General features: G+C 77.0%; 51 protein-coding genes (2 of these 51 only partly in view). 30 read left to right on the top strand and 21 right to left on the bottom strand.

Going from position 1 to position 56945, the window contains the following annotated elements:
• Positions 1 to 927, top strand: the 3' portion of a protein-coding gene (locus tag CHC04_RS23580) for a hypothetical protein (protein WP_141233794.1). 54 nt of this gene lie to the left of the window's left edge; 927 of the gene's 981 nt are visible here — the last part of the coding sequence; its start codon lies beyond the left edge, outside the window; the stop codon is at positions 925 to 927.
• Here CHC04_RS23580 and CHC04_RS12915 read toward each other — a convergent pair.
• Positions 924 to 1451: a DinB family protein gene (locus CHC04_RS12915; protein WP_245817161.1), complete on the bottom strand. Its 528-nt coding sequence runs from the start codon at positions 1449 to 1451 to the stop codon at positions 924 to 926. The two genes, CHC04_RS23580 and CHC04_RS12915, sit on opposite strands and share 4 nt — an antisense overlap.
• A gap of 93 nt (positions 1452 to 1544) precedes the next feature.
• Here CHC04_RS12915 and CHC04_RS12910 point away from each other — a divergent pair, with 93 nt between their 5' ends.
• Positions 1545 to 2510, top strand: coding sequence for a helix-turn-helix transcriptional regulator (locus tag CHC04_RS12910; protein WP_089404325.1), 966 nt, complete (start codon positions 1545 to 1547; stop codon positions 2508 to 2510).
• Between the two features lie 18 nt (positions 2511 to 2528).
• Here CHC04_RS12910 and CHC04_RS24955 read toward each other — a convergent pair whose 3' ends face one another.
• Entirely contained in the window at positions 2529 to 5300 is a 2772-nt protein-coding gene (locus CHC04_RS24955) for a serine/threonine-protein kinase (protein WP_281252235.1), read from the bottom strand.
• Between the two features lie 185 nt (positions 5301 to 5485).
• Between CHC04_RS24955 and CHC04_RS12895 the strand changes: the two genes are divergently transcribed.
• Positions 5486 to 6292 (top strand): SDR family oxidoreductase, encoded by an 807-nt coding sequence (locus CHC04_RS12895; RefSeq protein WP_089404432.1) that lies wholly within the window; start codon positions 5486 to 5488, stop codon positions 6290 to 6292.
• A gap of 16 nt (positions 6293 to 6308) precedes the next feature.
• On the opposite strand, the gene CHC04_RS12890 is transcribed toward CHC04_RS12895, so the two are convergent.
• Together CHC04_RS12890 and CHC04_RS12885 are read right to left on the bottom strand one after the other, a co-directional pair.
• A complete protein-coding gene (locus CHC04_RS12890) occupies positions 6309 to 7253 on the bottom strand; it encodes a GGDEF domain-containing protein (protein WP_141233793.1) in 945 nt (314 codons plus the stop codon).
• A gap of 83 nt (positions 7254 to 7336) precedes the next feature.
• Complete coding sequence (locus tag CHC04_RS12885) at positions 7337 to 8278, bottom strand: S1C family serine protease (protein ID WP_089404321.1); 942 nt, start codon at positions 8276 to 8278, stop codon at positions 7337 to 7339.
• Between the two features lie 246 nt (positions 8279 to 8524).
• Between CHC04_RS12885 and CHC04_RS12880 the strand changes: the two genes are divergently transcribed.
• From CHC04_RS12880 to CHC04_RS12870, 3 genes are read left to right on the top strand one after another with little or no spacing between them, the layout of a single operon-like run.
• The gene (locus CHC04_RS12880; RefSeq protein WP_176449987.1) at positions 8525 to 9661 is read left to right on the top strand and encodes a carboxylate-amine ligase; all 1137 of its coding nucleotides are present in this window, start codon (positions 8525 to 8527) and stop codon (positions 9659 to 9661) included.
• Positions 9661 to 10953: an erythromycin esterase family protein gene (locus CHC04_RS12875; protein WP_089404319.1), complete on the top strand. Its 1293-nt coding sequence runs from the start codon at positions 9661 to 9663 to the stop codon at positions 10951 to 10953. The genes CHC04_RS12880 and CHC04_RS12875 overlap by 1 nt, the downstream gene beginning before the upstream one ends.
• A complete protein-coding gene (locus CHC04_RS12870; protein WP_089404431.1) occupies positions 10953 to 11630 on the top strand; it encodes an alpha/beta hydrolase in 678 nt (225 codons plus the stop codon). Before CHC04_RS12875 ends, CHC04_RS12870 begins: the two co-directional genes overlap by 1 nt.
• 73 nt (positions 11631 to 11703) lie before the next feature.
• Here CHC04_RS12870 and CHC04_RS12865 read toward each other — a convergent pair whose 3' ends face one another.
• Positions 11704 to 13158: an NAD(P)/FAD-dependent oxidoreductase gene (locus tag CHC04_RS12865; RefSeq protein WP_089404318.1), complete on the bottom strand. Its 1455-nt coding sequence runs from the start codon at positions 13156 to 13158 to the stop codon at positions 11704 to 11706.
• A gap of 133 nt (positions 13159 to 13291) precedes the next feature.
• Between CHC04_RS12865 and CHC04_RS12860 the strand changes: the two genes are divergently transcribed.
• The 7 genes from CHC04_RS12860 to CHC04_RS12830 all read left to right on the top strand — a co-directional run bounded on the left by CHC04_RS12860 (position 13292) and on the right by CHC04_RS12830 (position 21536).
• Positions 13292 to 13981 carry an alpha/beta fold hydrolase gene (locus tag CHC04_RS12860; protein ID WP_176449986.1) on the top strand — a complete coding sequence of 230 codons (690 nt, stop codon included), beginning with the start codon at positions 13292 to 13294 and terminating at the stop codon, positions 13979 to 13981.
• 4 nt (positions 13982 to 13985) lie between these two features.
• Positions 13986 to 15152 (top strand): ROK family protein, encoded by a 1167-nt coding sequence (locus tag CHC04_RS12855; protein WP_089404316.1) that lies wholly within the window; start codon positions 13986 to 13988, stop codon positions 15150 to 15152.
• Between the two features lie 162 nt (positions 15153 to 15314).
• The gene (locus CHC04_RS12850) at positions 15315 to 16883 is read left to right on the top strand and encodes a sugar ABC transporter ATP-binding protein (RefSeq protein ID WP_245817160.1); all 1569 of its coding nucleotides are present in this window, start codon (positions 15315 to 15317) and stop codon (positions 16881 to 16883) included.
• Positions 16880 to 18067: an ABC transporter permease gene (locus tag CHC04_RS12845; protein ID WP_245817159.1), complete on the top strand. Its 1188-nt coding sequence runs from the start codon at positions 16880 to 16882 to the stop codon at positions 18065 to 18067. Before CHC04_RS12850 ends, CHC04_RS12845 begins: the two co-directional genes overlap by 4 nt.
• A 147-nt stretch (positions 18068 to 18214) precedes the next feature.
• A complete protein-coding gene (locus tag CHC04_RS12840; protein ID WP_089404315.1) occupies positions 18215 to 19270 on the top strand; it encodes a substrate-binding domain-containing protein in 1056 nt (351 codons plus the stop codon).
• 56 nt (positions 19271 to 19326) lie between these two features.
• On the top strand, positions 19327 to 20529 hold the full coding sequence (locus CHC04_RS12835) for a Gfo/Idh/MocA family protein (protein ID WP_089404314.1): 1203 nt from the start codon (positions 19327 to 19329) through the stop codon (positions 20527 to 20529).
• On the top strand, positions 20529 to 21536 hold the full coding sequence (locus CHC04_RS12830) for a sugar phosphate isomerase/epimerase family protein (protein WP_089404313.1): 1008 nt from the start codon (positions 20529 to 20531) through the stop codon (positions 21534 to 21536). Before CHC04_RS12835 ends, CHC04_RS12830 begins: the two co-directional genes overlap by 1 nt.
• A gap of 60 nt (positions 21537 to 21596) precedes the next feature.
• On the opposite strand, the gene CHC04_RS12825 is transcribed toward CHC04_RS12830, so the two are convergent.
• Both CHC04_RS12825 and CHC04_RS12820 read right to left on the bottom strand, forming a co-directional pair.
• On the bottom strand, positions 21597 to 22532 hold the full coding sequence (locus tag CHC04_RS12825) for an alpha/beta hydrolase family protein (RefSeq protein ID WP_217897339.1): 936 nt from the start codon (positions 22530 to 22532) through the stop codon (positions 21597 to 21599).
• On the bottom strand, positions 22529 to 22885 hold the full coding sequence (locus tag CHC04_RS12820; protein ID WP_089404312.1) for a hypothetical protein: 357 nt from the start codon (positions 22883 to 22885) through the stop codon (positions 22529 to 22531). Before CHC04_RS12820 ends, CHC04_RS12825 begins: the two co-directional genes overlap by 4 nt.
• A 54-nt stretch (positions 22886 to 22939) precedes the next feature.
• Between CHC04_RS12820 and CHC04_RS12815 the strand changes: the two genes are divergently transcribed.
• On the top strand, positions 22940 to 23479 hold the full coding sequence (locus CHC04_RS12815) for a helix-turn-helix domain-containing protein (protein WP_089404311.1): 540 nt from the start codon (positions 22940 to 22942) through the stop codon (positions 23477 to 23479).
• A 1-nt stretch (position 23480) separates the two neighbouring features.
• Here the strand turns inward: CHC04_RS12815 and CHC04_RS12810 are convergent, their stop codons facing one another.
• From CHC04_RS12810 to CHC04_RS12800, 3 genes are all read right to left on the bottom strand, one after another.
• A complete protein-coding gene (locus tag CHC04_RS12810; protein ID WP_089404310.1) occupies positions 23481 to 24017 on the bottom strand; it encodes a hypothetical protein in 537 nt (178 codons plus the stop codon).
• An 82-nt stretch (positions 24018 to 24099) separates the two neighbouring features.
• Entirely contained in the window at positions 24100 to 25692 is a 1593-nt protein-coding gene (locus tag CHC04_RS12805) for a DEAD/DEAH box helicase (protein ID WP_217897338.1), read from the bottom strand.
• A gap of 382 nt (positions 25693 to 26074) precedes the next feature.
• Entirely contained in the window at positions 26075 to 27058 is a 984-nt protein-coding gene (locus tag CHC04_RS12800) for a GlxA family transcriptional regulator (RefSeq protein ID WP_089404309.1), read from the bottom strand.
• Between the two features lie 73 nt (positions 27059 to 27131).
• Here CHC04_RS12800 and CHC04_RS12795 point away from each other — a divergent pair, with 73 nt between their 5' ends.
• The 3 genes from CHC04_RS12795 (at position 27132) to CHC04_RS12785 (ending at position 30118) form a co-directional block, all read left to right on the top strand.
• Positions 27132 to 28457 carry an MFS transporter gene (locus CHC04_RS12795; protein ID WP_245817158.1) on the top strand — a complete coding sequence of 442 codons (1326 nt, stop codon included), beginning with the start codon at positions 27132 to 27134 and terminating at the stop codon, positions 28455 to 28457.
• Between the two features lie 177 nt (positions 28458 to 28634).
• Positions 28635 to 29501 carry an endonuclease domain-containing protein gene (locus tag CHC04_RS12790; RefSeq protein WP_141233792.1) on the top strand — a complete coding sequence of 289 codons (867 nt, stop codon included), beginning with the start codon at positions 28635 to 28637 and terminating at the stop codon, positions 29499 to 29501.
• A gap of 212 nt (positions 29502 to 29713) precedes the next feature.
• Positions 29714 to 30118 (top strand): DUF6958 family protein, encoded by a 405-nt coding sequence (locus tag CHC04_RS12785; RefSeq protein ID WP_089404306.1) that lies wholly within the window; start codon positions 29714 to 29716, stop codon positions 30116 to 30118.
• A gap of 14 nt (positions 30119 to 30132) precedes the next feature.
• On the opposite strand, the gene CHC04_RS12780 is transcribed toward CHC04_RS12785, so the two are convergent.
• Positions 30133 to 31641 carry an aldehyde dehydrogenase family protein gene (locus CHC04_RS12780; RefSeq protein ID WP_089404305.1) on the bottom strand — a complete coding sequence of 503 codons (1509 nt, stop codon included), beginning with the start codon at positions 31639 to 31641 and terminating at the stop codon, positions 30133 to 30135.
• A 75-nt stretch (positions 31642 to 31716) separates the two neighbouring features.
• Between CHC04_RS12780 and CHC04_RS12775 the strand changes: the two genes are divergently transcribed.
• Positions 31717 to 34707, top strand: coding sequence for a sacsin N-terminal ATP-binding-like domain-containing protein (locus CHC04_RS12775; protein WP_245817157.1), 2991 nt, complete (start codon positions 31717 to 31719; stop codon positions 34705 to 34707).
• A 59-nt stretch (positions 34708 to 34766) separates the two neighbouring features.
• Here the strand turns inward: CHC04_RS12775 and CHC04_RS12770 are convergent, their stop codons facing one another.
• Entirely contained in the window at positions 34767 to 35141 is a 375-nt protein-coding gene (locus CHC04_RS12770) for a hypothetical protein (RefSeq protein ID WP_141233791.1), read from the bottom strand.
• Positions 35142 to 35352: 211 nt separating this feature from the next.
• Positions 35353 to 35640 (bottom strand): hypothetical protein, encoded by a 288-nt coding sequence (locus tag CHC04_RS12765; protein ID WP_089404302.1) that lies wholly within the window; start codon positions 35638 to 35640, stop codon positions 35353 to 35355.
• A 246-nt stretch (positions 35641 to 35886) separates the two neighbouring features.
• On the opposite strand from CHC04_RS12765, the gene CHC04_RS12760 reads away from it, so the two are divergent.
• From CHC04_RS12760 to CHC04_RS12750, 3 genes are all read left to right on the top strand, one after another.
• Positions 35887 to 36252, top strand: a complete 366-nt coding sequence (locus tag CHC04_RS12760; protein ID WP_245817156.1) for an STAS domain-containing protein — start codon at positions 35887 to 35889, stop codon at positions 36250 to 36252.
• Between the two features lie 137 nt (positions 36253 to 36389).
• Positions 36390 to 37604, top strand: coding sequence for an acetyl-CoA C-acetyltransferase (locus CHC04_RS12755; protein ID WP_089404301.1), 1215 nt, complete (start codon positions 36390 to 36392; stop codon positions 37602 to 37604).
• 128 nt (positions 37605 to 37732) lie between these two features.
• Positions 37733 to 38494: an SDR family oxidoreductase gene (locus tag CHC04_RS12750; RefSeq protein ID WP_089404300.1), complete on the top strand. Its 762-nt coding sequence runs from the start codon at positions 37733 to 37735 to the stop codon at positions 38492 to 38494.
• A gap of 74 nt (positions 38495 to 38568) precedes the next feature.
• Here CHC04_RS12750 and CHC04_RS12745 read toward each other — a convergent pair whose 3' ends face one another.
• From CHC04_RS12745 to CHC04_RS12735, 3 genes are all read right to left on the bottom strand, one after another.
• Positions 38569 to 39435, bottom strand: a complete 867-nt coding sequence (locus tag CHC04_RS12745; RefSeq protein ID WP_089404299.1) for a DUF1206 domain-containing protein — start codon at positions 39433 to 39435, stop codon at positions 38569 to 38571.
• Positions 39436 to 39437: 2 nt separating this feature from the next.
• Positions 39438 to 40280, bottom strand: coding sequence for a DUF1206 domain-containing protein (locus tag CHC04_RS12740; protein ID WP_089404298.1), 843 nt, complete (start codon positions 40278 to 40280; stop codon positions 39438 to 39440).
• An 84-nt stretch (positions 40281 to 40364) separates the two neighbouring features.
• A complete protein-coding gene (locus tag CHC04_RS12735; RefSeq protein ID WP_176449985.1) occupies positions 40365 to 41207 on the bottom strand; it encodes a DUF1206 domain-containing protein in 843 nt (280 codons plus the stop codon).
• 118 nt (positions 41208 to 41325) lie between these two features.
• On the opposite strand from CHC04_RS12735, the gene CHC04_RS23575 reads away from it, so the two are divergent.
• Positions 41326 to 41970, top strand: a complete 645-nt coding sequence (locus tag CHC04_RS23575; RefSeq protein WP_176449984.1) for a hypothetical protein — start codon at positions 41326 to 41328, stop codon at positions 41968 to 41970.
• A gap of 27 nt (positions 41971 to 41997) precedes the next feature.
• Here CHC04_RS23575 and CHC04_RS12730 read toward each other — a convergent pair whose 3' ends face one another.
• Positions 41998 to 43260: a hypothetical protein gene (locus CHC04_RS12730; protein WP_089404296.1), complete on the bottom strand. Its 1263-nt coding sequence runs from the start codon at positions 43258 to 43260 to the stop codon at positions 41998 to 42000.
• Between the two features lie 97 nt (positions 43261 to 43357).
• Here CHC04_RS12730 and CHC04_RS12725 point away from each other — a divergent pair, with 97 nt between their 5' ends.
• Together CHC04_RS12725 and CHC04_RS12720 are read left to right on the top strand one after the other, a co-directional pair.
• Entirely contained in the window at positions 43358 to 44977 is a 1620-nt protein-coding gene (locus CHC04_RS12725) for an SIR2 family NAD-dependent protein deacylase (RefSeq protein WP_089404295.1), read from the top strand.
• Between the two features lie 38 nt (positions 44978 to 45015).
• On the top strand, positions 45016 to 46245 hold the full coding sequence (locus CHC04_RS12720; RefSeq protein ID WP_089404294.1) for a cytochrome P450: 1230 nt from the start codon (positions 45016 to 45018) through the stop codon (positions 46243 to 46245).
• 92 nt (positions 46246 to 46337) lie between these two features.
• Here CHC04_RS12720 and CHC04_RS12715 read toward each other — a convergent pair whose 3' ends face one another.
• Together CHC04_RS12715 and CHC04_RS12710 are read right to left on the bottom strand one after the other, a co-directional pair.
• Complete coding sequence (locus tag CHC04_RS12715; protein WP_245817155.1) at positions 46338 to 48665, bottom strand: HelD family protein; 2328 nt, start codon at positions 48663 to 48665, stop codon at positions 46338 to 46340.
• Between the two features lie 231 nt (positions 48666 to 48896).
• A complete protein-coding gene (locus tag CHC04_RS12710; protein WP_089404292.1) occupies positions 48897 to 49553 on the bottom strand; it encodes a hypothetical protein in 657 nt (218 codons plus the stop codon).
• A gap of 251 nt (positions 49554 to 49804) precedes the next feature.
• Here CHC04_RS12710 and CHC04_RS25305 point away from each other — a divergent pair, with 251 nt between their 5' ends.
• The 6 genes from CHC04_RS25305 (at position 49805) to CHC04_RS12685 (ending at position 55841) form a co-directional block, all read left to right on the top strand.
• Positions 49805 to 49936, top strand: coding sequence for a hypothetical protein (locus CHC04_RS25305; protein ID WP_281252231.1), 132 nt, complete (start codon positions 49805 to 49807; stop codon positions 49934 to 49936).
• A gap of 146 nt (positions 49937 to 50082) precedes the next feature.
• Positions 50083 to 50847: an alpha/beta fold hydrolase gene (locus tag CHC04_RS12705; RefSeq protein WP_245817154.1), complete on the top strand. Its 765-nt coding sequence runs from the start codon at positions 50083 to 50085 to the stop codon at positions 50845 to 50847.
• Positions 50848 to 50861: 14 nt separating this feature from the next.
• Positions 50862 to 53123, top strand: coding sequence for a SpoIIE family protein phosphatase (locus CHC04_RS12700; protein WP_245817153.1), 2262 nt, complete (start codon positions 50862 to 50864; stop codon positions 53121 to 53123).
• Positions 53124 to 53186: 63 nt separating this feature from the next.
• Positions 53187 to 53513, top strand: coding sequence for a hypothetical protein (locus CHC04_RS12695; RefSeq protein WP_089404290.1), 327 nt, complete (start codon positions 53187 to 53189; stop codon positions 53511 to 53513).
• 82 nt (positions 53514 to 53595) lie between these two features.
• The gene (locus CHC04_RS12690) at positions 53596 to 54765 is read left to right on the top strand and encodes an acyl-CoA dehydrogenase family protein (protein WP_089404289.1); all 1170 of its coding nucleotides are present in this window, start codon (positions 53596 to 53598) and stop codon (positions 54763 to 54765) included.
• Between the two features lie 20 nt (positions 54766 to 54785).
• Complete coding sequence (locus CHC04_RS12685; RefSeq protein ID WP_245817152.1) at positions 54786 to 55841, top strand: acyl-CoA dehydrogenase family protein; 1056 nt, start codon at positions 54786 to 54788, stop codon at positions 55839 to 55841.
• A gap of 59 nt (positions 55842 to 55900) precedes the next feature.
• On the opposite strand, the gene CHC04_RS12680 is transcribed toward CHC04_RS12685, so the two are convergent.
• Complete coding sequence (locus CHC04_RS12680) at positions 55901 to 56521, bottom strand: putative quinol monooxygenase (protein WP_089404287.1); 621 nt, start codon at positions 56519 to 56521, stop codon at positions 55901 to 55903.
• A gap of 100 nt (positions 56522 to 56621) precedes the next feature.
• On the bottom strand, positions 56622 to 56945 hold the 3' portion of the coding sequence (locus CHC04_RS12675) for a DNA glycosylase family protein (protein WP_141233788.1). 576 nt of this gene lie beyond the right edge of the window; the window shows 324 of its 900 coding nt (coding positions 577–900); its start codon lies off the right edge, out of view — the gene reads right to left on this strand; it ends in the stop codon at positions 56622 to 56624.

Below are 56945 nucleotides of genomic sequence, written 5' to 3'. Positions count from 1 at the left end.
GTGGCCGCCCGCACCGAGGCCGCCCGCCGCGCCCGCGCCGCCGGCGACCGGGGGCTCGCGCGGGCGATCGCGGTGCTCGGCCGGCCCTCGACGGCGGCCTGGGCGTGCAACGCGCTGGTCCGGGAGGAACCCGACGAGATCGCCGGGCTGGTCGAGCTCGGGGACCTGCTGCGCGAGGCGCAGGTGAGCCTGGCCGGTGACCAGCTGCGCGCCCTGGGTGCGCAGCGCTCGCGGCTGCTCACCGCGCTCACCCGCCAGGCGCGCGTGCTGGCCGCCCGCCTCGGCCACCCGCTCAGCGAAGCCGTCGCGGGCCAGGTCGAGCAGACGCTGCGCGCGGCGCTCGCCGACCCCGACGCGGGGGAGGCGCTGCTCGCCGGGCGGCTCACCGGCACGCTGTCGGCCCAGGGCACCGGCCTGGGCGACCGCCCCGACCTGCGCGTCGTGCCGCCGCCGCGTCCCCGGCGACCGGCCGCGGCGCACCCCGCCGAGCCCGCCGCGGGAGCCGGGGGCCGCCACGAGCAGGACGCGGCCGCGGAGCGGCGCCGGGCGGAGGAGCGGCGGCGGGCGGAGCAGCGTCGGGCGGCCGAGGAGCGCCGACGGCAGGAGGTCGCCGCCGCCCGCGAGGACGCCGAGGCCGCGGCGGACCTCGCCGGGCAGGCCGAGCGCGCCGCCCGCGCGGCGCGGGACCGGGCCGCGCGGGCGGCGCGCCGGGCCGCCGAGCTGACCGCCCGGGCCGAGGAGCTGGCCGCCGAGCTGGCGCGGGCGCGCGAGGAGGCGGCGGCGGCCGGCGACGAGGCGGCGACGGCGCAGCGCCGGGCGGGTGCGGCCGACCGGGCGGCGGAGCGGGCGGCCGCCGAGCGCGACCGCACCGTCACCCGGGTCGCCGAGCTGGAGGCGGCGTCGCTCGACGACGCCCCGCCCGGCTAACCCATCGTCTTCTGGCCGTCCAGGGACTCCCGCAGGATGTCGGCGTGCCCGGCGTGCTGGGCGGTCTCGGCCACCACGTGCAGGAACACCCGCCGCGCGGAGCGGACGGCGCCCGGTGTGAACCACGGCGCCTCCGGCAGGGGGTGGGCGGCGTCGAGGTCGACGGTGCGGACCAGCTCGTCGGTGCGGGCGGCGACGTCGTCGTAGAGGGCGAGCACCGACGCCAGCGTCTCGCCCGGTGCCAGCACCCACTCCTGCGCCCAGTCCTCCGGCGACTGCTCCATGGCGGCGGTGCCGTGGACGACGAAGTCCGCCCACGACCGCTCGGTGGAGGCGACGTGCTTGACGATGCCGGCCAGCGTCAGCTCGCTGGCGGTGGTGCGCCGGGTGGCCTGCTCGTCGGTCAGCCCCCGGACGGTGTGGCGCAGGAAGTGCCGGTGGGTGGCCAGCGTCTCGAGCAGGTCGGCGCGCTCGCCGGTCAGCGTGGGGATCGAAGCGGTCACGGTGGGGGTCGAAGCGGTCACGGTGGTCCTCCGGGGTCTCGTTCGTGCTGGTGAGGACCATGCTCGCGGTGATTGCGGTCAGATCCTGACCGCTGTGTCGGAGAGGATGGAGGCATGAGCGACCCCGCGGTGCGCAGCCTCCGGCTGCTGTCCCTGCTGCAGGCGCGCCGCCACTGGTCCGGCGCCGACCTGGCCGACCGGCTGGGCGTCTCCGTCCGCACGCTGCGCCGCGACGTCGAGCGGCTGCGGGAGCTCGGCTACCCGGTCGACGCATCCCGGGGTGTCGACGGCGGGTACGCGCTGGCTCCCGGTGCCGCGCTGCCGCCGCTCGTGCTCGACGACGACGAGGCCGTCGCCCTCGCCGTCGGGCTGCAGGCGGCCGCGGCGGGCCCGGTCGCGGGCATGGCCGAGACGTCGGTGCGGGTGCTGGCCAAGCTGGTGCAGGTCATGCCCCGCCGGCTGCGCTCGCGCGTCGAGGCGCTGCGCGCGGTGACGGTGCCGGCCGGCGCGCCCCCGTCGTCGGGCGCCGACGCCGTCGACCCCGCCGTCCTCACCACCGTCGCCCTCGCCTGCCGCGACACCGAGCGGATCGCCTTCGGCTACACCGCGCCGGACCGGGAGCGCGCGGACCGGACCGTCGAGCCGCACCGCCTCGTGGCGCTGGGCCGCCGCTGGTACCTCGTCGGCTACGACCTCGACCGCGGCGACTGGCGGGTGTTCCGGATCGACCGGCTGCACGCCCCGCGCGGCACGGGCGCGGTGTTCGGGCCGCGCCGCTTCCCTGCCGAGGACGCCGCGGCCTACGTGCGCGAGCGGATCGGCAGCGCGTGGACCCGGTACGTCGTCGAGGCGCGGGTGGCCGCCGGCGGGGACCACGTGCGCCGGCGGATCGGCCGCTGGGCCACCGTCACCGACGACGGCCCCGACGGCTGCCGGGTGCACATCGAGGGCGACGACCTCGACTGGGCGGTGGCCGCGCTGGGCCTGACCGGCGCCCCGTTCACCGTGCTGTCCCCGCCGCCGGAGCTCACCGCCCGGCTGCGCGTGGTCGCCGACCGCTACGCCGCCGCGGCCGGCTGAGCACCCCGCGCGCGACGGTCAGGAGCCGCCCGGGTCCGGAGCCGGCGCCTCCTCGGCAGGCGGGTCCTCCACGGGCGGCTCGGCGGCGGGTGGCTCGACCGTGGCCTCCTCCCGGGCCGGCGGTGGCGCGGCGGGTGGCTCCGGAGCCGGCGCCCGGGCGGGCGGCTCGTCGGCCGGCGGCGCTGCCGGGGCCGGCGCCTCCTCGGCCGGTGGCGCCTCGTCGGCCGGCGGCACTGCCGGGACCGGCGCCTCCTCGGCAGCGGGGTCGTCAGCCGGGGGCTCCTCGGCCGGGGGTCCGTCCGCCGGGGGCTGCTCGGCCGGCGGCTCCCCGGCGGGCGGCGCCTCCTCGACCGGGTCCTCCCCGGCCGGCGCCTCCGGTGGTGCGGGGTTCCCCGGGCGCGGTGCGTCCCCGCCGGGAGGGGCACCGGACCCGGGGGCCGGCGCGGGTGTGACCGTGCCGCCGGACGGACCGGCAGGGCCGTCACCGCCGGACGACGACGCCGACGACCCGGCCGACGACCCGGCCGACGACCCGGCCGACGACCCGGCCGACGACCCGGCCGACGACCCGGCCGACGACCCGGGCGACGAGCCGGCCGACGAGGTCCCGCTGCCCGGAGGGGACGGCGTGGTGTCGCCGCCGAAGCGGAGGGCCTGCTCGGCCAGGCCGGCGTCGACCTGCCGGTCCCCGCCGCCGGCGGTACCCACGGGCCGGGCCACCACGGTGCCGGTCGTGTCGTCGACGAGGACCAGCGCGGGCAGCGGCGCGGGGCTGCGCTGCACGACGACCACCGTGTCGGGGGCACGACCCGGCCAGGGCTCGCCGTCGTGGTCCTGGTAGTCGGGGGAGGGGCGGGCGGCGGGCGGCTCCAGCGGGTTGCCGCACAGGCACCGGACCTGCGGGACCCCCGAGTCGTCGACCAGCACCGCCGTGCCGGCCCGCAGGACCGACTGGAACGGCACGGCACGCCCGTCGGCGAAGCCGTGGTTGGTGACGGCGGTGTCGAAGCGCAGCACCACCGGGGTCAGCGTCGCGAGGTGCTCGTCGATCCCGTCGGCCGGGATGCCCTCGACCTCGGCGAAGGCGGCGGCGCGGTCGGGGTGGGCCGCGAGGAACGCCGCCATCCCCTCGGCGTCGCAGACCTCGGCGCCGGGACCGCCGTAGAGGCCCGGCCGGTCACCGGCGACCGGGCTGCCCGCGGCCGCGCCCCCGGCTCCCGCGCCGTCGGGGTCCGCGCCGTCGGGGTCCGCGCCGTCGGAGTCCGCGCCGTCGGGGTCCGCGCCGTCCGGTGCGGAGCCGTCCGGCGCCTGGCTGCCGGCCGCCTCGGCCGGCGTGTCGGCGCCCGCCCCGGCGCCACCGGTCCCCGACGGGGGCTCGAGGGTCGTCCCCGCGGACCCGCCGTCCTGCGGGGAGCCCTCGGTGCCCGCGGAACCGTCGGCTCCGTCCGGGGAGCCGGCGCTGCCCGGCGCCGCGTCCCCGGTGTCCGGCGGTGGATCGGCGGCGTCCGCGGGCGGCCCGCCGTCCTGACCGGCGTCCGCGGGTGCCGGGTCGCCGGACCGCTGCGCCGGGTCGGCCGTCCCCGGCGGCGCGGGGACGAAGGGGTCCTCGCCCGGGTCGTCGGCCGGCTCGACCACCACCGGGGTCGACGCCGTCGCGTCGGAGCCGTCGGAGGCCAGCCGGACCGCCGCCACCCCGCCGGCGGCGGTCAGCGCGACCGCCCCGGCGACGAGCGCCGCGGCCAGGCCCCGGCGGCGGGGTGGCCGCGGCGGCGGTTCGGCGGCACGGTGCCGGGCGCGGTGTGCGCCCGCCACGTCGGCCGAGGGGCCGCGCACGGCCGCCGCGGTCCCGCCCGCCGGAGCACCGCCCGCTGGAGCACCGCCTGCCGGAGCACCGCCTGCCGGAGCACCGCCTGCCGGAGCACCGCCCGCGGTCCCGCCGGTGGCGGCCGGCGGGGGGACGGCCCGCACCGGCACGGTGTCGGGGGCGGGCACGAGCGCCGCGCGGGCGGCGCGCGCCAGCTCACCGGCGCTCACGTACCGCTGGTCGGGGTCCTTGGCCATGCCGCGGGCCACGACGGCGTCGAGCCCCGGCGGGAGGGAGCCGACCACGTCGGTGGGCCGCGGCGGCTCCCGGTGGAGGTGCGCCTCGCACAGCTCCTGCGCGTCGGCGGCGGTGAAGGGCGGCCTGCCGGTCAGCACCTCGTACAGGAGGCAGGCCAGCGCGTAGACGTCGACCCGGTGGTCGGCGAGCCGGTCGGTCAGGCGCTCGGGGGGCACGTACCGCGGCATCGCCACCGCGTCCGCGCCGGTGGGGGCCCCGGCGACACCGAACCCGTCGAGGTGGCAGTCCGGGTGGGCGGTCCGCCCCGACAGCAGGACCTCGGCGGGCCCGACGTCGCGGTGCACCAGACCGCGGGCGTGCGCGGCGTCCAGCGCGGCCGCGAGCTGCCCGACGACGTCGACGGCGAGGTGTGCCGGCAGCGGACCTCCGGCGGCGAGCACCGCGGCCAGCGTCCGGCCGTCGACCAGCTGCGTGTCCACGTAGAGCCGGCCGTCGATCTCGCCGAACTCGTGGACCGCGACGACGTGCGGCTCGTCCAGCTGCGCGGCGCGCTCGCAGTCGCGGAGGAAGCGCGCGCGGAACCGCTCGTCCCGGGTGAGCTCCGGCAGCAGGATCCGGAGCGCGACGGTGCGGTGCCGGCGGGTGTCCCAGGCGCGGTGGACCTCACCCGAACGGCCGTGACCCAGCAGCTCGTCGAGCTCGTAGGGGCCGAAGGTCTGGGGCGGCAGGAGCGTCTCCCGGTGCAGCGGGGGCTGACGGGTGCTGCGTCAGTTCCCCGAGTGTCGGCCGCGATCCGGCGGCCCGCCACGACCCTCGCGGACGTCCGGGCGTGGACGCCGGACCGTCAGCGCGGGACTGCGCAGCGTCACCGGTCGGTCGGCGGGGACCGGCGCCGGCCCCCAGCATGGGGGGCATGACGGAGTCAGCGGGCCGCGTCGCGGTCGTCACGGGGTCGGAGTCGGGCATCGGGAAGGCGGTGGCCGTCGCCCTCGCCGAGCAGGGCTGCGACGTGGGGATCACCTGGTACCGCGACGAGGCCGACGCGCAGGCCACCGCCGGGGAGGTGCGCTCGCGCGGCCGGCGCGCGGAGGTCCGCCACGTCGACCTCACGCAGCTGCCGCGGGCCGCCGACGTCGTCGACGAGCTCGCCGACGCGCTCGGCGGCATCGACGTCCTCGTCAACGACGCCGGCACCGGCCACTCGACCCTGCTCCTCGACACCGACTACGAGACCTGGCGCGAGGTGCTGGCCACCGACCTCGACGCGGCGTTCCTGTGCCTGCAGCGGGCCGCCCGGCGGATGGTCGCGGCCGGGCGGGGCGGGCGGATCGTCAACGTCACCAGCGTCCACGAGCACCAGCCGCGGGTGGGCGCGGCGGCCTACTGCGCGGCCAAGGGCGGCCTGGGGCTGCTCACGCGGGTCGCCGCGATCGAGCTCGCCGAGCACGGGATCACCGTGAACGCCGTCGCCCCGGGGGAGATAGCCACCCCGATGACCGGCCAGGAGGACGAGGACCCCACCGCGCCCGGGCACGAGCGGCCCGGCGTCCCGGTCGGCCGCCCGGGCGACGCCCACGAGGTCGCCGCCGTCGTCGCGTTCCTCGCCTCCCCGCAGGCGTCCTACGTGACCGGGGCGTCCTACGCCGTCGACGGCGGCATGCTGCAGATGGGGCCGATGGCCGGCTCCCACCTGACCTCCGACGACTGGCGCCGCCCGTGAGCGCCTCGCCGGGCGGTCAGTCGACCGTCGTCCGGCGGGCGGAGCGGACGGCCTTCTGCCGGTAGAGCGCGGCGTCCGCGCGGGCGAGCACCTCGTCGAGGTCCTCCCCGGGGCGGGCGGTCGCCGTCCCGGCCGACCACGGCCCGGCCGACACCGCGCGCAGCCGCTGCAGCAGGTCGGCGGTGGCCGCGGTGTCGCTGCCGGGCAGGCACAGGGCGAACTCGTCCCCACCGACCCGGCCCAGCAGGTCCGACCGGCGCAGCTCCGAGCGCCACGAGGAGGCCAGCGAACGCAGCAGCGCGTCCCCGGCGGCGTGTCCGCCGGTGTCGTTGACCGCCTTGAACCCGTCGAGGTCCAGGACCGCGACGGTGACCGGCTCACCGGCCCGCCCGGCAGCGGCCAGCAGCCGGGCGGCGCCGTCCTCCCACGCCCGGCGGTTGACCAGCCCGGTCAGCGGGTCGGTGCAGGCGGCCCGGCGCAGGGCGCGCGTCTGGCGGATCTGCGCCTCGGTGAGCACGACCGCCGTGACGACCGCGGCGCTCCACGGGGACAGGAAGCCCTCCGGTGCCGCGGCGAAGGCCCCCGCGCTCACGACGACGACCCCGGCGGCGGCGTGCGCCCGGGCCGGTCCCGGCGGCAGCACGTGCCCGGCGAGCATCCCCAGGGCCACCAGCGCGGGGCCGAGGCCGACGATCCCCACGGCGGTGGCCGACCGCCAGGCCACCAGGGCGGTGAGCAGCGACAGCAGCATCAGCGCCGCGTGGACGGCGGCCATCGGCAGCCGGTCGCGGCCCGTCCACATCACCGCGGCGAGCGCCCCGCCGCACCCGGCCAGCGCGGCCAGCAGCCCCACCGGCGTGCGCGCGCTCATCGGCCACAGCGCACCCGCCGCGCACAGCACGGCACCACAGCCGTACAGCAGCGCGAGCAGGCCCAGCCCACTCCTGCGGTCCCCGTACACGCGGCCCCCTCCGTCGCGAAGGGGATCGTTCCCCATCCGGGCGCTCCTGAGCAGGGGGAGGAGCGCGTCACCCGGAGGAGTGGTCAGCCGGTGAGCTCGGTGGGGACGGCGATGACGTCGACCATGGCCCCGCGCCGGTAGACCGTGACCGGCAGCGGCTGCCCCACCGCCTCGGCGAACAGCAGCCGCTGCAGGCTCTGCGCCTCGGCCACCGGTGCCCGCCCCGCCTCCAGGACGAGGTCACCGGGCCGCAGCCCCGCCCGGTCGGCCGGCGACCCCGCGACGACGTCGACCACCCGCAGCCCGCGCCGGCGGCCGGTGCGCTCGGCGAGCGGGGCCGGCAGCGGCGCCGGGCTGCTGACCAGCCCGAGGTAGGCCCGGCGCACCCGTCCGTCGCGCACCAGCGTCGTCATGATCCGTCGGGTGGTGTCGTTGACCGGCACGGCCAGCCCCAGGCCCCACCCCGCGACGGCGGTGTTGATGCCCACCACCCGGCTGGCGGAGTCGGCCAGCGCGCCGCCGGAGTTGCCGGGGTTGAGCGCGGCGTCGGTCTGGATGACGTCCTCGACCACCCGCGCGGTGCGCCCGTCGCGGGTGGGCAGCGAGCGCCCCAGCCCGCTGACCACGCCGGCGGTGACCGACCCGGCCAGGCCGAGGGGGTTGCCGACGGCGACCACGAGCTGCCCGACCCGCAGCTGCGCGGCGTCGCCGAGGACGGCCGGCTCCGGGGCGCCGGCGGTGGCCCGGACGACGGCGAGATCGGAGAGCGGGTCGGTGCCGACGACGTCCACCGCCGTCTCGCTGCCGTCGCTGAACACGGCCCGCCCGGCGCGGGCACGGCCGACGACGTGCGCGTTGGTCAGCAGCAGGCCGTCGCCGGGGACCACGACCGCCGACCCGGCGCCCGACCGCCCGTCGGGCCCGGTGACCTGCAGCGCGGCGACGTGCGGGGTGAGGTCCGCGGCCACCGCGGTGACCACCCGCGAGTAGGCGTCCAGCGCGGCGTCGGTGTCCGGTCGGGTCACGGCGCACCTCCTGGGTCGTGATTACACCGTTGCACCGTCCAGTGGACGCCTGCGGGGCCTGCAACGGCCACCCCCGCCGCTACGCCCAGAGCGATCAGGTGTCCCGGCGCACGCTCGTGCTCTGCCCCGCATGCGGGGCAGAGCACGAGCGTGCAGGTCACCGGGTGCGACCCGGCGGCGCCGGCCGTAGCGTCGGCCTGCCCGGCAGCACACCCGACAGCCCCACCGACGGCACCCAGGAGCGGCGTGCACCCCGACGGCCAGCAGTCCGACACCGGCGCCGTCGGGCGCACCCTCGGTGTCGAGGAGGAGTTCCACCTCGTCGCGCCCGACACCTACGAGCTGACCCCGGGCCCGCAGGCGGCGGCCGCCGCCCTCGCCGGCGAGGCCGGCCCGCTGGTGCTGCCCGAGATCGCCACCACCCAGCTCGAGACCGCCAGCGGGATCTGCACCTCCCTCGCCGAGGTGCGCGCCGACCTCGCCGCCGGCCGCGCCCAGGCGGCCGCCGCCGCGGCGCGCGACGGCCTGCTGCTGCTGCCCGCGTCCACCCACCCGTGGAACTCCTGGCACACCATGCCGGTCACGCCGGGGGAGCGGTACGAGGCGATGGTCGAGCGCTGGGCGGGGCTGGCCCGGCAGCAGGACATCTGCGGCTGCCACGTGCACGTCGGCGTCCCCGACCTCGACACCGCCGTCGCCGTCCTCGACCGCGCCCGGCCCTACGTCCCGGTGCTGCTGGCCATGACCGGCAGCTCGCCGTTCCACGACGGCGTCGACACCGGCTACGAGTCGTGGCGGACGCTGTGGTGGACCCGCTTCCCGCACGCCGGCGCCCCCGAGCCCCTGGGCGACGCCGAGGGCTACCGGCGCGTGCTCGCCGGCCTGGTCGCCTCCGGCGTGGTGGCCGACGGCTCGCACCTGTACTGGGACGTGCGCCCCTCGGCCCGGCTGCCGACGATCGAGTTCCGGCTGGCCGACGTCTGCACCGCCCTCGACGACGCCGTCCTGCACGCGGCGCTGGTCCGCTCGCTGGTGCGGGTGCTCGCCGGCCGCGCCGCCCGCGGCGAGCCGGTGCCCGAGGTGCGCCCCGAGCACCTGCGGGCGGCCCGGTGGCGGGCGGCGCGGGAGGGCGTCGGCGGCCGGCTGTTCGACCCGCTGCGCCTGGAGCTGGTCGACGCCCGCGACGCGGTCTCCGGGCTGCTCGCCGAGCTCGAGGAGGACCTCACCGTCGCCGGCGAGTGGGACGAGGTGTGCGCGCTGGTGCAGGACCTCCTCGGCCGGGGTACGTCCGCGGCGCGGCAGCGGAGCACCTGGCTGCGCACGGGCGACCGCCGGGCGGTCGCCGAGTGGATCGTCCGCGAGGGGGCGGCCGGGAGGACCTGATGGACGCCGACGACGTCCGGGAGCTCGCCCTCCCGCTGCGCGACGCCGCCGATCTCGACCCGCTGCTCGCGCGGGTCGGGGACGCGCGGGTGGTGGCGATCGGCGAGGCCAGCCACGGCACGCACGAGTACTACGCCTGGCGCGCGGCGCTGACCCGCCGCCTGGTCGAGGAGCACGGCTTCGGCCTGGTCGCCGTCGAGGGCGACTGGCCCGACTGCTCCCGGGTCGACCGGAGCGTGCGGCTGCGCCCCGGTGGCGAGGACGACCCGCGCACCGCACTGGACGCGATCTCCCGCTGGCCGACGTGGATGTGGGCCAACGACGACGTCGTCGACTTCTGCCGCTGGCTGCGCGACGTCAACGCCACCCGGCCCGCGGCCGACCGCGTCGGTTTCCACGGCCTGGACGTCTACAGCCTGTGGGACTCGATGCAGGAGCTGGTGTCCTGGCTGCGGGAGAACGAGCCCGGCCACGCCGAGGCCGCCGTGCAGGCGCTGCGCTGCTTCGAGCCCTACGGCGAGGACGGCGCCGAGTACGCCTTCGCCACCCGCCTGGCGCCGGCCGGCTGCGAGCAGACCGTCGTGGACCTGCTGCGGCGGCTGTGCGAGGAGCGCGGTGCCACCACCGACCAGGGCGACCCCGATCCCGACGCACGGTTCGCCGCCGAGCAGAACGCCGCCGTCGTCGCCGGGGCCGAGCGCTACTACCGGTCGATGCTCGCGGGGTCGGCGGAGTCGTGGAACGTCCGCGACGTGCACATGGCCGACACCCTCGACCGGCTGCTGGCACACACCGGCCGGCGGGCGGTCGTCTGGGAGCACAACACCCACGTCGGGGACGCCCGCGCCACCGACATGGCCGACGCCGGGATGACCACCGTCGGCCAGCTGCTCCGGGAGCGGCACGGGACCGACGACGTCGTGCTGGTCGGGTTCGGCGGGCACCGCGGCGGGGTGGTCGCCGGGCGCGAGTGGGGTGCGCAGATCGAGCGCATGGTCGTGCCACCGGCCCGGGAGGGCAGCCTGGAGCACCTGCTGCACGAGGCGCTCGGCCGCGACGCGCTGGTCGTCGTCCCGCGCGGGGAGCGCCCCGGCTGGCTGGACCGCCGGCTCGGGCACCGGGCGATCGGCGTGGTGTACCGGCCCGAGCGGGAGCGCTGGGGCAACTACGTGCCCACCGTGCTCGGGCAGCGCTACGACGCCTTCCTGTACCTCGAGGAGACGACGCCGCTGCAGCCGCTGCACCTCGAGCGGCCCGACGAGCACGTGCCGCCCGCGGCGCACGCGGTGTGATGGCCGCCGCGCCGCGCCCGGCCGCCGAGGGGCGGCTCGAGGCCCGGCCCGGTCCCTCGCCGGCCGGGCCGCCGCTGCCGCCGGGCACCACGGTGCTCGACCTGGACGGCCGGGTGCAGGCGCTGGTCGCGGTCCCCCTCGGGGACCGCGGGCCGCGGCCGCTGCTGGTGTTCTGCCACGGCGCCGGCGGCGACGCCGGGCAGTCGCTGGCCGCCGTGGGGGAGGTCGCGACCGCCCGCGGGGTCGCCGTGCTCGCCACGTCGTCGGTGGCGAGCACCTGGGACCTGATCACCGGCGGGCTGGGCCGCGACGTCGCCGTCCTCGACGCCGCGCTGCAGCAGGTGGCCGCGGGCCTGGCGGTGTCGCGGGTGGCGCTCGGCGGCTTCTCCGACGGCGCCTCGTACGCGCTGTCGCTGGGCCTGGCCAACGGCGACCTGTTCGAGGCGCTGCTGGCCTTCTCGCCCGGCTTCGCGGCACCGCCCGGGCGGGCGGGCCGGCCGCGGGTGTGGATCGCCCACGGCACGCACGACCGGGTGCTGCCGGTCGACCGCTGCGGCCGGCGCGTGTCGCGGCAGCTCGCCGCGGCCGGCTACGACGTCGTCTACGACGAGTTCGACGGCGGCCACGTGGTGACCCCCGCCCTGGTCACCACCGCCCTCGCCACGTGGCTCGCGTGAGGTGCTGGAACGGCCCCGCTGCAGGGTCCCGCGCCGAGCGGAGCGAGGCGTGGGGGGCAGCGGGGCCCTTCGTCTACGCGGTGCGGCGGGCGACGAGGTCCTGCTGCTGGTCGGGGTTGACCTCGTCGGGGTTCTCGCCGTGGTCCTTCGGGCCGCCGGTCTTCGACGCGGAGAACCCGGCGCCGAGCTTCTCCAGCGCCAGCCGGCCGTAGACCTGCTGCTGGGTGGCCACCCGCTGCGAGCGGCCGCGGCCGAGGAAGCTGACCATCCAGTGCAGCACCGTGGTGACCCGGCTCTTGAAGCCGATGATGTAGAAGAGGTGCACCACCAGCCAGAGCACCCAGGCGATGAAGCCCTCGAACTTCAGCTTCTTGATGTCGGCCACCGCGGAGAACCGCGAGATGGTCGCCATGTTCCCCTTGTCGCGGTACCGGAACGGGCCGCGCGGCGCCTTGCCGGCCAGCTTCCGCTTGATCTGGTCGGCCGCGTAGCGCCCGCCCTGGATGGCCACCTGGGCCACGCCCGGCAGCTTGTCGGGGTGGTTGGCCATGTCGCCGACGACGTGGATCTCCGGGTGACCGGGCAGGGTCAGGTCCGCCTGCACCGAGATCCGGCCGGGGCGGTCGACCTCGGCCCCGGTCTTCTCGCCGAGCAGCCGGCCCAGCGGGGAGGCCTGCACGCCGGCCGCCCACACCTTGGTGGCGGCGGAGATGCGGCGGACCTGCCCGTCGGAGTCCTTGACGGTGAGGCCGTCGGCGTCCAGGTCGGTCACCAGCGCGCCGAGCTGCACCTCGATGCCCATCCGGTTGAGGTGCCGGCGGGCCTTCTCGCCCAGTTTCGGGCCGAACGGCGGCAGCACCTGCGGCGCGCCGTCGATCAGGATGATGCGCGCCTTCTCGGGGTCGATGTTGCGGAAGTCGCGGCGCAGCGTGCGGTGGGCGAGCTCGGCGATCTGGCCGGCCATCTCCACACCGGTCGGGCCGGCACCGACGACGACGAAGGTCATCAGCCGCTCGACCTCGGCGGGGTCGGTGGCGATCTCGGCCAGCTCGAAGGCGCCGAAGATCCGGCCGCGCAGCTCGAGGGCGTCGTCGATGCTCTTCATGCCGGGGGCGAACTCGGCGAACTGGTCGTTGCCGAAGTAGGACTGCCCCGCGCCGGCGGCCACGATGAGCTCGTCGTAGGGGTGCACCGTCGTGCGGCCGAGGACAGTCGAGGTCACCGTGCGCGCGTCGACGTCGATGTCGACGACCTCGCCCAGGATGACCCGGGCGTTCTTCTGGTGGCGCAGCACCTCGCGGGTGGCCGGTGCGATCTCGCCCTCGGACAGGATGCCGGTGGCCACCTGGTAGAGCAGCGGCTGGAACAGGTGGTGGCCGGTCTTGGCGATCACCGTGACGTCGACGTCGGCGTTGCGCAGGGCCTTCGCGGCGAACAGCCCCCCGAAGCCGGAGCCGACGATCACCACCTGCGGGCGGCCGGTCCGCGTGCCGTCGGCGGCGTCGTGCGCAGGTGATGTCGTCGTCATGATGACTGATCCTCTCCCGTCAGGGACTCCGCTGTCCTGCGGCGGGCCGGCCGGGGAGGTGATCCCGGCCACCCGCCCGTGGCTCTGGTCTGCGTGCTCGCGGTGTCCGCGTCCACCCGGTACAACCGGGCCGGTGCCCGTCCTCATCCCCCGGCTGGTGGTCGTCCCCGGCCTGGGGCTGGACGGGCGGTCGTGGTCACGGCTGCGCCGACGGGTACCCGCCGACGTCGTGCTCCTACCCGGGATGGGCCGGTCTGCACCTGTTCCCCCGCTCGACGACCTGGCCGCCGCCCTGCGCGCCGCGCTCGGCGCCGGTCCGGTGGTCCTCGCCGGGCACAGCCAGGGCTGCCAGGTGGTCGCCGCGGCGGCCGGCGACCCCCGCGTGGCCGGCGTCGTCCTGCTCGGCCCGACCACTGACCCGCGGCTGCGCAGCCCGGCCCGGCTGGCCCGGTGGTGGCTGCGGACGGCGCTGCGCGAGCCCTGGTGGCAGCTGCCGCTGGTGCTGGCCCAGTGGCTGGGCACCGGCCCCCGCGCGATGCGGGCCCTGTGGCGGGTGGCCGCCCCGGACCGGATCGAGGACCGGCTGGCCGCCGTCGGCGTGCCGGTGACCGTCGTCCGCGGCACCCGGGACCGGCTCTGCCGTGCCGACTGGGCTCGGCAGGTGGCCGCGGCGGCACCCCGCGGCCGGGTGGTCGAGGTGCCCGGCGCGGCGCACATGACGGTGCAGACCCACCCGGGCGAGGTGGCCGCCGTGCTGCGGGCGGCGCTGGCGGAGTCGGCCGGGCGGAGCGGCCGGGACCGGGCCCGCGGCGTGTCACCATGACGGCATGGGCTCCTCCTCCGCCTCGGCCGGCGCGCTGCTGCACCACGTGCGCACCGGCCGCGCCCGGAGCCGGGCCGAGCTCGTCGCGCTGACCGGGGCCGCGCGCAACACCGTCAGCGCGCGCGTCGACCAGCTCATCGCCGCCGGCCTGCTCGAGGAGGGCGGCCGCGGCTGGAGCACCGGCGGCCGCCCGCCCACGCTGCTGCGGTTCAACAGCGCCGCCGGGTGCGTGCTCGCCGTCGACCTCGGCGTCACCAGCGTCGACGTCGCCGTCACCGACCTGTCCGCGCAGATCCTCGCCACCGCCGGGCACCCCATCGACATCGCCGAGGGCCCCCGCCCGGTGCTCGCCGAGGTCGACCGGCTGGCGCAGCAGGTGCTCGCCGAGGCCGGGCTGACACCGGCCGACGTGTGCGCCGTCGGCGTCGGCGTCCCCGGTCCGGTCGAGTTCTCGACCGGGCGGCCCTCGCACCCGCCGATCATGCCCGGCTGGCACGACTTCCCCGTCCCGAGCGCCTTCGGCCGCTACGGCTGCCCGGTGTTCGTCGACAACGACGTGAACGTCATGGCGCTCGGCGAGATGGGTGTCGCGGGGTCGGTGCAGGACGTGCTGGTCGTCAAGGTCGGCACCGGCATCGGCTGCGGGATCATCGTCGACGGCGGGGTGTACCGGGGCGCGCAGGGCAGCGCCGGCGACATCGGGCACATCCACGTCCCCTCGGCCGACGGCCGGGAGGTCGTCTGCCGCTGCGGCCAGACCAACTGCCTGGAGGCGATCGCCGGCGGCGGTGCGCTGCTGCGCGACGCCCGGGCCGCCGGGCTGCCGGTCACCACCACCCGCGACGTCGTCGAGCGGGCGGCCCAGGGCGACGGCGTGGCCCTGGAGCTGGTCCGGCACGCCGGCCGCACGATCGGCACCGTGCTGGCCGCGCTAGTCAACTTCTTCAACCCGCACCGGATCGTCATGACCGGTGGTGTCGCCCAGGCCGGCGTCCCGCTGCTGGCCGGCATCCGCGAGGCGGTGTACGGCCGGGCGATGCCGCTGGCCGCGCGGGCCCTGGAGATCACCGTCAGCGAGGCGCCGGACCTCTCCGGCCGGATCGGTGCCGCCCTCATGGCCATCGAGGGCCACCTCGACGAGGACTCCGTCCACCAGGCGCTCGCCCGCTGACGCAGGTGCCTCCCACCCGGGGAGGCCTCCCTCGACAACCCGGCGCTCGGGTCGCGATCCGGTAACCGAGCCCGGCCGGGGTCTTGACCTCTTGTGTGCCACCTCATACGTTCTCCGCTCAACGGACTAATGGTCAACGCTGAGCAGAAGTCGGGTGGTGCCGTGGACGTCGGGCGGGAGTCGCTGGTGCGCGAGGCGCCGCTGCTGGAGATGCACGGCATCGTCAAGACCTTCCCCGGTGTCCGCGCGCTCGGCGGTGTCGACCTCGACGTCCGCGCGGGGGAGGTGCACTGCCTCCTCGGCCAGAACGGCGCCGGCAAGTCGACGCTGATCAAGGTCCTCGCCGGCGCGCACCAGCCCGACGAGGGCGTGATCTTCTGGCGCGGCGAGCAGGTCCGGCTGTCGACGCCGCAGGCCGCGCTGGGCCTGGGCATCGCGACGATCTACCAGGAGCTCGACCTCGTCGCCGGGCTCACCGTCGCCGACAACGTCTTCCTCGGCCGGGAGCAGGCCCAGCTGGGCTTCGTGCGGCCGCGCGAGCTCAACCGGCGGGCGGGGGAGCTGCTCACCCGGCTCGGCCACCCCGAGATCCGCCCCGGTGCCGAGGTCGGGTCGCTGCCCGCGGCCTCCCAGCAGATGGTGAGCATCGCGCGGGCGCTGTCCCAGGACGCCCGGCTGATCATCATGGACGAGCCCTCCGCCGTCCTCGACAACGAGGAGGTCGAGCGGCTGTTCACGGTCATCCGTGACCTCACCGCGCACGACGTCGCCGTCGTCTACATCTCCCACCGGCTCGAGGAGATCCGCGAGATCGGCGACCGCATCACCGTCCTCAAGGACGGCCGCACCGTCGCCACCGGGCTGCCGGCCCGCGAGACGCCGACCCGCGAGGTCATCACGCTGATGACCGGCCGGGACATCGAGTACGTCTTCCCCGAGCGCCACCACCGGCCCCCGGCCACCGCCGAGCCGGTGCTCGAGGTCGACGACCTCGGCCTGCGCGGCGCGTTCTCCGACGTCTCCTTCACCGTGCGACCGGGCGAGATCGTGGGGCTGGCCGGGCTGGTCGGCTCGGGCCGCTCGGAGATCCTCGAGACCGTCTACGGCGCCCGGCGCGCGACCAGCGGCACGGTGCGCGTGGGCGGCCGCCGGCTGCGGCCCGGCGACGTCGGCGTCGCGGTGGCCGCCGGCGTCGGTCTGGCACCCGAGGAGCGCAAGAGCCAGGCGCTGCTGCTCGGCGAGTCGGTGGCCCGCAACATCTCCATCTCGAGCCTGACGCGCTTCGCCCGCGGCGGCTTCCTGTCCGGCGCCGCCGAGCGCGACGCCGCGCGCGAGCAGGTGAGCGCGCTGGAGGTCCGCCCGGCCGACGTCACCCGCGAGGTGCGCACGCTGTCCGGCGGCAACCAGCAGAAGGTCGTGCTGGCCCGCTGGCTGCTGCGCGAGTGCCGGGTGCTGCTGCTCGACGAGCCGACCCGCGGGGTCGACGTCGGTGCGCGGTCGGAGATCTACGCGCTCGTGCGCGACCTCGCCGACCGCGGGGTCGCGGTGGTCGTGGTCTCCAGCGAGATCCCGGAGGTGCTCGGTCTGGCCGACCGGGTCCTCGTCGTCGCGGAGGGCCGGGTGGTGGCCGAGGAGCCGGCCGCGGCCCTCGACGAGCACCGCGTGCTCGACCTGGTCATGGAGGGGACGTCGACGCACGGCGTCCCGGTGCACGAAGGGGACGTCGCGTGAGCGAGCAGGGCACGAGCGCGCAGGGCACGAGCCAGGGCAGCACGGTGCTGACCACGGGCACCGGCAAGGAGCAGGCCCGCGGGCACGCCGGCGGGTTCCTCGCCGGGCCGGTGGGCCGCAACCTGGGCCTGGTGCTGGCCCTGGTCATCCTCTGCGTCGTCGGGATCGCCACCGCGGGTGACCGCTTCGCCGACGTCGACAACGTCCTGACCATCCTGCGGCTGGCCTCGGTCATCGGCGTGGTCAGCGTCGGCATGACCTTCGTGATCATCGGCGGCGGCATCGACCTGTCGGTCGGCGCGCTGGTCGCGCTGGCGTCGGTGTGGGCCACCACGCTGGCCACCCAGCAGATGGCCGAGGACGTCCACTGGATCGTCATGGTGTTCACCGCGCTGGTGGTCGGCGGCGTGGCCGGGCTCGTGAACGGGGTGGTCATCGCCTACGGCCGGCTCGCGGCCTTCATCGCCACGCTGGCGATGCTCGCCGCCGCCCGCGGCCTGGCCGAGATCATCGCCAACCGGCGCACCCAGATCGTGCGCGACCGGGACTTCCTGTCCTTCTTCTCCGGCGACGTCCTCGGCGTCCCGACGCTGGTGATCATCTTCGCGCTGGTCGCCGTCGCCGGGTGGGTGCTGCTCAACCGGACGACCTTCGGCCGGCGCACCTTCGCCGTCGGCGGCAACGCCGAGGCCGCCCGGCTGGCCGGCATCCGGGTGCAGCGGCACACCGTGAAGCTCTACGTCCTCTCGGGCATCTGCTGCGGCATCGCGGCCGTGATGCTCATGGCGCGCACGACGACGGGCAGCTCGACCCACGGCACCCTCTACGAGCTCGACGCCATCGCCGCGGTGGTCATCGGCGGCACGCTGCTCATCGGCGGGCGCGGCACGATCGTGGGCACCGTGCTCGGCGTCCTGATCTTCACCACGCTGGGCAACGTCTTCACGCTCAACAACCTGTCGAGCTCGGCGCAGGCCGTGGCCCGCGGCGTGATCATCATCCTCGCGGTGCTGCTGCAGCAGCGCGTGGCCACCGGCGGCTTCTCGTTCCGCCGTCCCGGCTCCGGGAGCTCCTCGGGCGGGCCGGCCCTGCCCGGATCGCCCTCAGGTGCGGTCTCCGGCGGCACCACCGCCGCCGGCGGGCCCGGCGGCGCCCGGCCGGCCGCCACCGGCAAGACCCTCTGACGAAGGACCCCCTCGCCCCCACCGCTCGCAGGCTCGCGGCGGGGCCCTGTGAGGGGGGCCGTTCCAGCAGCACCACCCGCCGGACACCCGTCCGGCGGCGTCCCACCCGGCTCCCGGACAGGGAGGCGACACCCGAGGAGAGAGAGCATGTCTGCAACGAGGCAGCGTCCGTTCCGCCGTCTGCCGTACGCCACGGTCGCCCTGCTCAGCGCGGGCGTGCTCGTGGCCGGCTGCACCAGCAACACCCCCGAGGACTCCGGCAGCGCAGGCGGTGGCAACCAGGCCGCCAGCGACAACGACGAGGCCGGCAACACCGTCACCATCGGCTTCTCCGCCCCCGCGGCCGACCACGGGTGGATGGCCGGCATCACCGAGGCCGCCCGGGCCGAGGCGGAGAACTACGAGGACGTCGAGCTGGTGGTCGCGGAGGGCACCAACGACGTCAGCACCCAGATCAGCCAGGTGGAGACGTTCATCAACGACGGCGTCGACGCGATCGTGCTGCTGCCCTTCGACGGTGCCGCGATGACCCCGGTCGCGATCCAGGCGATGGAGGCCGGCATCCCGGTCATCAACGTCGACCGCGAGTTCGACAGCCCCTTCGCCGCGCGCACCACGATCCTCGGCGACAACTACGGCATGGGCGTCTCGGCCGGCACGTACATCTGCGAGCAGCTCGGCGACCAGCCCGACGCGGTCGTCGCCGAGATCGCCGGCATCGACTCGCTGCCCCTGACCCAGGACCGCAGCCAGGGCTTCGCCGACGCGCTGTCCGAGTGCGGCCTCGACGTCGACAACCGCGTCGCCGCCGACTTCACCGTCGAGGGCGGCGAGGAGGCGGCGTCGAACCTGCTCCAGGCCGCGCCGCAGATCGACGCCCTCTGGAACCACGACGACGACCAGGGCGTCGGCGTCCTGGCCGCCATCGAGAGCGCCGGCCGCGACGAGTTCATCATGGTCGGCGGCGCCGGCTCGGCGAACGCGATGCGGGCCATCCAGGAGGGGAACTCGGTGCTGCAGGCGACGGTCATCTACCCGCACACCCAGGCCGCCGACGGCATCCGGCTGGCCCGCCTGGTCGCGCAGGACAAGGCGCTGTCGGACCTGACCGAGGTCGAGGTCCCGCGCCAGATCGTGCTCAACGCGCCGGTCGTCACCACCGACAACGTCGACCAGTACATCGACAACGCGTTCGAGTCCTGATCCACCCGGGCGGGGCCGCCGGTCACCGGCGGCCCCGCCCCTCCCCGGGAGCCCCCATGACCTCAGCAGACCGGCCGACCCTCGGGGTCGGTCTCATCGGACACGCCTTCATGGGCGCGGCGCACTCGCAGGCCTGGCGCACCGCCCCCCACTTCTTCGACCTCCCGCTGCGCCCCGAGCTCACCGTGCTCGCCGGCCGCGACCCCCAGCGGACCGCCGACGCCGCCGCCCGGCTGGGCTGGGCCTCGGTGGAGACCGACTGGCGGCGGCTGGTCGAGCGCGACGACGTCGGCCTGGTCGACGTCTGCACCCCCGGCGACACCCACGCCGAGATCGCGATCGCGGCGCTGGAGGCCGGCAAGCACGTGCTGTGCGAGAAGCCGCTGGCCAACTCCGTCGCCGAGGCCGAGGCGATGACCGAGGCCGCCGTCCGGGCCGCCGCGCGCGGCGTGCGCTCCATGGTCGGCTTCACCTACCGCCGGGTGCCGGCGATCGGGCTGGCCCGGCAGCTGGTCGCCGAGGGCCGCATCGGCCAGGTGCGGCACGTGCGCGCGCAGTACCTGCAGGACTGGATCGCCGACCCCACCGCACCCATGTCGTGGCGGCTGGAGAAGGACAAGGCCGGCTCCGGCGCGCTCGGCGACATCGGCGCGCACATCGTCGACCTCACCCAGCACATCACCGGCGAGACCCTCACCGGCGTCAGCGCGCTGCTGGAGACCTTCGTGGAGGAGCGGCCGCTGCCAGCCGCGGCCGGGTCCCTGTCGGGTGTCGCGGGGGAGGGCCTGGGCCGGGTCACCGTCGACGACGCCGCGGTGTTCCTCGGCCGGTTCTCCGGCGGTGCGCTGGCCACCTTCGAGGCGACCCGCTTCGCTCTGGGCCGCAAGAACGCCATCCGCATCGAGGTCAACGGGTCCGAGGGCAGTCTCGCCTTCGACTTCGAGGACATGAACGTGCTGCAGTTCTTCGACGGCAGCGAGCCCGCCGAGCGCGCCGGGTTCCGGCGCATCCTCGTCACCGAGCCCGGCCACCCCTACATCGGCTCGTGGTGGCCGGCCGGGCACGGGCTGGGCTACGAGCACGGCTTCACCCACCAGGTCGTCGACCTGCTCACCGCGATCGCCAAGGACGAGGACCCGACGCCGTCGTTCGCCGACGGCCTGCAGGTCCAGCGGGTGCTCGACGCCGTCGAGCGCAGCGCCGCCGCCGATTCCGTGTGGACCCCGATCGCCGCCCAGGACCCCGAGAGGACCGCCTGATGCCCCGCCCCGTCACCCTGTTCACCGGCCAGTGGGCCGACCTGCCGTTCGAGGAGGTGGCCCGGCTCGCCTCCGAGTGGGGCTACGACGGCCTGGAGATCGCCTGCTGGGGCGACCACCTCGACGTCGAGAAGGCCGCCACCGACGACTCCTACGTGCAGCAGCGGCTCGAGCTGCTGGACAAGTACGGCCTGAAGGTGTGGGCGATCTCCAACCACCTCAACGGCCAGGCCGTCTGCGACGACCCGATCGACGCCCGGCACCGCGACATCGTCAACCCGCGGGTGTGGGGCGACGGCGACCCCGAGGGCGTGCGGCAGCGGGCGGCCGAGGAGATGATGCTGACCGCGCGGGCCGCGGCGAAGCTGGGCGTGAAGACGGTCGTCGGGTTCACCGGGTCCAAGATCTGGAAGGCCGTCGCGATGTTCCCGCCGGCCCCGGCCTCGATGATCGAGGACGGCTACGCCGACTTCGCCGCGCGCTGGAACCCCATCCTCGACGTCTTCGACGAGGTCGGCGTCCGGTTCGCCCACGAGGTGCACCCGTCGGAGATCGCCTACGACTACTGGACGACGGTCGCCACCATGGAGGCGATCGGGCACCGGGAGGCCTTCGGGCTGAACTGGGACCCGAGCCACTTCGTGTGGCAGGACCTCGACCCGGTCAGCTTCATCTGGGACTTCAAGGACCGGATCTACCACGTCGACTGCAAGGACGCGAAGCGCCAGGTGGGCAACGGCCGCAACGGCCGGCTCGGCTCGCACCTGCCGTGGGCCGACCCGCGGCGCGGCTGGGACTTCGTCTCCACCGGGCACGGCGACGTCCCGTGGGAGGCCTGCTTCCGGATGCTCAACACCATCGGCTACGACGGGCCGATCTCGGTGGAGTGGGAGGACGCCGGCATGGACCGTCTCGTCGGCGCCCCCGAGGCGCTGGCCTTCGTCCGGCGGCTGGCCTTCGACCCGCCGGCCGCCGCGTTCGACGCGGCGTTCTCCAGCGGCAACTAGCCGGAGGACCCCACCGCAGGCGACGGGGGCGGGCACCCGGGTGGGTGCCCGCCCCCGCCGTCAGGCCGCGGTGCGCTGCAGGCCGGTGACCTCCCGGCACCAGCCGACGACGGCGGCGAGCACCTCGGCGTCGACGGGGTGGCGCAGCTCGCCGCGGTAGGCGCCCATGGACGCCCGGCCCGGCTGGCGGCGCAGCGTGTGGGTCAGGTCGGGCACCCGCAGGACGGTGACCGGCCCGGGAACGGTCGCCGCGATCACGTCGAGGTCCGCGACGGGCACCTGCAGGTCCTTCTCGCCGGTCACGGCGAGCACCGGCGCGGTGATCCGGGCGAGGTCGGCGCGCGGGTCGTGGTCGAGGAACTCCCGGTGCCAGCGCGCGTTGAGGCGCGCACCCCCGATCCGGGCGACGTCGGTGGTCGTGGCCCGGATGCGCTCGTGGTTGGCGGCGACCTTCCGCTCCAGGTCGGTCCGCGTCAGCCGCAGCAGCGCCCGGACCGGCGCCGGCAGCGTCGGCCCGATCTGCCGGGCCTGCCAGCGCAGCAGCTCCGCGCCCGGGGTGGCCGAGCAGGCCAGCAGGACGACGCCGACGGCCGGCAGCCCTCGCGCGACCGCCGTGGCGGCGAGCAGCGCGCCCTCGCTGTGGCCGGCGAGCACCACCCGGTCGCCGTCGACCTCGGGCCGGGCGGTGAGGGCGGCGCAGGCGCGGACCAGGTCGTCGGCGTTGTCGGAGAAGCCCGCCCGCCGCCAGTCGCCCGGCGTCGCGCCGACGCCGCGCTTGTCGTAGCGCAGCGACGCGATGCCTCCCTCGGCGAGGGCGTGCGCCAGCTCCCGGGTGACGCCGAACCGCGCGCGGCGGTGGTCGGAGTCGCGGTCGAGCGGCCCCGACCCCGGCGCCAGCAGGACGGCCGGCACCGGGCCGGGGGAGTCCGGCAGGGTGAGCGTGCCGGCGAGCGGGGGCTCGCCGGGCACCGTCAGGGGGATCTCGCGCACGGTCACCGGGGGACCGTCCGGTGCGCGGCCACGTCGGCGGCGACCGCGGCGGCGTCGTCGGCGAACACGAGCACGGTGTCGAAGCGCTGCCCGGTCAGGTGCAGCCGGACGGCCGGGCCGCGGCGGACGCTGACGAACGCCTTGGTGCCGCGGCGCCGCCAGGTGCCGATCAGCCGCCGGCCGGGCAGGCCCAGCCCGGGGGCACGGATCCCCCGCGCGGCGGCCAGGCCGTCGGGGACGACCTCGACCGAGCGCACCGCGGTCAGCGGCACCTCGAGGTCGCGCAGCAGGCCGAGGACCTTCTCGGTCCGGGTGAGGGAGATCTGCAGGGTCTGCGGAGTGGTCCGGATCGTCGCCATGCCGCTATTGTTCTCATCGGTGAGATCGTTGTCAACCATGAGAGAGGTGGCCGCGTGGCGACCGCGGACCTGCTGCTGCACCCGGTGCGTCTCCGGGTCGTCCAGGCGCTCCTGGGCGACCGCACCCTGACCACCGGCGAGCTGCACACCGAGCTCCCCGACGTGCCGGCCGCAACCCTGTACCGGCACGTAGCGGTGCTCGCCGACGCCGGCGTGCTCGAGGTGGTGGCCGAGCGGCGGGTGCGGGGCAGCACCGAGCGCACCTACCGGCTGGTGGTCGCCGCCGCCTCGGTCGGGCCGGCCGAGGCGGCGGCGATGAGCCCCGACGAGCACCGCCGGGCCTTCGGGACGTTCGTCGCCGCCCTGCTGGCCGACTTCGACCGCTGGCTCGGGCGCGCGGCCGAGGAGCCGGGCGGTCCCGATCCCGCGCGGGACGGCGTCGGCTACCGGATGACCGGACTGTGGCTCGACGACGACGAGTTCGCCGGCCTCCTCGACGACGTCCGGGCGGTGCTCCGGGCGCGGCTGGACAACGCGCCCGGCCCGGGCCGCCGGCGCCGGCTCGTCGGCACGGTCTTCCTGCCGGCGGACTGAGCTACGCGGCGGCGCGGGCGCCCCGGCGGTCGGCCTTGCGCTCCATCTTCTGCTCGGCCCGGGAGACCCGCTTGTTGGCCTTCGCCAGGGTCCGGGCGGCCTTCTGCACGCGCTTGGAGCCGCGGTCGACGGTGCCGCGGGTGAGCAGGCCGACGCCGATGCCGAGCAGCCAGACGTCCTTGGCGATCGTCAGGCCCTGCTCGGTGGGGGCGAGGCTGCCCTCCTTGCGCATGCCCGGCGTGCGCAGGTAGAGGCCCAGCAGGCCCCCGGCGAAACCGGTGAGCACGGCGCCGGCCAGCGCGGTCGGCACGAACGGCGTCAGCAGGGCCGCGCCCACGGCGATCTCCGCCGTCGACAGGGCCTGCACGAACTGCCGCGGCTCGACGTCCTTGAGGAAGGGGTAGGTGCCGGAGGCGAAGCCGTGCAGGCCGGCCGCGGTCTCCTCGTCGGCGGCGCGCTTGCCCAGCCCGCTGTTGAGAATGAACGCACCGGCGGAGATCCGGGGACCGATCTCGGACAGGGTGATGGGCAGGGCCACGGGGCACCTCACAGGGGTCGGGGACGGTCGGGACTGCTCTTCCCGACCGCCCCCGGTGTGAACCCCGCGGCAGCCGCTGCGGTCAGCGGCCGCCGCGCCGCGACCGGCCGCTGAACGACGCCGCCGAGTGGGTGCCGGCCCGCGCGGCCAGCTCGGCGCGGGTGCGCGCGGGGCCGGGGGTGCGCGCGGAGCCGCGGCCGCCGGCCGTGGCGGTCGCCGCCGCGGGGGTCTTCGCGGCCGCGACGGTGCCGGAGCCGCCGCGGCGACGCCGGCCGCCGCCCTGGCCCTGCGGCTGGGGCTCCGGCGCGGGCGCGGGCTCGACGTACGGCGCGGCCGGACCGGCGAGCGCGGTGATCTGCTCGGCGCCCGGGCGCACCGCGGTCACGACCGGCGTGATGCCGGCCTGGCGGGTCAGCGTGCGCACCTCGCCGTGCTGGTCGGGGGTGGACAGGGTGACCACCGTGCCGCCGGCACCGGCGCGGGCGGTGCGGCCCGAGCGGTGCAGGTAGGCCTTGTGCTCGGTCGGCGGGTCGACGTGCACGACCAGCGCCACGTCGTCGACGTGGATGCCGCGCGCGGCGATGTCGGTGGCGCACAGCACGCGCGTGCCACCGGTGCTGAACGCCTCGAGGTTGCGCTCGCGGGCGTTCTGGCTGAGGTTGCCGTGCAGGTCGACGGCGGGGACGCCGGCCGCGGTGAGCTGCTTGGCGAGCTTCTTGGCCTGGTGCTTGGTCCGGGTGAACAGCACGCTGCGGCCCAGGCCCGAGGCGAGCTCGCGGACGACCTCGGCCTTGTCGGCGGCCGACACCTGGAACACGTGGTGGGTCATGGTGGCCACCGGCGCGACGGCCGGGTCGACCGAGTGGGTCACCGGGCGGTCGAGGTAGCGCTTGACGAGCACGTCGACGCCGTTGTCCAGCGTGGCCGAGAACAGCAGCCGCTGACCGCCCTTCGGCGTGCGGTCCAGCAGCCGCTTGACACCGGGCAGGAAACCCAGGTCGGCCATGTGGTCGGCCTCGTCGAGGACGGTGACCTCGACGGCGGACAGGTCGGCGTGGCCCTGCCCGATGAGGTCCTCGAGCCGGCCGGGGCAGGCGATGACGACGTCGACGCCGGCGGCCAGCGCCTGCACCTGCGGGTTCTGCCCGACGCCGCCGAACACCGTGGTGGCGCGCAGGCCCAGGGCGCGGGCCAGCGGCTCGACGGTGGCCAGCACCTGGTTGGCCAGCTCGCGGGTGGGGACGAGCACCAGCGCGCGCGGCCGGCGGGCCTGGCGGCGGGTGGTGGCGGCGGCCAGCCGGGAGACCAGCGGCAGGGCGAAGGCGATGGTCTTGCCCGAGCCGGTGCGGCCGCGGCCGAGCACGTCGCGGCCGGCGAGGGAGTCGGGCAGCGTCGCGACCTGGATGGGGAACGGCGCGGTGATGCCGCTGGCGGTGAGCACCTCGACCAGCGGGGCGGGCACCCCGAGCTCGGCGAAGGTCGTGTCGGTGGGCAGCACGGTGGCGACGTCACCGGCCGGGATCTCCCGCGGCTGCGGCTGCGGCTGGGACTGCGGCTGCGGCTGCGGCTGGGCGGCGGGGGCGGTGGTGCTGCTGCCGGTGCCGCGGCCGCGGCCGCCGCGACGGCGGCGGGACCGGGCGGGACCGGCGGGAGCGGGGGACTGCGGGGAGGTCATCGGTTCCTCGGGCGTTCTCGGGTCGCCGTCCTCGGTCGCCGTGCGCGGGCGCAGGCCGGCCCCGGGAGACGGGGCGGAGCGCGCCGGCGGCGACGTCGGACAGCCGGGCGCGCCTCGGTGGCGCTGCACCAGCCCGACGTCGAGTCCTGCAGCTCCGGATGAGCGAGGGCGGCGCCGGTCTCCCCACTCAACCAGACGCGGCCGCCGATCCTGCCGCCGCGCGGGCGAGTCGCCCGTCACACCTCACCCGACCGGGGGGCGCCTCCGTCGCGGTGTCGGCACCCCGGGAGGTGCCTTTGTCGTGCTCTTGGCACCCCCGGGAGGTGCCTTCGTCGTGCTCTTGGCACCCCGGGAGGTGCCGACGTCGCGATGCCGGCCCCTGTCAGGCGGTGCGGCCGGCCCCGCGGTAGGTGCGGCGGTAGGCGCCGGGGGCGATCCCGATCGAGGCCCGCAGGTGCTGGCGCAACGACGCCGGGGTGCCGAAGCCGGCCTGCGCCGCGACGCGGTCGACCGAGGCGTCGGTGGACTCCAGCAGCCGCCGCGCCAGCCCGATCCGCTGCGCGGCCAGCCAGCGCAGCGGCGACAGGCCGGTCTCCTCGCGGAAGCGCCGGGTGAAGGTCCGCACGCTCATCCGCGCGTGGCCGGCGAGGTCGGCGAGGGTGAGCGGCTCGCCCAGGTGCTCCAGCGCCCAGGCGCGGGTGGCCGCCGTCCCCGTGTCGCCGCTCTCGGGCAGCGGCCGCTCCACGAACTGCGACTGCCCGCCCTCCCGCCACGGGGCGACGACGTTGCGCCGAGCCACCCGGTTGGCCACCTCACTGCCGTGGTCGCGGCGCACCAGGTGCAGCAGCAGGTCGATGCCCGCGGCCACACCGGCGGAGGTCAGCACGTCACCGTCGTCGACGAAGAGCACGTCGGCGTCGAGCCGGACGGCGGGGAAGTGCCGGCGGAACGCCTCGGCGTCGCGCCAGTGCGTGGCGGCGGGACGGCCGTCGAGCAGTCCGGCCGCGGCCAGCACGGAGGCGCCGGTGCAGATCGACACCATCCGGGCGTGCCGCGCGGCCGTGCGGACGGCCGCGGCGAGATCCTCGGGGATCCGCCCCTCGCGGACGACGGGGCCGCCCATGATCCCGGGCACGACGACGGTGCCCGCCTCGGCCAGCACCGACCCGTCGTGCTCGGGCAGCACCGAGAACCCGTCGGCGGTGCGCACCGGGCGCCCGTCGAGAGTGGCCACGCGGACCCGGTAGAGCGGCCGGCCGGCGTCGTCCTCGGCGAGGCCGAGCAGCCGGTAGGGCAGGCCGAGCTCGAAGCCGACGACGCGGTCGACGGCGAGCACGACCACCTCGTGCGGGACGGGTGAGGACATGGCCGGATCCTTGCACCTGTTGTCCTGCGGGCCACTGGTCAGGGTCGGCCCGGGGCGGTCATGCTCTGCGCTCGTGACCACCGCCGCGCCCGCCCGGACCGCCTCCCGCGTGCACCCCGCCTGGTGGGTGGCGGCGGTGACCTTCCTCGCGCTGGTCGGCGCCGCGGCCTTCCGCGCGGTGCCCGGCGTGCTGATCGACCCGCTGCGCGCCGAGTTCGGCTGGTCGGTGTCGACGATCTCGGCGGCGGTCGCGGTCAACATGGCGCTGTACGGGCTGACCGCGCCGTTCGCCGCCGCGCTGATGGAGCGCTTCGGGATCCGGCGGGTCGTGCTCGGCGCGCTGCTGCTCACCGCGCTCGGCAGCGGCCTGACCGTCTTCATGACAGCGAGCTGGCATCTGGTGCTGCTGTGGGGGTTCGCCGTCGGGCTGGGCACCGGGTCGATGGCGCTGTCGCTGGTCGCGACGGTCACCGGCCGCTGGTTCGTCGCCCGCCGCGGTCTGGTCAGCGGCATCCTCACCGCCGGCGGCGCGACCGGGCAGCTGGTCTTCCTGCCCGTCGTCGCCGCGGTCGCCGAGACCTCCGGCGGCTGGCGGGCGGCCTCACTGGGCACGACGGCGGCCGCGCTCGCCGTCGTCCCGCTGGTGGCCTGGCTGCTGCGCGACCGCCCGCGCGACGTCGGCGCCGTCCCCTACGGCGGGACCGCCGCCGACGACGTCGACCCGGTGCGCACCGGCGCCGCGCGTACCGCCGTCCGGGGGCTGCTGGAGGCGGCGCGGACGCGGCCGTTCTGGCTGCTGGCCGCGGGCTTCTTCATCTGCGGCGCCTCGACCAACGGCCTGGTGCAGCCGCACTTCATCCCCGCCGCCCACGACCACGGCATGCCGGTGACGACGGCGGCCACGCTGCTCGCCGTCGTCGGCGTGTTCGACATCGCCGGCACCGTGTTCTCGGGCTGGCTGACCGACCGCGTCGACCCGCGGGTGCTGCTGCTGGCCTACTACGCGCTGCGCGGGCTGTCGCTGTTCCTGCTGCCGCCGCTGTTCGGGCCCGACCTGCAGGTCAGCATGATCGCGTTCATCGTCTTCTACGGCCTGGACTGGGTGGCCACGGTGCCCCCGACGCTGGCGCTGTGCCGGGAGCACTTCGGCGCGCGGGCGCCGGTCGTGTTCGGCTGGGTCTTCGCCGCGCACCAGGTCGGCTCGGCGGTGGCCGCGTTCGGCGGCGGCGTCGTCCGCGACGTCACCGGCTCCTACGACCTGGCCTGGTTCGGCGCCGGCGCGCTGTGCCTGGTCGCCGCGGTGCTGTCGATCTCGATCCGCCGCCGCCCGGCACCGGCCGTCCCGCCCGCGGTGCCCAGCGAACCGACCACCGCGTCGGCCGCCACCACCCACGGCTGAGGAGTGCCTGTGTAGCGCTGTCGGCACCGCTGAGGGTGCCTTTGTAGCGCTATTGGCACCCGGGGCCCTCGGGAAGGGCGCCTTTGTAGCGCTATTGGCACCCGACCTGTGGACGACTGGCATCGGGGCCTGTGGACGACGCCGGTCGACGGCCCGCGGGTCGACCACGCTGCCCGGGTGTCCGCTCACCGCCGTCTTCTCCCCGGCGTCTTCGTCGGCAGCGCAGCCGTGGCCGAGGGCTTCCTCACGCGTGGCCAGCTGCGGCGACGCAGCTACCGGAGGCTCGCCCAGGGCGTCTACGCCGACCCGGGACTGCCGGTCGACCACCGGTTGCGCTGCCGGGGCGTCGCACTGCTCGCGCCGCCGGGTGTCGCCGTCGGCGGGCACTCGGCGGCCGCCTGGTACGGCGCTCCCTTCGCAGCGGCCGACGACCAGGTGACGCTCGTGTGCCCGGAGGAGGTCCGCTGGCGCGGCCCTCGGGAGGCGACCGTGCACCACACCGTCCTGTCGCCCGCGGACGTCGTGGTGGCCGACGACGTGCCGATCACCGTCCCCCTCCGGACGGCGTGGGACGTCATGACCCTCGAACCGCTGACGACGGCGGTGGCCGCACTGGACGCGATGGTGCGTGCGGGGACGGTGTCGAGAGCCGACCTCGACACGATGGCACTACACGGTGCCGGCCGGTGGGGCGTGAGCCGGGTCCGCCGGGCGGTGCCGCTGGTCGACCCGCGTGCGGAGTCGCCGCCGGAGTCACGGCTGAGGGTCTGCCTGGTCCTGGCCGGCCTCGAGCCCGTGCCCCAGTTCGAGGTGTTCGACCACGGCAGGTTCGTCGCCCGCGTCGACCTCGCCTTCCCGGACGTGCGGCTGGCCATCGAGTACGAGGGCGCGCACCACTTCGAGCCGGACCAGGTCGCGCGTGACGCCGAGCGGCTCGACCGGCTCCGCGCCGCCGGGTGGCGGGTGATCCGGGTGAGCGCGGCCGACATGCGCGACGTCGAGGCGCTGGTCGCGCGCATCCGTGCCGCCCTGGCGGCGGCCTGAGCGGTCCTCGCGACGGAGGCGCCGGGGAAGGGGCGCCGCGTCAGACGGCAGCGTCCGGTCCGGGGACGTGCTTCCCTCTGCCCGTGCACCGCTCCGAGGAGCGCCCGGCGGTCCGGTGAGCACCGACCCGCACAGCGCGCCGGTGCCGCAGTCGGCCTGGGACGCCGACGCCGACGCCGGGGCGCGGAGCCGCGGCGCGGAGCCGCGGCCGGGTGCAGGTCTTCGACGCGACCCGTCCCGGCGGGCTGGACGGCTGGACGACGGACCTGGCCCAGTACGAGCTCGTGCGGGCGCACGTCCTCGACACCCTCGACGACCTCGCCGGCCCGGACGGCTGGGTGCTGCTGCGCGACGTCGTCGCCACCGCCCAGGAGCGCTACGCCACGCACCCGCTCTTGCCGAAGGGGCGGGTGCGCAACTGCTGCACCGACACCGAGGTCGACCTCGAGGCGCGCGGGGAGATAGAGCGGGCACCGGGCTCGAGCCCGCAGCGCATCCGCCGCCGGTCCCACGAGGTGCCATTAGCGCGACAAAGGCACCAGGGGACGAGCCACGAGGTGCCATTAGCGCGACAAAGGCACCAGGGGACGAGCCCCGAGGTGCCAACAGCGCGCTGAAGGCGCTCCGAAGCTCAGCGGTGGCGGCCGTGCACCAGCCTCATGACGCGGGCCAGCGCGTCGGCGGCGGCCGGCGGGCGGCTGAAGGACATGAGGTCGACCGGCAGCGGGAAGCGCTGGCGGGTGATGGCCTTGGCGCGGGTGAACTCCTTGAGCCCGTCCTCGCCGTGGATGCGGCCGAAGCCGCTCTCGCCGACGCCGCCGAAGGGCAGCGACGGCACGCCGGCGAAGGTCAGCACCGAGTTCACGCTGGTCATGCCGCTGCGCATCCGGCGGGCGAGGTCCATCGCGCGCGCCCTCGAGCGGGAGAACACCGCCCCGGCCAGGCCGTAGGAGGTGGCGTTGGTGCGCTCGAGGGCCTCCTCGGCGTCGGCCACGCGGGTGATGGTGAGCGTGGGCCCGAAGGTCTCCTCCCGCACCGCGGCCGACTCCTCGGGGACGTCGAGCAGCACGGTCGGGGGGACGAAGACGCCCTGCACGGTGCCGCCGGTCAGCGTCCGCGCGCCGGCCGAGGTGGCGTCGTCGAGGTGGCGCCGGACGACGTCGGCCTGCGAGGGCATCGTCATGGGGCCGTAGGCGGCGCCGTCGTCGGAGCCGGGGCGCAGGTCGCGCACCCGCTCGCCGACCTCCGCGACGAACCGGTCGTAGACCGGGGCGGTCACGTACACCCGCTCGATGCCGATGCAGGTCTGCCCCGCGTTGCTCATCGCGCCCCAGACGGCGGCGTCGGCGGCGGCGGCCACGTCGGCGTCGTCGTCGACGATCATCGCGTCCTTGCCGCCGAGCTCCATGAGCACCGGGGTGAGCGTCTCGGCGCACGCCGCCATCACCTTGCGCCCGGTGGGCGCCGAGCCGGTGAAGGCGAGCTTGCCCACGCCGGCCCGGCACAGCGCCGCGCCGGTCCCGCCGAAGCCGGTGACCACCTGGAGGACGTCGGCCGCGTCGGGGACGGCGGTCCGCCACGCGGCGGCCAGCCACGTGCCGACGGCGGGGGTGTACTCCGAGGGCTTGAAGACGACGGCGTTGCCGGCGGCCAGCGCGTAGGCGATCGAGCCCATGGGCGTGAACACCGGGTAGTTCCACGGGCCGATGACGCCGACGACGCCCAGGGGCTGGTACTCCAGGTAGGCGGCGTGGTTGGCCGCCAGCACCCCGGCGCGCACGCGGCGCGGGCCCAGCGCCCTGCGCGCGTGCGCGCCGGCCCAGGCCAGGTGGTCGATCGCCAGGGTGATCTCGAGGACGGCGTCGGCGTGCGGCTTGCCGTTCTCCCGGTGCACCAGGTCGGCCAGCCCGTGCAGCTCCCGGGCGAGGTGGCCGCGGAAGGCGGCCAGCCGCTGCCGGCGGCCGTCGAAGCCCAGCGCGGCCCACCGCTGCGCGGCTCCGCGGCCCCGCTCCACGGCCTCCCGCACGGCGGCCGCGTCGTGCACCGGGAAGACGCCGACGACGGCGCCGGTGGCCGGGTCGGTCGACTCGAAGGTCTCGGTGGCGTCGGCGGCGGGATCCAGCTGCTCGGCGAGCGACATGTGGCGCAGGTTACCCGCGCGTAGCTCCTCCTCCGGAGCCGACCGCGGGTCCCGCACGCTGCCATGCTGACCGCCGTGGCCGACCCCTTCGACACCGCGGAGCTGCGCCGGCGGGTCCTGGCGGCCTGGAGCGACTCCCCGGCGCGGTTCCGGGAGGACGCCAACGCCGAGGAGGACCTGGTCCGCGGCGGCTACCGCGACCGGCTGCTCGTCGAGCTCGCGCAGAACGCCGCCGACGCCGCCCTCCGGGCCGGGGTCCCGGGCCGGCTGCGGCTGGAGCTCACCGAGGTGGGCGGCGGGGGAGAGGTGCTGCACGCCGCCAACACCGGGGCGCCGCTGGACGCCGCCGGCGTCGCCGGGCTGGCCAGCCTGCGTGCCTCCGCCAAGCGCGACCAGGACGGCACGGTCGGCCGCTTCGGGGTCGGTTTCGCAGCCGTCCTGGCCGTCAGCGACGAGCCGGCGGTGCACTCGCTGCACGGCGGGGTGCGCTTCAGCGCCGCCCGCACCCGCGCCGAGGTGGCCGGGGTCGACGCGCTGGCCGGCGAGGTCGCCCGCCGCGAGGGCGTCGTCCCGGTGCTCCGGCTGCCGTGGCCGGCCGACGGCCCGCCGCCGGCCGGGTACGCCACCGAGGTCGTGCTGCCCCTGCGCGCGGGGTCGCGGGCCGCCGTCCGCGCGGCCCTGGCGGCGCTCGACGCCGGGCTGCTGCTCGCCCTCCCCGGGCTGACCGAGGTCGAGGTCGTCGTCGACGGCGCCGCGCGCACCCTCTCCTGCACCCGCACCCCGCCGCTGGTGCGGCTGCGCGACGGCGACACGACCACTCCCTGGCGGCTGGCCGAGCGCAGCGGGCAGCTGCCCGAGGAGCTGCTCGCCGACCGCCCGGTCGAGGAGCGCGCCCGCCGCGGCTGGACGCTCACCTGGGCGGTGCCCCTCGACGACGACGGCCGCCCCCGCCCGCTGCCGGACCGGCAGGTGCTGCACGCCCCCACACCCAGCGACGAGCCGCTGTCGCTGCCGGTGCGGCTCATCGCGCCGTTCCCGCTCGGCTCCGACCGCCGGCACGTCGCCCCCGGCCCGGTCACCGACGCGCTCACCGCCGTCGCCGCGGAGGTCTACGCCGACCTGCTGGCCGCGCTGTCCCCGGACCCCGCGGTGCTCGCCCTCGTGCCCCGCGTCGGCCTGGCCGCCGCCGAGCTCGACGCCGCCCTCGGCTCGGCCGTCCTCGACCGGCTGCGCGCGACGGCGTGGCTGCCCGCCACCGATCCGGAGGAGGGGGAGCGCCTGACGCCCGCGCGCGCCACCGTCCTCGACGCGGGCACCGACGAGCTGGTCGGCGTCCTCACCGGCGTGCTGCCGGGGCTGCTGCCGGCCGAGTGGTCGCGGCGCGAGGGCGCTCCCGCGCTGGCCGCGCTCGGCGTCCGGCGGGTGGGCACCGCGCAGGTGGTGGAGGCGGTCACCGGCATCGCCCGGCCGCCGTCGTGGTGGGCGCGGCTCTACACCGCGCTGGAGCACGCCGACCGGGAGGAGCTCGGCGCGCTCCCGGTGCCGCTGGCCGACGGCCGCACCGCGCCGGGCCCGGGCGGTGTGCTGCTGCCCGACGAGGGCCTGCCGGTCGACCGGCTCGGCCCGCTCGCCCTGCGCATCGCCGCCCCCGAGGCGGTGGCGCCGCCGGCCGCCCGGCGGCTGCTGGAGCGGCTCGGCGCGCGCCCGGCCACCGCCGCCGCGGTGCTGGCCGACCCCGCGGTGCGGGCCGTCGTCGAGCGGTCGGTCGACGCGGTCGACGACGGGTGGGACGACGCCGACCCCGCCGACCTCGCCACCGCGGTGCTCGCCCTGGTGGCCACCGCCCGCCTCGCACCCGGGGAGCTGCCCTGGCTGGCCGAGCTCGCCCTGCCCGACGCCGAGGGCGCGTGGGCGCCGGCGGGGGAGCTGCTGCTGCCCGGGGCGCCGCTGGCCGCGGTGCTGGAGGACGGCGCCCTCGGCCTGCTCGCCCCCGACGTCGCGGCCGCCCACGACCCCGCGGTGCTGCAGGCGGTCGGCGTGCTCACCACCTTCGCGCCGGTGCGCGCCGAGGACCCCGACGACCTGGACGTCGACGGCGCCGACGCCTGGGCCGACGCCGTCCTGGACCGCCTGCCGCCCGGGCCGCCGCCGTCGTGGCCGCCGCTGACCGCCGTCCGCGACCTGGACCTGGTCGCCGACTGGGCCGGCGCGCTGCCGTTGCTGGCCGCGCTGCCCGACGAGGTCTGGGCCGACGTCGTCCTCGACGGGGTACCGGCGCCCTGCCACCTGCGCTGGTGGCTGTCGACCCACCCGGTGCTGGGCGGGCGGCGTCCCGACCGGCTGCGGGCACCGGACGGCGGGGAGTTGGCGGGGCTCTACGAGCCGGCGCAGGCGCCGCCGGAGGTGCTCGCGCGGCTGCGGCCGGCCGCCACGGTCGACGACGTGCTCGCCGACCCCGACGCCGCGCTGGACCTGCTCGACCGCCTCGGCGACTCCGCCTGCACGGTGCTGCCGGCCGTGCTGCGCACCGTGTACGCGCGGCTGGCGGTCGCCCTCGACGGTCTCGACGTCGACCCGCCGGCGCGGGTGCGGGTGGCGCCCGACCGGGTCGCCGACCCGGCCCGCGACCCGGTCGCCGTGCTCGACGCGCCCTGGCTGCAGCCGCTGGCCGACGGCCCGCTGGTACCCGCCGGCGGCACCCCCGGGCCGGTCGCCGACCTGCTCGACCTGCCACTGCTCAGCGAGCGGGTCCAGGCCACGGTCACCAGCACCCCGGTGCGGCGCGGGCCGTGGGCCGCGGTGCCCGGCGCGGACCTCGCCGCCGCCCGGCTCGGCCTGCCGGCCCTCCCGGCGGAGGTCGCCGTGCACGGGCGGCTGCTGGCCGGGGACCGGCCGGTGGCCTGGTGGCCCGACGGCGCGGTCGACCACGTGGACGGGACCCCGGCCGCGCTCGGCCGGGCGCTGGCCTGGCGGGCCGGCGCCTGGCCGCTGCGGCAGGCGCTGGCCGAGGCGTTCGCCGAGCCCGGCCGGGCCGCCGACCTCGCCGCGGAGGACGCGGTCGGCTGAGCCCGGCCAGGTCAGGTGGGGAAACGGCATCCCTGCCGGGACCCCGCGCGGAGGTCCTCCTACTGCCAGCGGGGAGCGGCCAGCGCGCCGGGCGCGTGGCCGTGCGCCGACGGGCGGCCGGCCCGCTGCGGGGCCCCGCCGCGGGCGCGGGCGGAGCGGGCGCCGGCGGTCTCCGCCGACCAGCAGCGGTACAGCGACAGCCACTGCTCGGTGGTGAGCGCCCCGGCCCGGGCGGCGGGCGGCAACCCGGCGGTGCGCAGCCACCGCACGCCGGACATCCCCGGCAGGCAGGCGCGCAGGACGGCGCCCAGGGCCGCCGACGGCGCGGCGAGCACCCCCGCGGTCAGCCGGTCGAAGGCGGCGGCGTCGTCGGCGGACAGGGTGGCGCGGGCCTCGGCGGCCGCAGGGGAGGTGGAACGCACGGGACGTGACATGAGGGCCTCCGGAGGGAGGTCGGACCGGCCGCGGACAGCCGGCAGCCAGGAGAGGACGCCCGGGGACAGGCGGGAGGGGAGCGGGGAGCCGGGGGCTCGACCCGCGGGCGTCAGCGGAGGACGCGGGCGACGGAACGAGGAGAACTCAGAGGCGCACGTCGACGACGGTAGGGCGGCGTGCCTCCGCCGTCGACGGGTTTTCGGCCGTCCCTCAGTCCCGGCCGGCCTTGCGCGCCTGGTGGGCCTCCCAGCGCGCGCGGTCCCGGGCCCGCGCCCCGGCGTTGCGCTCCCACTTCTCCCGGCGGCGGCGCGCCCGCGCCATCTCCCGCTCCTCGAAGTCGGGGTGGTCGTCCCAGTCCCCCGCCATCGCCAGGACGACGAGGAGGACCAGCCCGAACACGGCCAGGCCGAGCGCGAGGAGCGCGTTGCCGCCGGCCACGAAGGCCAGGACCGACGCCGCTGCCCAGATCACGCCCGCCAGCACCAGCCGCCTGTTCACGCGCTCGAGTATCCCCGCTCCGCGGACCTCCGTCCGCGGCCGTGAGATGTGGCACGCGACCGGGCGGAAACGGCGCTCCCACGTGCGCGGACACACCGTCGGGGCCTTGCGCCCCACCTGCCCCACGCCTACCGTCCGGGGTGCGGTTCAACGACCAGCCGTGCACGTCCTGCCGGACTCCGCGCTTGGTACGGCTCACCACCTGCTGTCCTACGCACGGGCCCGCCCTCAGCCGAGAGGCGCACCGTGACCACTGTCTCCCCCCGTCCCACGAGCGACCTGCTGACCGTCGAGACCGTCCCCGCCGACGGCGCCGTGCGCGTCGTCTGCGCCGGCGAGGTGGACTGCTCCACCGCCCCGGCCCTGCGCCGGGCGCTCGACGACGCCTTCGCAGGCGCGCCGCGGGCGGTCGTGGTGGACCTGGAGGCCGTCACCTTCCTCGACTCCGCGGGCCTGTCGGTGCTCGCGGTGGCGCACCGCACCGCCGACCAGGCCGGCTCGCCGATGCGCGTCCTCGTCGGCACCCGCGCGGTCAGCCGCGCCCTGCAGGTCACCGGCCTGTGGGACCTGCTCGGCGTCGAGCTGGTCGTACCGGGCGCCGGCGCCGCGTAACGGAGGCCCCTCCGGCAGGGGCCGTCGTCCCAGCACACCAGCCCCTGGGCACGTCGGGTGCTGCTCACGGCGGGGGAGCAGACTGCTCGTCGAGCCGCCCGGACGCGGGCCGGCACCCACGAGCCGAGGAGGACGCCGTGCGTGACGCGGTCATCTGTGAGCCGCTGCGGACCCCGGTGGGGGGCTTCGGGGGATCCCTGCGGGACGTGCCGGTGCAGGACCTCGCCTCGACCGTCCTGCGCGCCCTGGTCGAGCGCACCGGGCTGCCGCCGGAGTCGGTCGACGACGTCGTCCTCGGCCACTGCTACCCGACGATGGAGGCGCCGGCGCTCGGCCGGGTCGCCGCCCTCGACGCGGGCCTGCCGGTCACCGCCGCCGGCATCCAGGTCGACCGCCGCTGCGGCTCGGGCCTGCAGGCGGTCCTCTACGCCGCGATGCAGGTGCAGAGCGGCTCGGCCGAGGTGGTCCTGGCCGGGGGCGCCGAGTCGATGAGCAACGCGCCGTTCTACTCGACCGCGATGCGCTGGGGCGTCAAGGCCGGCCCCGGCGTCCTGCTGCAGGACGGCCTGGCCCGCGGCCGCGTCACCGCCGGCGGGAAGCACCACCCGGTGCCCGGCGGCATGCTCGAGACCGCCGAGAACCTGCGCCGCGAGTACTCGATCAGCCGCGAGGAGCAGGACGAGTACTCCGTCCGCAGCCACCGGCGCGCCGCCGCGGCCACCGAGGCGGGCCGGTTCGCCGACGAGGTCGTCCCGGTGACCATCAGCGGCCGGAAGGGCGACACCGTCGTCGACCGCGACGAGCACATCCGTCCCGACTCGACCGTCGAGACCCTCGCGAAGCTGCGGCCGATCATGGGCAAGGACGACCCCGAGGCCACCGTCACCGCCGGCAACGCCAGCGGCCAGAACGACGGCGCCGCGGCGTGCGTGGTCACCTCGCCGGAGAAGGCCGCCGAGCTCGGGCTGCGCCCGCTGGCCCGCGTCGTCTCCTGGGCGGTGGCCGGCGTCCCGCCGAGGACCATGGGCATCGGCCCGGTGCCGGCGACGGCGAAGGCGCTCGACCTCGCCGGCCTCAAGCTCTCCGACATCGACCTCATCGAGCTCAACGAGGCCTTCGCCAGCCAGGTGCTGGCGGTGACCCGCGAGTGGGGCTTCACCGAGGCCGACTTCGAGCGCACCAACGTCAACGGGTCGGGCATCTCGCTGGGCCACCCGGTCGGCGCCACCGGAGCGCGGATCCTCGCCACGCTGACCCGCGAGATGGACCGCCGCGGCGCCCGCTACGGCCTGGAGACGATGTGCATCGGCGGCGGGCAGGGCCTGGCCGCCGTCCTCGAGCGGGTCGCCTGACGCGGACCGCCCCGGTGGGCAGACGGAGGACCACCCTTCCCCCCACGCCTCGCGCGCTCGGCGCGGGACCCTGAAGGATGGCCGTTCCGGCACGTCACCAGGCAGCCCCCCACCCGAGGAGAACGGCCATGAGCGAGTCCCCCGCCCGCGTCGCCGTCGTCACCGGAGCCGCCCGCGGCATCGGCGCGGCCACCGCCGTGCGGCTGGCCGCCGACGGCTTCGCCGTCGCGGTGCTCGACCTCGACGAGGCGTCGACGGCCGGCACCGTGCAGGCGATCGAGGCCGCCGGTGGGCGCGCGCTCGCGGTGGGGGCCGACGTCGGCGACGCCGGGCAGGTGCAGGCCGCCGTCGACCGGGTCGCCGCCGAGCTCGGCCCGCCCGTGGTGCTGGTGAACAACGCCGGGGTCACCCGCGACAACCTGCTGTTCAAGATGACCGACGCCGACTGGGACCTGGTCATGACCGTGCACCTGCGCGGCTCGTTCCTCATGACCCGCGCCTGCCAGAAGCACATGGTCGACGCCGGGTGGGGCCGGATCGTGAACCTGTCGAGCACCTCGGCGCTGGGCAACCGCGGCCAGGCCAACTACGCCACTGCCAAGGCCGGGCTGCAGGGGTTCACCAAGACCCTCGCCATCGAGCTGGGCCGCTTCGGCGTCACCGCCAACGCCATCGCCCCGGGCTTCATCCAGACCGAGATGACGAAGGCGACCGCCGAGCGCATCGGCCGGAACTGGGAGGAGTACGTCGCCGAGCGGGCCGCGGCGATCCCGGTGGCCCGCGCCGGTGTGCCCGAGGACATCGCGCACACCGTCTCGTTCTTCGTCAGCGAGGGCGCCGGCTTCGTCTCCGGGCAGGTCGTCTACGTCGCCGGCGGCCCCCGCACCTAGCCCACGCCGTGCACTTCCGCGGAAGTGCACGGACCTCCTGCGCACTTCCGCGGAAGTGCCCGGTCAGGGCCCGGTCAGGACGACGGGTCGCGGTCGGGGTAGCGGGCACGGGCCAGCGCGTAGACGCCGAACGCCGCGAACCCGACCGCGACCACGGTCAGCAGCGCCGGCCCCGCGCCGGAGCGGCCGATCGTGGTCATCGCGCCGTCGAGGCCGGTGGCGGTCGAGACGTCGGCGGTCGTCGCGGCGCGAAACAGCAGCACGCCGACGACGCCGAACGCCACGCCCTTCGCGGCGTACCCCACCCGCCCGACCGCCTCGATCACCGGCTCCCACCGGTCGGGCGCGGCGGGCAGGTCGACGTCGCGCATGAAGCCGCCGGTGGCCCCCCGCCACAGCGAGTAGGCGCCGACCGCAACGACGCCCACCGCGGCGGCGCCCACCGCCACCGCGCCGCCGGGCACCTCCAGCGTCTCCCCGGTGACCTCGCGCAGCCGCTCGTCGGCCTCGTACTCCGCGCCCACGGCGAACAGCAGCGCGGTGACCCCGAGGACGGCGTAGACGGCGGCCTTGGCCAGGCACTTGGCGCAGACCACCGCGGTGCGGGTCCGGTGCGCGGGGTCGAGCAGGCCGTGCCACCACAGCAGCACCTCCCCGCCCTGCCACAGCGCCAGCGCCAGCAGGCCGAGCCCGATCGCCCAGAGCAGCACCGCACCGCCGGGGCCGGCGGCCACCGTCTGCAGCGCACCGGTCTGGTCGGCGTCGGTGCCCTCCGACCCGCGGGACACCCGCCAGGTCAGCCAGCCGATGAGCAGGTGCACCACGCCGTAGGCGACCAGCCCGACGCGGGCGAGGGCACGCAGCACCGGGTGGTCGGTGACGCCCCGCGCGGCCCGGACCGCCCGCTGCACCCGGCCGAGGACGCCGCGCGGGCGCGGCACGCTCAGGTGCGCTCGGGGTAGCGCGCCCGCACGAAGCAGTAGGCGCCGAACGCCGCGATGCCGAGGGCCACCAGGGTGAGCAGGATCTTCCCGAACGGCGCGTCGAGGATGGTCCGCATGGCGCCGTCGAGCCCGGAGGCCTTGGCGGGGTCGAAGGTGACCGCCGCGTACACCAGCAGCGCACCGACGACGCCGAACGCGACGCCCTTGGCGGGGTAGCCGACCTGGCCGAGCCGGGTCACCGCCCGCCGGGCGCTCTGCGGCGCGGAGGCGAGGTCGACCTGCTCCAGGAACTTCTTCGTCACGCCCTTGACCACGTGGTAGACCCCCACGCCGATCACCACCAGCCCCACCAGGCCGACCAGCCAGCGCCCGGCCGGCCAGCCGAAGACGCCGGCGGCGGTCTGCTGCTGCTGTCCGGAGCTCGACTGGCCACCGCCGGTGGCGAACCGGAACGCCAGCACCGCCAGCACCAGGTAGACGACCGCCTTCGCCACCGCCTTGCCCGACCTGCCCAGCGCCTTCTTCCGCGCCTCTCCGGTCGCCGACCAGCCCGACCGCCAGCGCAGCACCTCGGCGGCCTGCCACAGCGCCAGCGCCACCAGTCCGATCGCGAGGATCCACAGCAGCGGCTTGCCCACCGGGGACTCCGCCAGCGTGGCCAGCGCGCCGGACTGGTCGGCGGACTGGCCGCTGCCGCCGCCCCAGGCCAGCTGCAGCGCCAGCCACGCGATCAGCAGGTGCACCACGCCGTAGGCGACCAGGCCGACGCGGGCGAGGTTCTGCAGCGTGTCGCTGTCGCCCGCTCGCCCGGCAGCACCCGTGACCGACCCGGTTCCGCTCATCGCCGCCCTCCCGTGCGCACCCCCCGTGTGGTGATCAGCGTGGCACGGTTGCGATCACCGCGCGGGTCGAACGCCGCGCCGTCGTCAACCGACCGGGTGCCGCGCCCGGGCCAGCAGGTAGACGGCGAAGGTGGCCAGCCCGACGGCGACGACGAGCAGCAGCCACCGGCCGTACGGCTCGGCCGCGACGGCGTGCAGCGCCCCGTCCAGACCGGTCGCCCGCTCGGGGTCGAAGGTCGCCGCGGCCCAGCCGACGACGCCGCCGACGAGGACCAGCGCCACCCCCTTGAGCACGAACCCGGTCTGCGCCAGCCGGTGGGTGAGCGTGCGCAGGGACGGGCGGACGCCGCTCAGGTCGATCTCCCCGGCGAAGCCCGAACGCAGGCCCTTCTGCACGTGGTAGACCCCGATGCCGGCGACGACGGCCGCGACCGCGACCACCAGCGGCTGCCCGCCCGGCCAGGACAGCACGCCGCGGACCACCTGGCGGTCCTCGGCGGGGCGCTGCTCGTCCCCGAGCGCCCGCCGGACCGCGGACACCGCCAGGTAGCCGTAGAGGACCGCGGTGCCCACGGTCTTGACCACCTGCACGAGTGCCTGCCGCCGGCCGGGACCGGCCGGGGGCAGCCGGGAGTGGTGCCGGAGGACCTCGACCGCCTGCCAGAGACACAGCCCGGCGAGCGCGGCGGCCAGGACCCACAGCAGGACGTTGCCCAGCGGGGTGGCGGCCAGCAGCGCCAGCGCGCCGGCGGAGTCGGTGGACTCCGCGGGGCTGCTCAGGCCGGGGGTGCCCCAGCCGAGCTGCAGCGCCAGCCAGGCGACGAGCAGGTGGATCAGCGCGTAGCCGAGCAGCCCGGCGCGGGCGGCGTGCCGCAGCGCGGGGCTGTGGGCGGCACGCTGCACCGCCCGCGCCGTGTCGTCGGCCACGCCGCCCCCGTCCCCGTGCCGCCGGCGCGCGCCGGCGGTGCCGCCGAGGGTCGCACGCGCCGCGGCCCGCCGCCGGGCGTGGCGGCGGCGCCGGTCGCGGGTGCGGGACACTGGGCCCGTGGCGACACCGACGACAGCACGCACCACGGCACGGACCCCGGCACGGACGGCGGCGCGCGCCGCCACCGAGCAGGAGACGGCCCGCCGGGCCTGGCCGGTGCGGGCGGCGCTCGGGGTCGTGCTGGTCGGACTCGCGGTGGCCGCCGTCGTCACCGGCGACCTCGGTGCCCGGCTGCTGCTCGGCGGCCTCGGGCTGCTCGCCGCCGGCCGGGGCGCCGCCCTGCTGCGGGCGGGGTCGGTGCCTGCGGGTGCCGCGGCCGTGGCCGGCGGGGTCGCGGCGGCCGCGGCGGCCGCGGTGTCGGCCGCCGCCACCGGCTGGGTGCTGCTGCTCGGCGTGCCGCTCGTCCTGCTCGCCGGTGCCGGGATCGCCCTCGCGCGGGGTGGTGCCGCCCGCCGCGCCGGCACCGCGCTGCTGGTGTGGGCGGTGCTGGTCGGCGGCCTGGTGGCCGCCACCGCCGCCTCCCAGGGGACCGGCCGCGCCGCCGACGTCGCCGCCGTGGTCGCCGCGCTCGTGACCGGGCTGGCGGCCGTGCCGCTGCTGGTGGCCGCCGCCGGACTGCGCGAGGTGGCCCGCCGCCCGGCGCCGCCCCGCCCGCTCGGGTGCGCCGGCTGCGCCTGCTCCGGCGGCGGCTGCGGGGCCTGACCGGCGTCCGACCCCGCGCCTCGGACCTCAGCCGACCAGCCACACCCCCGGCCGGCCTGCGCCGTCGGTCCCGCTGACCCACACCGTCGCGCCGTCGGAGGCCACCGCCACGTCGGCCGTGTGCCCGGCGGCGGCCAGCCGCACCGGCTCGGTGGTGCCGGCGGCCAGGTCGACGACGAACAGGTGCGGCACGCCCGCGACCGAGCCCGGCAGGTAGGCGGTGGCGCCGGCCGGGTCGACGGCGAGGTCGCCGCCGGGGACCGCGTCGGCGGGCAGGTCGATCTCCTGCAGCACGTCGCCGGCCACGCCGACCAGGCGCCACGTGACGTCGGCGGGGTCGGCCGGGTCCCAGCCCGCCACGGTCACCCAGGCGGTCCCGTCGCCGCCCACGGCCACCTCCCCGACGCCGCTGGCCCCCTCGCCCGAGCCGAGGTCGAACGGCTCGCCCGGCGCCTCGGCCGACGCGGCGTCGACGGTGGTGAGGACCGCGCGCGGCCGCGCGCCGCGGACGTCGACGTCGGCGTCGAGCGCCACCACCAGGTCCCCGTCGGGTGCGACGGCGACGTCCTGGGGCAGCGCGGTCGTGGCGCCGGGGACGGCGAGGCCGGTGGTGGCCCGCACCCCGCCGTCGGCGGCGTCGACCGCCACCAGGTGCGGCGCCGGCGCTGCGGCGCCGAGCGCGAGCACCAGCGTGTCCCCGCCCTCGGTGAGGACGGTGGCGCGGGTCCGGCTGCCGACCAGCTCGGGGGAGTCGACGGCGACGGTGTCGGCCCGCCCGCTCCCGTCCACCCGCAGCAGACCCCAGCCGGCGGTCCCGTCCGGCCACGTCAGCTCGCCGACCACCAGGACGCCGTCGGCAGTGGCCTGCAGGTCGACCAGCTCCGACACCGCGGGCACCGCCACGGACGAGACCGGCTCGGGGGTCACCGGGGACCCCTCCCCGCCGCCGTCGGCGGTGACCGGGCCCACGTCGACGAGGACCGAACCCGCGGCCGCGTCGGAGGGGTCGCGGTCGAGCCACACGAGGACGCCGTTGCCGCCGTCCGCGGCCAGCGCCACCGCGGCGCCCGCGGGGCCGGCGTCGGGGCCCAGGTCGGCGAAGCCGAGCACCTCGGTCAGCGGCGCCGGGAGCGCGCCGGCGGGCCGGTCGGGGACGCCGGCGGCCGCGACGGTCACCGGACCGGCCGGGGTCGCGGTGCCGGTTCCGGCGCCGGTTCCGGCGGTGGCGCAGGCCGGGAGCAGCAGCGCGGCGGCCAGGGAGCCGGGCAGCACGAGGCGGCGGGGGATCACGGTCGCGACCCTCGCCGGGCGGGCTTGCACCGGCCCTGCGGGCGACTTGCGGGCGCAGCCGGTTCCGGAGGGCCGGTCCCGGGGGTAGGGCCCGGGCGTGAGTGGACACGTCTTCGTGGTCGGTGCCGACCTCACCCGCCTGTCCTGCGACGACGTGCTGGTGCCCACCGGGCGCAGCCTCCGCGTGGCCGCGAGCTGGCGGGATCTCCTGCCCGCCGACCTGGTCAGCGACGAGGACGAGCAGGGCGTCTGCGTCGACCTCGCCTGGTCCGGCGACGAGCGGGTGCTGCCGGTGCCCGGGGGCGGGCCGCGGCAGGTGTGGCTGCTCGACACCGTCGACGACGACGGCCGCGGCCTGGACTGGCTGCTCGACGGCGCCCGCGAGGCGCTGGCCGCCGTCGCCGCCCGCGAGGTGGCGCAGCCGGTGCACGGCCGGGCCCGGCGGCTGGTCGGCCTGCCGGCGCTGGGCACCGGCTGGGGCGGCGCGGCCGGGCGCCGCGGTGACCTCATCCGGCAGCTGCTGCCGGTGCTGCGGGAGGCCGCCGACGAGCACGGGTTCGACGTCGCGCTGGTGCTGCGCGGGTCCAGCGACCTGGCCGCCGCCCAGCGGATCCGCCGCGGGGAGGGGACCGGCTGGGACCTGCCCGAGCCGCTGTGCGTGCTGGCCGAGCAGCTGGGGGAGCGGGCGCGGCGCGGCCAGCTGGCGCTGTTCATCGGCGCCGGGGTGAGCGCCGCCGCCGGCCTGCCCACGTGGGAGCAGCTGCTCGGCGAGCTGGCCGGGCACTCGGGCCTGGGCGAGGACCTGCGCGAGGGCCTGTCCCGGTTGCCGCCGCAGGACGCCGCGGCGCTCCTGGCCCGCGAGCTGGGCCGGGAGCGGCTCGAGGAGTTCGTGCAGGACCGCTTCGGGCCGGGCCCCTACGCGCTGGCGCACGCGCTGATCGCCGACCTGCCGGTGCAGGAGTTCGTGACGACGAACTACGACCCGCTGGTGGAGCTCGCCGCCGCCGACATCGGCCGCGACCTGTCGGTGCTGCCCTACGACGAGGCGCGGCCCGGCCGGCCGTGGCTGCTCAAGCTGCACGGCGACGCCGCGCACCCCGACAGCGTCGTCCTCACCCGCGAGGAGTACCTGCAGCTGGGCGACTCGCGGGCCGCGCTGGCCGGCGTCCTGCACTCGCTGCTGCTCACCCGGCACGTGCTGTTCGTGGGCACCTCGATGCTCGACGACGACCTCATCCGCATCGCCCACCAGGTGCGCAGCGCCGTGCAGGGATCGCGGGAGTCGCGCCCGTCGGGCACCGTGCTGGCGCTGCAGGAGGACGTCGCCCGCAGCCGGCTGTGGGAGCAGGACGTCGAGACGGTGGCCATGGCCAGCGGGGACACCTCCCCGGCGGAGGCGGCGCGGCGGCTGGAGGTGCTGCTCGACCTCATCGGCTGCCTGTCCACCCCGCCGACGGGCTACCTGCTCGACCCCGCCTACCGCGGCATGCTCGACGCCGACGAGCGCGGCCTGGCGGAGGCGCTGCAGGAGGTCGCCGCCCGGCTGCCGGAGGGCACGGCGACGACGTCGGCCGCCGGCGAGGTCGCCGCGCTGCTGCGCCGGCTGGGCCACGGCCGCTCGGCGGGCCGGCGCGACGACCGGCCGGACGCGGAGGCGCCGGCCGACACCGCGACCGAGCCGCGCGACGACCGGCTGCAGTCGCAACGCCCCGGCTGAGCGGTTGCCCGCTCCCGGTCCGGGGCACGGGCGGACCCATGCGTCTGGAGAACTCCCTCGCCCTGCTCGCCAAGGGCTACGCCTGGCTGCCCGACCTGCGCCGCGCCTCCGGCGGGCGAGCGGTCGGCACCCGGCTCGGCGGTCTGCCCGCGGTGGGGATCGAGGGCCCGGAGGCGGCCCGCTTCCTCTACGACGAGGACCACGTGCGCCGCTCGCACGCCCTCCCCGAGCCGGTGCAGGGGACGCTGTTCGGCAAGGGCGCGGTGCACACCCTCGACGGCGAGGCGCACCGCGTCCGCAAGGCGATGTTCGTGCAGGTGCTCATGGACCCCGCCGGCATCGACGCCCTCGTCGGGCGCACCACGGCGGCGTGGGACGACGCGGCGCGCGAGTGGGTCACCCGCCCGCAGGTGGTGCTCCTCGACGCGTCGTCGGAGGTGATCGCCGGCGCGGTGACCCGCTGGGCGGGCGTGCCGGTGTCCGACGCGGAGGTGCCGGCGCTGGCCGCCGACCTGCGGGCGATGGTCGACGGCTTCGCCACCGCCGGCCCGCGGCACTGGCGCGCCCGACGGGCCCGGGGACGGCGCGAGCGGTGGCTGGCCGGGATCGTCGAGCGGGTCCGGTCCGGCGAGCTCGACGCGCCGCCGGGGTCGGCGCTGCGGGTCGTCGCCGCGCACCGCGACCTCGACGGCGGGCTGCTCGACCCGCGGCTGGCCGCCGTCGAGCTGCTCAACGTCATCCGGCCGACGACGGCGGTGGCCTGGTTCACGGCCTTCTCCGGGCACGCGCTGGCCCGCTGGCCCGAGTACCGGGAGCGGCTGGCCGCCGACCCGGCGTTCGCCGAGGCGTGGGCGCACGAGGTCCGGCGGTTCTACCCGTTCGCGCCGTTCATCGGCGGCCGGGCGCCGCGGCGCGTGGAGTTCGGCGGGCAGACCATCCCGCGCAACGCGATGGTGCTGCTCGACCTCTACGGGCAGAACCACGACGCGCAGCTGTGGGAGGACCCCTACGCCTTCCGGCCCGAGCGCTTCCTCGGCCGGGAGATCGGCGCCTACGACCTGGTGCCCCAGGGCGGCGGGGACCCCCGCACCGGCCACCGCTGCCCCGGCGAGCAGATCACCGTGGCGCTGCTGGCGGCACTGGCGCCCTGCCTGGCGCGGCTGCCCCTGGACGTCCCCGCCGACCAGGACCTCACCATCTCGCTGCGGCGCATCCCGGCCCGCCCGGCCAGCGGCGTCGTCCTCCGCCCCGCCGCCGCCCACGGGTAGTCCCGCGGACGCTCGTGCTCTGCACACACCTGTGTGCAGAGCACGAGCGCCCGCCGAGGACACCTCGGCGGGGAGGTGCGGCGGTCCTCCCGCTACGCCGCGACGGCGCCCAGCCCGGCCAGCACCGCCGGCAGCGGGCCGGGGGAGAGCACGGTCAGCCGCTGCGTGGCCCGGGTCAGCGCCACGTAGAGGTCGTTGAGGCCGCGCACGCCCTCGTCGAGCACCCCCTGCGGGTCCACGACGACGACCGAGTCGAACTCCAGCCCCTTGGTCTCGCCCGGCAGCAGCACCACCGGTCCCAGCGAGGAGTCGGCGTCGGGCCCGGACTGCACGTCCGGCCGCAGCGCCGACAGCGCGGCGACGACGTCGTCGCGCCGGCTCGGCGGCACGACCAGTGCCGTCGTCCCCTCGTGCCCGGCGAGGCCGGCGCCGACGGCGGCGGCCCGGGCGGCCAGCCCGGCCTCCCCGGTGACCTCCGCGACGGGGGGCGCGCCGCCGGTGCGCACCGACCGCGGCGGGCGCAGGCCGGTGCCGGTGGCGGCCAGCACCTCCGCGGCCACCGCCATGACCTCCGCCGGCGTCCGGTAGTTGACCGTCAGCTCCTCCAGCCGCCAGGCGTTGCCGACGTGCGGGGCGAGCACCTCCTCCCAGCGGTCGGTGCCGGCCAGGCTGCCGGTCTGGGCGACGTCGCCGACGACGGTCATCGACCGGGTCGGGCAGCGGCGCACCAGCAGCCGCCACGCCATCGGCGAGAGCTCCTGGGCCTCGTCGACGACGACGTGGCCGAAGGTCCACGTCCGGTCGGCGGCGGCCCGCTCGGCGGTGGTGCGCAGGTCGAGCTCGCGGTGCCGGTCGGCGAGGTCCTCGGCCGACAGCAGGTCGCCGGCGCTGAGCACCTCGGCGGCCAGGTGCTCGTCCTCCAGGTCGACCGACCGGGAGCCGTGCAGCACGTCGAGGGTCTCCTGTGCCCGGCGCAGGGCGCGCTGCCGGTCGCGCTCGGCGCGGGCCCGCTGGGCGCTGTCGTCGAAGCCGAGCAGCTCCTCGGCCTCCTCCAGCAGCGGCACGTCGGCCGGCGTCCACTGTGCCGGTGTCGTCGCGCTGCCGCGCGGCCGGTGCAGCAGCGCCCGGTCGGCGTCGGACCACCCGGGCGTGGCCTCGGCGATGCGAGCCGGGTCGGCGTAGAGGTCGGTGAGCAGCCGCTCGGGGGTGAGCACCGGCCACAGCCGGGCCAGCAGCGACCGCACGGCGGGGTCGCCGGCCACCTCGCGGCGCAGCGCGGCGACGTCCTCCCGGTCGAGCAGGTCGCGGCCGGCCTGCACGCCGGCACCGAGCCGCTCGACGTAGCGGCGGGTGAGCGTGTCGACCACCCGCTGCACGAACACCGGCCGGCCGAGGTTGTGCAGCGGGTCGGCCCGGCGGGCGGCGTTGCGGGCGCGGCTGACGTCGACCGGTCGCAGCCGCAGCCGGTAGCCCTCGACCTCCAGCTCGACCGGCGCCTCGGGCACCACCTGGCGGGCGGCGACCGCGGCGCGCAGCACGTCGACCATCTCCAGCCGCCCCTTGACCGCGGCCGCCTCCGGGGACTCCTCGCCGCGGGCGTCGAGGCCCGGCCGCAGCTGGCCCAGCCCCGCGAGCAGCACCCCGGTCTCGCCGAGGGAGGGCAGCACGTCGGCGATGTAGCGCAGGAACGTCGGGGTCGGGCCGACGACCAGCAGGCCGCGGCGGGCCAGCCGCTCGCGGTGGGTGTAGAGCAGGTAGGCCGCCCGGTGCAGCGCCACCGCCGTCTTGCCGGTGCCTGGCCCGCCCTGGACGACGAGCACGCCCGCGGCGTCACTGCGGATGATCCGGTCCTGCTCGGCCTGGATGGTGCGCACGATGTCGGTCATGCGCCCGGTCCGGGAGGCGTCCAGCGCCGACAGCAGCGCCGCCTCCCCGGTGAGCCCGGAGCCCGCGACGCCGGTGGTGAGCACCTCGTCGTCGAGGCGGACGACGGTGCGCCCGCGGGTGCGGATGTGCCGGCGCCGCACGATGCCCAGCGGGTGCACCGGCGTGGCGGTGTAGAACGGCCGCGCGGCCGGCGCCCGCCAGTCGACCAGCGCCGGGTCGCCGGCCGGGTCGTCGGCGGGCAGGCCGATCCGGCCCACGTAGAGTGCGCCGCCGTCGTCGGCCCGGTCGATGCGGCCGACGCACAGCCCGGCCTCGGCGGCGTCGAGGGCGACGACCCGCTCGCCGTGGAAGCGCACCGTGGCGTCGCGCTCCTGCAGCGCCTGCGGGTCGACGGCGGGCCAGGTGATCGCCTGGCGCATCCGGCGGGCGGCGAGCTCGCGGGCGGCGTCCAGGCGGGTGTAGAGGTCGGTGACGTACTCCTGCTCGCGGGCCAGTTCGGGGTCGGGGACGACGTCGGACGGGGTGGCCGGCAATGCACTTCCCTCTGCTAGAATGGTGGCCGATCTACTTCTCGCCGCCATTCCCGTGCCATTCCGGGGCCGTGCGGCAACCGCCCATCTTGCGCTCTCCGCCCGGCCGTTGTCACCTCCCGCGCGCGTGTCGTGTGCCGGTGCCGGACACGCGCCCGCCGGCGCCGGGGCCAGGAGGGTGGGGGGACCCCGTCTTCCTGGCCGGCGCCGGCCGTGCAGGTCATCGGTGCGGGGTCAGAACAGCTGCCGCAGCGCGTCGGCGACCATGTCGCCGGCGTCGTCGTCGGCGGTGTTCCCCGTGATGGTCAGGGCGCTGGTCTTCGCGTCGATGCCGCTGTCCGCGGTCTGCTCGGAGACCAGGCCGTAGCCGTACTCGACGCTGACCTCCCAGTAGGCCCAGCCGTCGGCCTCGGCGAACACGTAGCTCACCGACGTGTAGGCGTAGGACGCGGAGGACGCGAGCTCGGAGTAGTCGGCGTAGCCGTCGTCGTCGTAGTCGTAGGCCACCGCGTCCACGTAGCCGTCGTAGTCGGTGTCGGCGCCCCAGACGTCGGGCAGGCCGTTGTAGGTGGTGTCGACGCCGACCTCCTCGACGTAGCCGTCCTCGTCGCTGTCGAAGGCGAAGGTGTCGGCCCAGCCGTCGCCGTCGGTGTCCACGGCGATCTGCTCGGTCAGGCCGTTCTCGTCCCAGTCGACCGCCCAGGTGTCCTCGTAGCCGTCGCCGCTGTCGTCGAAGGCGTAGAGGTCGATGTAGCCGTTGGCGTCGGTGTCGTAGGCGTTGTAGGCGTAGGAGTCGGCCGACGCGGTGCCGGTGGTGGCGACCACCGCGGCGAAGGCGGCGGTGGGGACGGCGGTGCGGAGCAGCGTGCGGGTCAGGCGGGTGCGGGTCATGGCAGTGCCTCCTCGGTGGGGAGCCGCGGTCCGGCTCGCTGCGAGGACGCTCCCGCCCGCCTCCTGCGCGGGACTGCAGCCCGACTGGGAGGCCCACTTGCACCCGCGTCCCAGTGCCCCGCCAGTCCCGCGTGACGGGATGGCCCCGCGAGCCCGGGGAGGCCCGTCACCGTCGGCTACCTGATCGACACCTCCCCGTCATCCCGGCGGCCTACCGTCGGGGGCTCCCGGACGACAGGGGAGAGACACCGATGAGCACCACCGTCACCGGACGCACGACCCGGCGCACCGCCGAGCGGGCCACCTGGACCTGCCCGAACTGCTCCGGCGAGACCACGACCGTGAAGAAGCGCTGCCGCGACTGCGGCACCTCCCGCTGGTAGGGGCCCCCGGAGCGAGGGCCCCGGAGCACGGGGCCGGGCGGGCCGTACCGGCGTGTCCCCGGGCGCGGCCGGACCGGACGGGGACAGGGACGCCTCCGTCCGTTACGGTCGGAGCGGTGAGCGTGGTCACGCGGAACTGTCTGCGCGTGAGCGGTCCGGAGGCGGCCCGGCCGATGCTGCTGGCGCACGGCTTCGGCTGCGACCAGACCATGTGGCGCGCCGTCGCGCCGGAGTTCGCCGTCGACCACCGGGTGGTCACCTTCGACCACGTCGGCTCCGGCGGCTCCGACCTCGGTGCCTACGACCCGCAGCGGTACGCGTCGTTGGCCGGCTACGCCGACGACGTCGTCGCGATCTGCCGCGAGCTGGACCTGCACGACGTGGTCTTCGTCGGGCACTCGGTGAGCGCCATGATCGGCGTGCTCGCCGTCCTGCGGGCACCGGAGCACTTCGGGGCGCTGGTCATGGTCGGTCCCAGCCCGCGCTACGTCGACGACGAGGGCTACACCGGCGGCTTCAGCCGGGCCGACGTCGCCGCGCTGCTGGACTCCCTCGACAGCAACCCCGACCAGTGGGCCGCGGCGCTGGCCCCGGTGGTCGCCGGGCCGGGCAACCCGGAGGTGACCGCCGAGCTGACCGCGAGCTTCTGCCGCACCGACCCCGTGGTGGCCCGCCAGTTCGCCCGGGTCACGTTCCTCTCCGACAACCGCGCCGACCTGCCGGCCGTCCGCGTGCCCACGCTCGTCCTGCAGTGCACCGACGACTCGATCGCCCCCGAGCCGGTCGGCCGCTACGTGCACCAGCAGGTCCCGGGCAGCGTCTTCACGCAGCTGGCCGCGACCGGGCACTGCCCGCACCTGTCGGCGCCGGAGGAGACGGTCGCGGCCATCCGGGCGTTCCTCGAGCGCTGAGGCGGACCGGCACCGTGGGGGAGCAGCAGGAGCGGCCGGCCGGGCTTGCCCGGCTGCTGGAGGAGGACCCGGCCGACCTCTACGAGAACGCGCCGTGCGGCTACCTGTCGATGGTCCCCGACGGGCGGGTGGTCAAGGTCAACGGCACGTTCTGCGCGTGGACCGGCCACCCTCCCGAGCGGGTCCTCGGCCGCCGGCTGCCCGACCTGCTCAGCGCCGGCGGGCGGGTCTACTACGAGACCCACCTCGCGCCGCTGCTGCGGCTGCAGGGGGCGGTGCGCGAGGTGGCCCTCGACGTCGTCCGCGACGACGGCTCGGTGCTGCCCTGCCTGCTCAACGCCGTCGAGGTGCGTGACGACGACGGCCGGCCGCTGCTGGTGCGCGCCACCGTCTTCGAGGCCACCTCCCGGCGGCGCTACGAGCGGGCGCTGCTGACCGCGCAGCGGGCGGCCGCCGACTCCGAGGCGCGGGCGCGCACGCTGCAGCAGGTCGTCTCCGAGCTCGCCGCCGCGGCCTCGGCCGAGCAGGTCGCCGACGTCGTCGTCCGCCGCGCCCGAGCCGCGCTGCAGGCCGGCGGCGCCGGGCTGTGGCTGGCGGTGCCCCGCCCCGGTCCGGCGGCGGAGGGGCGGCCGCTGCCGGTCGCGCTCGCCGCCGCCGACGGCCTGCCCCCCGAGCTGCTGGACGCCCTGGTCACGGCGGCCGCGGACGGCGTGGAGCTGGTGCGCACCGGCGGGGTGCGGGCGGTGCCGCTGGGCCCGGGGCTGCGCGAGCGGTGGCCGGAGCTGGCCGCGGCGATGGCCGAGGCCGGGCAGGAGTCGGTGGTCGTCGTCCCGGTGTCGGCCGCCGACGACCGGCACCTGGGGGCGCTGGTCCTCGTCCTCGGCGTCACCGACGACAGCGAGCTGATCAGCCTGAGCGAGCCCGGCACCCGCGGCGCGCTGGCCCCGGCCGACGCCGACCTGCTCGCGACGCTGGGCCGGCAGGCCGGTCAGGCGCTGGAGCGGGTCCGGCTGTACGAGGAGACCGTCCGGCAGGCCGACCGCTCGGCGTTCCTGCTCGAGGCCGCGCGGCTCATGGCCGCCGGGCACGGCATGACCGAGACGGTGGAGGGCCTGGCCGCGCTGGCGGTGGCCCGGCTGGCCGACGTCTGCGTGATCGACGTGCTGACCGAGCGCGGCCTGGTCGAGCCGGTGGTGGCGCACGCCGACCCCGCTCGCCGGCACCTGGTCGAGCAGCTGCGCGACCACCACCTGCCGCGCCGCGACGGCAACCACCCCAGCGTGCAGGCGATGGCCGGGCGGCGGACGGTGTGGCTGCGCGGCGTCGACGCCGGCCGGCTCGTGCGCATGGTCACCGGCCCCGGTCACCTGGCGGTGACGCAGGCGCTGGAGCTCACCGACCTCGTCTGCGTGCCGCTGGTCGCCGACAACCGGTCGCTCGGGGTGATCACCCTGGGCAACGACACCCGCCGCGGGCCGTTCACCGAGGCCGACGTCGAGACCGCCGAGCAGCTCGCCCTGCAGATGTCGCAGGGCCTGGAGGTCGCCGCCCGCGTCGAGCTGGAGTCGCGCACCTCGCACGCGCTGCAGGCCAGCCTGCTGCCGCCGGCGCCGCCGCACGTGCCCGGCCTCGCGCTGGCCGTGCGCTACCTGCCCGGCAGCCGCGGCGCCGACGTCGGCGGTGACTTCCACGACGTCGTCCCGCTGCCGGAGGGCGACGTCGCGCTGGCCGTCGGGGACGTCGTCGGCCACGACGTCACCGCCGCGGCGACCATGGGCCAGCTGCGCAGCGTGCACCGGGCGCTGCTGGCCGACCGGCCGGGCCCGGCGGAGCTGGTCGAGCGGCTGCACGGCAGCTGGCCGCTGCTCGGGCTGCCCCGCATGGCCACGGCGCTGTTCGCGCGGCTGGACCCGGCCACCGGGGCGCTGCGGATCGCCTCGGCCGGGCACCTGCCGCCGCTGCTGGTGGGCGGCGGCCGGGCCGAGCTGCTCGCCGTCGCCCCCGGCCGGCTGCTGGGCGCGCCGCCCGGCCCGGCGCCGGAGTGGTCGGGGGAGCTGCCGGTGGGCGCCACGCTGGTGCTCTACACCGACGGGCTGGTCGAGAGCCGCACCGCCGACCTCGACACCGGCCTGGCCCGGCTGCGGGCCGTCGCCGTCGAGGGCGCCGGCAGCGACCCGGCCGACCCGGACGAGCTCTGCGACCGGCTGCTGGCCGCGCTGACCGGGCCCCGCCGGGCCGACGACGTCGCGCTGCTGGCCCTCACCCGGCTGGCCTGAGACCCCTGGCGGTCGGGCCCGGCCGGGCGGACCATCCCCGTAGCCGACACCGAGGAGGCGGCCGTGGGACCTGGCGACGAGGACGACGCCCCGCGGCGCGCGCCCGGGGAGGACCTCGCCGACGCCCTCGACGGGGCCGGCGGCGACCTCACCGTCTCCGCCGACGCGATGCGCTGGTCGCCGGACCAGGTGGCGACGCCGGCACCGCCGCGCGGGCTGCCCGGCATCGACGTCGCGGTGGGCATCGGGGAGTTCCTCGGCTTCGACGCCGCCGCCCTGCGCCGGGTGGTGTCCGGCGTGGCCACCCGGCTGGCCACGGTCGCAGGCGACGCCGTGGCGGAGCTGCGCCAGCTCGCCGCCGACCGCCTCCCGGGCGACGACCGCCGCTGACCCTGCCGGGCGCGCACCGGCCGGCGCGCTGTACAACCGTGGCGGAGCACTGCCACGCCGACGTGGGGGGACCGGAGTCCACATGAGCACCGACCAGCTGACCCTGGCGCCCGCGCCACCGTCCGAGGCCGCCGAGCAGGTCCGCCTCGAGGTGCGGCAGTTCCTCGCCGAGGAGCTCGCCGCCGGCACCTTCACCACGCACGTCGACACCTGGCTGTCCGGCGTCGACCCCGGCTTCTCCCGCAAGCTCGGCGCCCGCGGCTGGCTGGGCATGACCTGGCCGAAGGAGTACGGCGGGCACGAGCGCACGGCGCAGGAGCGCTACGCCGTCACCGAGGAGCTGCTCGCCGCCGGCGCACCCGTGGCCGCGCACTGGATCGCCGACCGGCAGTCGGGGCCGAACCTGCTGCGCTACGGCACCGAGTCGCAGCGCAAGGAGATCCTGCCGCGCATCGCCGCGGGCGAGTGCTACTTCGTCATCGGCATGAGCGAGCCCGACAGCGGCTCCGACCTCGCCTCCATCCGCACCCGCGCCACCCGCAACGGCGACGGCGACTGGGTGGTCAACGGCGCGAAGGTGTGGACGAGCAACGCCCACCACTCCCACTACGGCATCGTGCTGGTGCGCACCGCCCCGCCCGGGGAGGGCCCGCGCGGCAAGCACCAGGGGCTGACCCAGCTGTTGGTCGACCTGTCGCTGCCGGGCATCACGGTCAACCCGATCCGCATCCTCGACGGCGGCCACCACTTCAACGAGGTCGTCTTCGACGACGTCGTCGTCCCCGGCGACATGCTGCTCGGCGTCGAGGGCGCCGGCTGGCAGCAGGTGACCGCGGAGCTGGCCTACGAGCGGTCCGGGCCCGAGCGGTTCCTGTCCACCTGGCCGCTGCTGGCCGAGTTCGGCCGCCGCGCCGCCGCCTCCGGTGACCCCGGGCAGCTGGCGGTGCTCGGCCGGCTGTCGGCGCGGGCGCTGGCGCTGCGGCAGCTGTCGCTGCGCATCGCCGCCGCGCTCGACCGGGGGGAGCTGCCCGACATCCCGGCCGCGCTGGTCAAGGACGTGGGGACGACGTTCGAGCAGGACGTCGTCGACGAGGTCCGGCGGGTGGTCGACGTGCCGGCGTCGCTGGACAGCCCCGACCCGCTGGGGCGGGCGCTGGCCGAGGCGCAGCTGCACGCGCCGGGCTACACGCTGCGCGGCGGGACCAACGAGATCCTCAAGGGGATCGTGGCGCGCGGGCTGGGGCTGCGCTGATGGCATCCGACCAGGATTTGGTGGTCGCCACCGTCCGGGAGATCCTCGCCGGGCACGAGCCGTTCGTGCTCACCGCCGAGCGGCCGTGGGACGAGGGCCTGTGGGCCGACCTGGCCGACGCCGGGCTGACCGGCGTCGGGCTGCCCGAGGAGGCCGGCGGCTCCGGCGGGGAGCTGGCCGACGCCGTCGCGGTGGTGCGCACGCTGGCCGCGGGCGCCGGTGCGGTGCCGGTGGCCGAGCAGCTGCTCGTCGCCGGGCCCGCGGTGCTGGCCGCCGACCTCGACCTGCCCGCCCCGGAGGAGCCGCTGACGGTCGCCCTGGACGGCGCGGTCACCGCCGAGCCCTCCGACGACGGCGACGGCCCCGGCCGGTTCGTCCTCACCGGCACCGCCACCGACGTCCCGTGGGCCGGCGTCGCCCGGCACGTCGCGGTGCTCGCCGCGCCGCCGGCCGGCATCGAGGGCGCGGTGCTCGCCGTCGTCGACGCCGCCGGCCTGGACGCCTCCCGGGCGGTCAACCTCGCCGGGGAGCCGCGCGGCTCGCTGGTGCTCGACGGCGTCGGCGTACCGGGCGCGCTGCTGCCGCCGGCCGCCGTCGACCTCGTGCGGGCCCGCGCGGCGCTGGCGCGCGCGGTGCAGATCTCCGCCGCGCTCGAGCAGGTGCTGGCCTGGACGGTGCAGTACGCGGGCGAGCGGGTGCAGTTCGGCCGGCCGCTCGGCAAGTTCCAGGCGATCCAGGTCGAGCTCGCGCAGATGGCCGGTGAGGTCACCGCCACCGCCGCGCTCGTCGACGCCGCCGTGCAGGCGCTCGACCGCGGCGCGGACACCGTGGTGCTCGCCGCGGCGGCCGCGAAGGTGCGCGCGGGGGAGGCGGTGGAGACCGTCGCCAAGCTCGCCCACCAGGTGCACGGCGCCATCGGCTTCACCCAGGAGCACCGGCTGCACCACCTCACCCGGCGCTGCTGGTCGTGGCGTGACGAGGCGGGCACGGAGCTGACCTGGGCGCGCACGCTCGGCGCCGGCCTGGTCGCCGCCGCTCCCGACGACGTCTGGCCGGCCTTCACCCGCGTCCTGTAGTCCGGCCCTCCTGCAGGGGCCCGCCGCGAGCCTGCGAGTGGTGGGGGGCAGGAGGGCCCTCACACGGTCTCGGGGACGCGCAGGTGGGCGAGGACGAGGTCGAACTCGTCGTGGTCGACGATCTCCATCCGCATGAGGCGGGCGAAGTCGTCCCGGCTGGCGCGGGCGTGCGTGCGGCTGGCGGCCATGCACTCGCGGTCCTCGAACGTCACCGCGGAGACGCCCAGGCCCTGCTCCCGGTCGAGGAACAGGCTCACGCTGCAGAAGCCGCCGTAGCCCTCCATCCGCGGCACCATGATCGTCCGGTAGGCGTCGAGGATGCGGTCGACGTCGGCGGGGTCGGCCCGCGTCCACGTCACCCGGGTGCACGCGCCCGTCGGCGCCTCGGAGCGGCGGTGCATGACCGCGACCTCCCACTCGTGCACCTCGGGCGGGCCGCCGAAGATGCTGCCGGCCCGCTCCCGCAGCCCCTTCACCCCGTCCTCGCTGGCGGCCATCGCCTCGCGGTCGCGCCAGGAGGAGGTGACGACGCAGCGCCCGGTCTCGCGGTCGGCCAGCATGGACAGGCCCACGTTGCCCGGCATGCCCGTGATCGCCGGCATGACCTCGTCGCAGACGTAGGCGATGCCGTCGTCGACGGTCATGGGCGTGCCGGTGAGCGTGGTCGAGCGTGCGTACATGCCGTCCTCCTGTCGGACGGCGGCGCCCGCGCGGCACCGCCGCGTGCCTCAGCTTCCTCGGGTGGGGGTGTCAGCGGAAGCCCCCGCCGGGACCGGCCGGTCAGCGGCGGGTGATGTCCTCGCTGATGTCCTCGCGTCGGCCGCGCGGGGAGGTCCGCGGCGGGCGGCGGCCGCTGGCCACCACCAGGCCGAGCACGCGGTAGCGGTGCGGCCGGTGCGGCGCCAGCAGCTCGAGCATCGCCACGTCGTCGCCGCGCGGCCGGCCGGCCAGCACCCACGTCACCAGCGACGGGATGCCGCTGTCGCCGGGCACCACGGCGTCGCGGTCGCCCCAGGTGAGCGCGGCCAGGCAGCCGGTGGTCCACGGGCCGACGCCGGGGAGGGCGCGCAGCGCCGCCGTGCCGGCCGCGACGTCGCCGTCGGC

Source organism: Geodermatophilus saharensis (assembly GCF_900188205.1).
GTDB lineage: Bacteria > Actinomycetota > Actinomycetes > Mycobacteriales > Geodermatophilaceae > Geodermatophilus > Geodermatophilus saharensis.
Note: the sequence above shows the minus strand (reverse complement) of the source record. Positions and strands in the feature narration are given on the sequence as shown.

What these genes read in the sequence shown, in the direction of transcription:
- CHC04_RS12680 (WP_089404287.1), bottom strand. Translation starts at nt 56,521, where the DNA reads ATGTACGCACGCTCGACCACGCTCACCGGCACGCCCATGACCGTCGAC.
- CHC04_RS12740 (WP_089404298.1), bottom strand. Translation starts at nt 40,280, where the DNA reads ATGAGCGGAACCGGGTCGGTCACGGGTGCTGCCGGGCGAGCGGGCGAC.
- CHC04_RS12840 (WP_089404315.1), top strand. Translation starts at nt 18,215, where the DNA reads ATGTCTGCAACGAGGCAGCGTCCGTTCCGCCGTCTGCCGTACGCCACG.
- CHC04_RS12690 (WP_089404289.1), top strand. Translation starts at nt 53,596, where the DNA reads ATGAGCACCGACCAGCTGACCCTGGCGCCCGCGCCACCGTCCGAGGCC.
- CHC04_RS12820 (WP_089404312.1), bottom strand. Translation starts at nt 22,885, where the DNA reads ATGGCGACGATCCGGACCACTCCGCAGACCCTGCAGATCTCCCTCACC.
- CHC04_RS12855 (WP_089404316.1), top strand. Translation starts at nt 13,986, where the DNA reads ATGGGCTCCTCCTCCGCCTCGGCCGGCGCGCTGCTGCACCACGTGCGC.
- CHC04_RS12835 (WP_089404314.1), top strand. Translation starts at nt 19,327, where the DNA reads ATGACCTCAGCAGACCGGCCGACCCTCGGGGTCGGTCTCATCGGACAC.
- CHC04_RS12895 (WP_089404432.1), top strand. Translation starts at nt 5,486, where the DNA reads ATGACGGAGTCAGCGGGCCGCGTCGCGGTCGTCACGGGGTCGGAGTCG.
- CHC04_RS12910 (WP_089404325.1), top strand. Translation starts at nt 1,545, where the DNA reads ATGAGCGACCCCGCGGTGCGCAGCCTCCGGCTGCTGTCCCTGCTGCAG.
- CHC04_RS12875 (WP_089404319.1), top strand. Translation starts at nt 9,661, where the DNA reads ATGGACGCCGACGACGTCCGGGAGCTCGCCCTCCCGCTGCGCGACGCC.
- CHC04_RS12710 (WP_089404292.1), bottom strand. Translation starts at nt 49,553, where the DNA reads ATGACCCGCACCCGCCTGACCCGCACGCTGCTCCGCACCGCCGTCCCC.
- CHC04_RS12865 (WP_089404318.1), bottom strand. Translation starts at nt 13,158, where the DNA reads ATGACGACGACATCACCTGCGCACGACGCCGCCGACGGCACGCGGACC.
- CHC04_RS12770 (WP_141233791.1), bottom strand. Translation starts at nt 35,141, where the DNA reads ATGTCACGTCCCGTGCGTTCCACCTCCCCTGCGGCCGCCGAGGCCCGC.
- CHC04_RS12780 (WP_089404305.1), bottom strand. Translation starts at nt 31,641, where the DNA reads ATGTCGCTCGCCGAGCAGCTGGATCCCGCCGCCGACGCCACCGAGACC.
- CHC04_RS12750 (WP_089404300.1), top strand. Translation starts at nt 37,733, where the DNA reads ATGAGCGAGTCCCCCGCCCGCGTCGCCGTCGTCACCGGAGCCGCCCGC.
- CHC04_RS12805 (WP_217897338.1), bottom strand. Translation starts at nt 25,692, where the DNA reads ATGACCTCCCCGCAGTCCCCCGCTCCCGCCGGTCCCGCCCGGTCCCGC.
- CHC04_RS12720 (WP_089404294.1), top strand. Translation starts at nt 45,016, where the DNA reads ATGCGTCTGGAGAACTCCCTCGCCCTGCTCGCCAAGGGCTACGCCTGG.
- CHC04_RS25305 (WP_281252231.1), top strand. Translation starts at nt 49,805, where the DNA reads ATGAGCACCACCGTCACCGGACGCACGACCCGGCGCACCGCCGAGCGG.
- CHC04_RS12800 (WP_089404309.1), bottom strand. Translation starts at nt 27,058, where the DNA reads ATGTCCTCACCCGTCCCGCACGAGGTGGTCGTGCTCGCCGTCGACCGC.
- CHC04_RS12830 (WP_089404313.1), top strand. Translation starts at nt 20,529, where the DNA reads ATGCCCCGCCCCGTCACCCTGTTCACCGGCCAGTGGGCCGACCTGCCG.
- CHC04_RS12870 (WP_089404431.1), top strand. Translation starts at nt 10,953, where the DNA reads ATGGCCGCCGCGCCGCGCCCGGCCGCCGAGGGGCGGCTCGAGGCCCGG.